Origin of the sequence: Streptomyces sp. NPDC046925, assembly GCF_040644915.1 — a bacterium.
In the GTDB taxonomy this organism is placed as follows: domain Bacteria; phylum Actinomycetota; class Actinomycetes; order Streptomycetales; family Streptomycetaceae; genus Streptomyces.
Map to the genome: position 1 here is coordinate 1 of NZ_JBEYWZ010000010.1, position 55571 is coordinate 55571.

Below are 55571 nucleotides of genomic sequence, written 5' to 3' on the forward strand. Positions count from 1 at the left end.
CTACGACTGGAGCGAGATCGAGGAACGCTACCGGGACGCGAACATCTTCCCGGTCATCCCCGAGGCAGGCCTCCGCGCGACCCTCGGCATTCTGGACCCGCCCACCACCGGGTCTCCGACCTCGCTGCCGCCGGGCCCTGGCCGGGTACGGCGCGCACCCCGGGGCCCGTCGCGCTTTGCGGAACCCCCCAATTCCACCCCCCTTGCACGGCACGGGGGATGCATCCCCGAAAGGGACTACCACTCATGACTGCTTCGGATCAGGGACCCGCGGCATGCGCCAACCCGTCCTGTCCCAACATCGTCGAACAGGGGGGCGCCCGGGCCGGTCGGCCCCGTCGCTACTGCTCCGACTCCTGCGGCCGCGCCTACCGCAAGCGGCACCCCGCCGAGCCCGCGGCGGCCACCAACCACGAGTACGCCGTCCAGGTCGCCGACGACTGCTCGCGGCGCATGGAAACGGTGTACAAGCTGGTGCGCGACGGTCAACCGCTGGGCGCCCTGCGCCAGTTACGGCAGCTCGAGAGCGACCTGGCCGACCTGACGGCCGCCACCGTGACACAGGCCCGCGACAATAAGAGGAAGGCTTCTGACATAGCCGGCGCCCTCAGCGTCACTCCTGACACGGTCAGCCGAAAATGGTCGGTCAAGACGAACAACCGCCGCCGCCAGACACGCCTGGCCCGGCTCCAGCCCCCGCCGCCCACCCATCAGCCCTCGGGGGCACGGCAACTCCCGCGCCAGCGCCCGTCGCACCGGCCCCCGTCCGCCGCGAGTTCCGAGCAGGACCCGGGCGGCTCCCCCGGCGCCGCCGCGGACCCCGCCTCAGCCCTCGGACGGGCACTGTCCCACCTGCACCGGACCCACGACCGATCCCAGCGCTCCCTGGGCCAGGAGGCCGGCGTGTCCGCGTCCTACGTCTCGCGCATCTTCAGCGGCGAGCGGCTGCCCACCTGGAAGGTCGCCAACCGCCTCACGCTCGCTCTGGGGGCGGCACCGGAGGACCTCAGGCCGCTGTGGGACGCCGCGCGCGGAGAGAAGCCGCCCGCCAAGTCCTCCCTGCCCGCCGCACTGCGCGGCCTGCTGCTCGCCAACGCAAGCCCCAGCTACAGCCAGCTCAGCGCCCGCACCCAATACGCCCTCTCGGCCGCCGAGATAGCCGTCGCGTTCGGCGGCGCCTCGGTCCCGGAGTGGGACACCGTCGACCGGCTCGTGACCGCCCTGCACGGCCGACCGGACACGGTGCGTCCGCTGTGGAACGCGGCCAAGACCGCTCTCCCGGACGCCGCACGCCCGAGCGTGCCTCTGCCCGCTCTGCCCGCCGAATCCTTCGGGTGACTCCCATGCTCGCCACCCACACCATCCAGCCGGCCACGCCCCGGCGCAGGAGGCCCCAACCGCCGCCCGACCCCGAGCCGACGCACCTCGACGCCGCCGGTGCCGTCCCGCTGACCCTGCCCTTGGCCTTCGAAGCGTTCAGGGACCTGCACTACGACTGCTACCTCGGCTACGCACGCCTCCACCTGCCCGGCGACGACGCCGCGGAGGCCGTGGCCCGCACCCTGGGCCATCTGGTCATCCACTGGCCCTACGTGATCAGCCGCCGCAGTCCCGCCGCGTACGCCTGGGACCGGCTGGTCGACCACACCCGCAGCCGCCACCACCCCCTGGACCTCAACACCGACTCCACGACGCAGTACGACGCGGTCGTCCTGCACCACGGCCTCGGCTGCTCCGTGCCCACCGTGGCCGCCACCACCGGCTTGCACCCGGCGAAAGCCGCCTACCTCTTACGCGTCTGGCAACCCTCCACCTGACGAAAGCACCGACCGCGCGCCGCCCACGCCGGTCCCTGCCTCTCTGACGTCTGCGTCTTCGGCCGGTCTAGGCTTCACGTTGACCTGACTGGTTCATTCAGGAGGACATGTCCGACGGCGCCACCGGCGCCGCCGAGTTCGGAGTTCAGCAGTGCTTTTCGACGTCACCCGCGGCGAACTCGCCGGCATCTTCGGCGAGGACCGGCTCGCGGTCCTGGCCGCGACCGCCTTTCCGCCCTCCGCCGCGGAGAGCGAGGGTGCCCGCGTCCTGCAGACCGTCGGTGTGCCCACCGAGATGTTCCATCTGCGTGAGCCCGACGAGGAGTCTGGTCGGCTGGCGCTCGTCCGGGACGTCGTCGACGTAGAGGACTTCGAGGACGCCTCGCAGGACGCGGGCGAGTGGCCCGTCTTCGGTTGGCTGCTCAACGCCCATCTCGCCCTCGACCCCGGTTCCGGCAAGGTGTACGCCTTCGACCCCGACGAGGAGACCGTGCGGGAACTGCACACGGACGTCTCATCGCTCGTCCAGGTCGCCCTCCGGTTCCAGCGCCTGCTGGAGGAGTTCACCTTCAGCGGCGACGACGGTGACGAGGAGGCCGACTTCGAGCGCCTTGAGGGCGAGGTCGAGCGCATCCGTGCGGAGACGAGCGGCGTTGACCCGCTTCCCTTCGAGGACGACGAGACCGTCTGGTCGGTGATCGGCGAGGAGATCGCCGCGGGCCAGCACTTCAGGGGCGACAGCCCGGCAGGCCGCTCGCTCTACGGGTGATCGCCGATCCCGGCCGGCGGCCCGTGCGCCGCGCACTCCGCGCGGTGCACGGGCCGCAGGACTCACGCGGATTCGAGGAGCGGACGGATCTCGATCGTCTCCGGAGTGGGCAGGGACTTGGCCAGTTCGACGGCCTCCGCGCGGTCGGCCACCTCAAGCACGAACCAGCCGCCCAGGGTCTCTTCCCCGGCGTGGGCCGGCCCGTCGGTCACCGACGACGCCCCGTCGGCGCTCTTGCGTACGGTCGCGGGCAGGTCGTGCTCGGTGTCCAGCGCGTCACCGCCGACCAGTTTCCCGGCCGCCGCGAGTTTGCCGATCCAGTTCTCGTACTCCGCGCGGTAGGCGTCCCGGTCGGCCTGGATCCGGCGACGTGACTCGTCCGTCTCGAAGATCACGAGTGCGTATTTCATGGTGCATGTCCTCTCCGGCCGCCGTGCGGGCGGCCGTTGTCGGCGTTGACGGGTGTGCGGGACTCGTTGGTCAGGCGGCGTTGTCCACGGGGGCGACGCGAGCCAGCGCTCCGATCTCCAGAGCGGTCCACAAGGCGCCGTCGGGGCCCTGCGTGATGCCGTGCGGCTCGGAGCCGGGCGTGGGCAGGTCGTGCACGGTGATGGTGCCGTCGGCAGTGATCGAGCCGACACGGTTGGCGCCCCACTCGGTGAACCACGCGGTGCCGTCGTCGGCGACAGTGATGGCGTGGGGCCGGGCGGCGCGGTCGGGCAGCGGATACTCGGCGACCTGCCCGTCGGGGGTGATCCGTCCGATCTGGCCCGCGGCGATCTCGACGAACCACAGTGCCCCGTCGCGTCCCGCCGCGATGCCTACCGGCGCGGCGCCCTCGGTCGCCAGCGGGTGCAGGGTCACCGCGCCGTCCATGCTGATCCGCCCGATGGCGTTGGCCTGGTTGAGGGTGAACCACATCGCGCCGTCGGCACCGGCGGTGATCGCGGAGGGGAACCCGCCGGTGACCGGGAGCGGGAACTCGGTGACCCGCCCGTCGACGGTGATGCGTCCGATGCGGTCGGCGGTGGTCTCGGTGAACCACAGGGCACCGTCCGGTCCGGCCGCGATGCCGAAAGGCCCGCAGCCCGGGGTGGGGATCGCGAAGTCGTCGATGTCGCCGCCGGTGGTGATCCGCCCGATCCGGTGTGCCTGGTACTGGGTGAACCACAGGGCGTCGTCGGGGCCGTGGGCAATGATGGTGGGCCCGCACGCGGGGTCGAGTGGGTGGCTCACAGCTTCGCCGCCGGGGATCAGCCGGCCGATCCGGCCGCTGTGGACGAGGGTGAACCACAGGGCGCCGTCCGGCCCGGTGGTGATGGCGTACGGTCCGGCCTCGCTGTCAGCCACAGCGTGTTCGTCGATCAATACCGGGGTCACAGAAGTCTCTCCAGATCGTGCTCGGCTGCGATGCGTGCGGGAACGGCCGCAGCTGTTCCCGGCCGGGTGCGGGTGGGTGGCCGGTGGGACAGGGGTGAGTCTCGTTCAGGGTGATCGGCCGGAGCAACGCAGATTTCCGCAAGGCAGCGATAAGCAGGAGTGATCAACGGGGACGGACGCCCGGATCTGCGGGGGCGGACGCTTGGAACTGCGGTACAGCAGGCTGGTATCGCTGCTGCCCGATTTCACTTGTGCGAGGCGTACCGGACCGGCCCGGGGCTCCGGCCGTTTCCGGCGGGTCACTATCGTCGCAGCATGACAGGTGAGTTCGACATGGTCCGGGCGCTGACCGCAGGCGTCGCGGGCCGGGCAGGTGCCCGGGACTTCGTCCGCGGGTTCGCCGCGCACTGGACGACCCCGCTGGCGGAAGGCGACGGCTGGAGCGAGGGCGAACTGGCCGCCGCCGAGGCGAGGTTGGGTCTTCGGCTGCCGCAAGCACTGCGCGAGGCATACGCGTTGTGCGGTCGGCGCCGGGACCTCACCGGCAATCACGATGTCCTGCTCGCCCCGGACGAGTTGTACGTGGATGGCGCGCGGGAGGCGCTGGTCTTCCGGCAGGAGAATCAGGGCGCCGCGTCCTGGGGCATCCTGCTCGCCGACCTCGGGGCGGATGATCCCGCCGTGTTCATCCGGGCGGACCTGGCGGACAAGAGCGCGGAGAAGTGGGAGTGCTGGCTGGAGCGGACCTCGCTGGCGTTCGTCGAGATCGTCCTCGCGGAAGCCCTGCACTCCCCCGAAGAACTCTCCGACTTCCTGGACGATCTCGACGCGGACGGCATCGACGTACTGGAGCAGCACTGCACGCGCCTGCCGCTTCCGGACTATCCGCTCGGCGAGGGGGAACCCGGCATCCGCTGGTACGCGGCAACCGATGTCCTGTTGCGGGCCGACGGAGGCGAGGTGCTGTACGCCCGGGCGCGCACCGGAGAGGCTCTGGACCGGGTGCGCGACCTGATCCCCGGCGACTGGCTCAACGACTACTGACTTATCTGCCGGTCACCATTCTGACCACGGCAGTCCCTGCCGCCACCGCTTCCCTCACCGCGGTACATCCGCACCGCCCGGCGCGGCCAGCCGGCGTGGCAGGCCCGATGCCAGGTGGTCGACGAAGCGGCTGACCCGCTGCGGGACATGTTCGTCGCCCCCGTACAGCGCATAGATGTCGGCCGCCGGCGTCGGCACCTGCGGCAGCACCCGCACCAGCTCACCGCGGTCTAGATACGGCGCGACGTGCCACTCCGAACGCATGATCACGCCACGTCCCCGCAGCGCCCAGTCGGTCACCACGTCGCCGTCGTTGCTCGACAGATGGCCGTGCACGCGCACATGACGCGGCCCGGAGGCATCCCCGAAACGCCAGAGCGCGAAGTCGCCCTCGTTCTCGCGCAGCACGATGCAGTTGTGCCCGGCCAGATCCTCGACGCCCGCCGGTTCACCGCGCTCGGCCAGGTAGGAGGGCGCCGCGCACGGCACACGGCGGTTCGCCGCCAGGCGGCGCATACGCAGCGAGGAGTCGGGCGGCGCGCCCACATGCACGGCGACGTCGAAGGCGCGGCGGTGGGGGCGCAGCGGGAGCTCGGAGGTGTGCAGCTGGGCGTGCAGCCGCGGGTGATCGGCGGCGAACTCGCCCAGCAGCGGCGCCACATGTGCGCGCCCCAGGCCGATCGTCGACTCCACGACCAGCGTGCCGCGCAGCTCGGCCGACCGGTCGGCGAGGGAGTCCTCCAGCTCACGGATCTGGTCGAGGATCGTCTGCGTGCGCGCCGCGTAGCGCCTGCCCTCGGAGGTCAGAGCCAGGCGCCTGGGTCCGCGCCGCACGAGCCGGGCGCCCAGGCGTCGCTCCAGCGCCGTGAGGCGCTTGCTGACGACGGACAGGGAGCATCCCAGCTCCCGTGACGCGGCCGTGAGGGTTTCGTTCGAGGCGACGACCTGGAAGAACCACAGGTCGTCCATGGACGACCGGCCCGCCTCGGCGCGGTCGCCCCGGCCGCGGATGCTTTCCACAGCGGAAGCCTACCTTGCCGACCACGGCCTTGTGGGGTCGATCTGTGCTGGCCAAGGTGGGGTCTGCACATTGCGCCCGGCCGGATCTGGCTTTGCCGGTGCTCCGCCCGTCGGCGCCGTAGACACAGAACCAAGGAGTCCATCCGTGCCGCACCGCTATCGCATCGCCGCCGTCCCGGGCGACGGGATCGGCCGCGAGATCGTTCCCGAAGGCCTCAGGTGCCTGCGGGCGGCTGCCGAAGTCCACGGATTCGAACTCGACGTCGTCGAGTTCGACTTCGCCAGCGCCGACCACTGGCTGCGGCACGGCACGATGCTCCCGCCGGACTGGAAGCACGTGCTCGCCGGCTTCGACGCGATCTTCTTCGGCGCGGTCGGCTGGCCCGACGTCGTGCCCGACCACGTCTCCCTGTGGGGCAGCCTGTTGCAGATGCGCCGCGAGTTCGACCAGTACATCAATCTGCGCCCCGTCCGGCTGCTGCGCGGAGTACGCAGCCCGCTGCGCGACCACCGGCCAGGGGACATCGACTTCTACGTCGTGCGGGAGAACACCGAGGGCGAGTACTCCAGCATCGGCGGTCGGATCTTCGAGGGCACCGACCGGGAAACGGTGGTCCAGGAGACGGTGATGACAAGGACTGGCGTGGACCGGGTCCTGCGCTACGCCTTCGAACTGGCCGACTCACGCCCCCGCAAGAGCCTGACCTGGGCGACGAAGAGCAACGGCATCTCCATCACCATGCCCTACTGGGACGAGCGGGCGGCCTCGATGGCCTCGCAATACCCGCGGGTGAGGGCCGACAAGGACCACATCGACATCCTGTCCGCCAAGTTCGTGCTGCAGCCCCAGCACTATGACGTCGTCGTGGCCAGCAACCTCTTCGGGGACATCCTCTCCGACCTCGGGCCGGCCTGCACCGGCACCATCGGCATCGCGCCCAGCGCCAACATCAACCCCGAGCGGACCTTTCCCAGCCTCTTCGAACCGGTCCACGGATCGGCACCGGACATCGCCGGCCTCGGCGTCGCCAACCCGGTCGGCCAGATCTGGAGCGGCGCGATGATGCTGGCTCACCTGGGTGAACACGAGGCGGCGGCAGGGGTGGTGGCCGCGATCGAGGACGTCCTGGACGAGCAGCCCCACGTCCTCACCCCCGACCTCGGCGGCCCCGGAACCACCAGCGGCCTGGGGACGGCGATCGCTGCCCGCATCAGTGCCGCGCCCGCGGCGGGCGACGTACGCGAAACGTCGAGCACGCAGCCCTGACCGCACCGGCGAGCGGCATCCCGCCCGCCGACAGCGCTCCCACCACCACCCACCAGCCGCCGCCCTCAGCGGTGGCGCGAAGGGACACGTCCATGACGACGGGGCCGACAGAGCAGCGAGCGGGGTTACGGCGGATCACGCTGCTGGCCGCTCTCGCGGTGTTCGCACAGGAGTCGACCTGGAACTTCTACGAGTCCCAGGTCCCGCCCCTGCTCAGGGAGCACATCTCCAGCGCGGCGGTGGTGGGCATGCTGATGGGCATGGACAACCTGCTGGGCGTCTTCATCCAGCCCTGGATCGGCAGCAGATCGGATCACACCCGGACCTCGCGGGGACGGCGGATGCCCTACCTCGTGGTCGGCATGCCCGTCGCTGCGGTGCTGTTCGCCGTCATCCCGCACACCGCGGCCTCGCTTCCGCTACTGATCGCGCTGATGTTCTCCTACGCCCTGGTGGCCAACTCCTTCAAGCCGGTCGCCGAGGCCCTGGTCCCCGACTTCATCCCACCGCAGCGCCGCAGCCGCGCCAACGCGGTGGTCAAGATCGCCACAAGTCTGACGACGATCGCCGCCGCGCTCATCAGCATCCTGCTGATCGACGACCACCCCAAGACCGCGTTCGCCATCCCCGCCGCCATCATGCTGATCTCCATCGCGGTCCTCGCGGCCACGGTGCGCGACAACGAGTCCCCCGCCTACAAGGCCGCGGTCGCCGAGAGCAAGGCAGCGCCTGACACCGTGAACCAGCGGCGGCGGGTGCGCGCCACGCTCGCGGAGATCGCCACGGATCCCGACCGCAGCCGGTTGCTGCTCCTTGCCGCGATCGTGCTCTTCGGCAGCGCCTGGGCCGCATCGCGCTCCCTGATCACGCCTTTCGGGATGGAAACCCTGGACATGACGCGCGGCGACGCCGGCGGACTGACCCTGCCCAGCGGCATCGCCTTCATCCTGGCCGCCTACCCCGCAGCGATGTTCGCCGAGTCCTACGGCCGGCTGCGCGTCATCGCCGCGGGCATGGCCGTCTTCGCCACCGCCATGCTCCTCGGCACCCTCCTGCACACACCCGCCGGGGTCACCGTGGCCCTGTGCATCGCGGCGGCGGGCGCGAGTTGCTTCCTGGTCAACGCCGCGGTGGTCCTGTGGAACCTCGCCCCCTCCGCGCAGGTCTTCGGGACGTACGCCGGGATGTACAGCATCTGCTGGGCCGGCGGCGGATTCGCGGGTCCGGCGCTGGTCGGCGCGATGGTCGACGCCACGGGGTGGACGCTGATGCTCGTCGACATCTGTCTGCTCGCGGTGGTCGCCATCGCCGTCGTCGCCAGGATCGGCACACTCCGGCGACGCGTCGCCGCGGCCGCGCTGTGAGCAGACACGCCCAGTCCCCCGAACCGCCCGGCGCACCCGGCCCGTACGCAACGAACGCCGGAGCAGAAACGAGGAGCACGTGTCCCGCATCCTGATCACGACCGACTACCTGCGTCCCGGGGACGAGGTCGACCGCTGCCTGCGGGCGCGCGGGCACACCACCACGCACACCCCGCTCGCCGGCGTCCACGACCCCGAGCAGATCGTCGCCGCCTACGCCGACGCCGACGCGGCGCTCGTCGGCCACGAACCGCTGACCGCCGAAGTCCTCGTGCGCCTGGGCCGGTTGCGCGTCGTCGTGCGTACCGGCGTCGGCTACGACGCCATCGACGCGGCCGCCGCGGCCCGCCTGGGGATCACCGTGAGCAACCTGCCCGGGATCAACGCCAACGCGGTCGCCGAGTACACCCTCGGTCTGCTGCTGGCCTCGGCGCGGCGACTGGTCCAGAGCGCCACATCGGTCGCGGCGGGCGGCTGGCCGCGCGAGCACGGCCGTGAACTGCGCGACGCCACGCTCGGCCTGCTCGGCTACGGCGCGGCCGCCCGGGCCGTCGTACCGCTGGCCCGGGCGTTCGGCATGCGCGTGCTGTGTACGAGCCGTGTCCCGCGGACGGAGCGGACCGACCCCGACGTCCGCTTCGTCGACCTGCCCGAACTCCTCTCCGGCGCGGACTACTTGTCGGTGCACACCGCGCTGACCGAGCACAGCCGCGGACTGCTCGACGCCGCGGCCTTCCGCCAGATGAAACCGGACGCCTTCCTGATCAACACCGCCCGCGGAGGCGTCGTGGACGAGGCGGCCCTGGCCGATGCCGTGCGCGGCGGGCGGATCGCCGGAGCCGCTCTCGACGTCGTCGGCCGCGAGCCGCTGCCGGCCGACAGTCCCCTGCGGGGCGTCGACGGCATCGTCGTCTACTCCCACCTCGCCGGTCAGACCGCCGAGGCCCGTGCCGCCGCCGGTCTGGAGGGAGCGGCCGAACTCCTGGCCTCGCTCGCCGGACGCCCGCAACGCGCCGTCAATGCCGGGCTGTTGTACGCCGACGCGCCTCCCGACGAAAACCCCTGACTCTGACCCCACTTCACCAAACACAGCAGCGAACAAGGAGGACCATGAGCCACGAACCGGTCGACTCGGTCGGCATCCTGGTGCCCAGCGGCATGCTCGGCGCCGGCTTCGCCGAGGCGACGGTCGAGCGCGGCCTCGCACTGGGCGCCGACGTGATCGCCGTCGACGGCGGCAGCACCGACTCCGGCCCCTACTACCTCGGCGCGTCCACACCCAAGACCACCACCGCCCAAGTCGCCCACGACCTGCGCATCCTGCTCAAGGCGGCGGCACGCGCCGACATCCCCCTGATCGTCGGCTCGTGCGGCACCAGCGGCACCGACAGCGGCGTCGACTGGGTCGCGGGCATCGTCGCCGGCATCCAGGCAGAGGAAGGCCTCGCCCTCGACGTCGCCCGCATCTACAGCGAGCAGGACGCCGGCACCCTCACCCGGCACCTGGACGCAGGCCGCGTCCACCCCCTGCCTCCCCTGGGCGCTCTGCGGGCCGAAACACTGGAGAGCTGCACGCACATCGTCGGCATGATGGGCCACGAACCCATCGTCGCCGCACTCGAAGCCGGCGCCCGGGTCGTGCTCGCCGGCCGTGCCACCGACACCGCCGTCGCCGCGGCGTACCCGCTCATGAAGGGGATGCCCGCCGGACCGACCTGGCACGCATCCAAGATCGTCGAGTGCGGCGGTCAGTGCACCACCAACCCCCGTGCCGGAGGCGTCTTCGCCACCATCGACGCGGGAGGCTTCACCATCGAGCCGCTGGACCCGACGGCGGCCTGCACTCCGGACTCCGTCGCCGCCCACATGCTCTACGAGACCGCCGACCCGTTCCGGATGCGCGAACCCGCCGGCACCCTCGACGTCCGCGAGGCCCGCTACTCGGCCGTGGACGACCGCATCGTCCGCGTCGAAGGCTCCCGCTTCCACACCGCGGACCAGCACACCATCAAGCTCGAAGGCGCCCGGATCACCGGCTACGAGACGATGTCGTTCTCCGCGATCCGCGATCCCCACATCCTCGCGCACATCGAAGAGTGGGCCGGTCTCCTGCGCACCGTCATCGAGCAGCGGGTCAAGCAGACCCTCCAACTCCCGCTCGGGTCATACGAATTCGACATCCGCCTCTACGGTTACAACGCCGTCCTCGAAGAACTCGACCCCGCCGTCGGCCCGCCACGGGAAGTGGGGGTCATGCTCCTGGTCAACGCTCCCGACCAGGACACCGCGACCGCCGTGGCCAAGGTCGCCAACCCCCTGATGCTGCACCTGCCGACGCCCGACATGGACTACTTGCCCAGTCTCGCCTTCGCCACCTCACCGGCGGAGACGGAGCGCGGCCCCTCGTATGAGTTCGTCCTCAACCACGTCGTCGACTCCCCCACGCCCACCGCCATGTTCCGCACCGTCGTCGAGGAGACCAAGCGCCATGGCTGAGACGCCTCACATCACGCTCGCGGACCTCGCCCACGAGATCCGGTCCAAGAACGCCGGCCCGTTCTGGGTCACCCTGGAGCTGTTCATGCGGGACGCGGACGGCTATCGCATCGTCGCCGACGAAACCTTCCTCGACGCGAACACCATCGCCCGGCTCTACGGGGTGCGCGCGGACCAGATCGACATCTTCCGCATCCCGCAGCTGAACGTTGTCAAGATCTCCTTCCCGCGCCCCGTCAGTCAGGGTTCGCTGCGCGATCGGGACATCCACGCCGGTCAGCATCATGTGCCGTTGGCCGTCCTGCCGGTTCCGCGCTGACGCTCGCCCCGGCGAGTGTCATTCGCCCGGCAAGCCGACCCGCTGCTCGGACGCGGCACGTTCCGGCACCAACAGCATGCACCACTTGCATTCATCGCCCACATGCACGGGGGCGTCCAACCAGTAGGCACCAGTGAGGAGTTGCCCCTGAGGGGAGGTGGCCGGCGGGCCGCTGATGTCGTCCATGTCCCGCCCAACGAGGACCTGCTGCGCAGGTTTTGGGGGCGGCAACCGCGCCGCCGCGCCAGCCGTCCTTGTGCCTGAAGTTCCCGCTTCGTTGTCTTGAGGCGGGAAAGCGGGGGTACACGGCATGGTTTCGGCCGACCCCGGAGAGTCCAAAGAGCCCGGAGAGCCCGCGGGTCCGACTGGCGAGAATCCGGGGATTGTCGGCATTTTCGCCACTGTTTAGGTCGGCATCCCCCTTCATAGGGTCGTGGCAACAGCCGCCGAAGAAGGAGCGACGCACATGCCCGACCAGAGCAACACGCCCGGCCAGAACAGCGAGAAGAAGCACGTCACGCGGCGCACCGCACTGGAGCGCGGCGCCGGTTTCGCCGCGATCGGCGCGGCCTCCGCGCTGGCCTCCGCGGTGTCCGTTTCCCCCGCTGCCGCGGCCTCAGGACCGGCACCGCACGCCGGCGCTTGGGATCCGAAGGCCGATGCCCTGCCGAAGGAGGTGGCCGGAGTCCGCATCCCCACCAGTGAGGTGGCCGTGGAGACCGCCGCATTCGTGCGCCGCGTGTCCTCCGAGACGCTCTTCAATCACGTCATGCGGACCTATGTCTTCAGCGCGCTGCTGTTCGACCGGCGGGGCGTCCGCTACGACCGTGAACTCGCCTTCTTGGCGGCGGCGTTGCATGACCTGGGGCTGGTCGAGACGTACCAGACCCAGGCCGAACGCTTCGAAGTCGACGGTGCCGATGCCGCCCGGCGGTTCCTGCGGAGCAGGCGTATGCCGGCCGAGCGGGTCGAGGTCGTCTGGGATGCGATCGCCCTGCACACCAGCGTCGGCATCGCGACACGCAAGAGGCCGGAGATCGCCATGATCTGCGTGGGCTCCGGCCTCGATTTCGCGGGGAACGACCTTCAGCAGATCCCGTCCGACATTCTTGAGGAGATACTCACCGCCTTTCCCAGGAAGGGCTTCAAGCAGGACGCGATCGACAACATCCTGTCGCTGTGCCGCACCAAGCCCACGTCGGTGCTCATGCATCCCTTCGCCGAGGTCGGCCGCCGCCACATTCCCGACTTCCCGGTGCCCACCGTGGAGGACCTGCTGCTCGCCGCACCCTTCGAGGACTGAGTCGCCTACCGCTGGCGGACGGGCCGCACGATGATCTCGTTGATGTCGACGTCGGACGGCTGCGCGAGGGCGTACGAGACGGCTCCGGCGATGGCATCGGGCTTGATCACATGGGCCCGGTAGGTGCGCATGGCTTCGGCGGCGCCGGGCTCGGTGATGGTGTCGGCGAGCTCGGATTCGACCACGCCGGGCGAGATCGTCGTGACCCGGATCGAGGGGTCGGACTCCTGGCGAAGACCCTCGGTGATCGCCCATGCGGCGTGCTTCGTGCCGCTGTAGACGGCGCTGGTGGGCACGACCTCGTGGGCGCCGACGCTCGCGACCGTCACGAAGTGCCCCGACCCCTGCGCGGTGAAGACGGGCAGGGCCGCGGCGATCCCGTGCAGCAGGCCGCGGACGTTCACGTCGATCATCCGGTCCCACTCCTCGACGAGCAGGGAATCCAGGCGCGACAGCGGCATGACACCGGCGTTGGCGACGAGGACGTCCACGCGGCCGTGGGCCTCGCGGGCGCCCTGCACGAAGGCGGTGACGTCCGCACGGTCGGTCACATCCAGCTGTACCGGCTCCAGTGCTCCGCCGGAGCGGGCGGCCGCCTCTTTCGTGCTGTCCGCCAGTTCCCGCAGGCGGTCGGTGCGGCGCGCACCGGCCACCACCTGGTGTCCCTCCTGTACGAGTCGTGCGGCGACTGCCGCGCCGATGCCGCTGCTGGCTCCGGTGACAAGGACGACCTTGCGGTCGCTCGGCGCGGTGTTGTCCGTGTGGTGTGTGTTCATGGCCTCAAGGCTGGTGCGGACCCGGCGCCCGCGGGAGAGGCGGCGTTCTCCCGGGTGCAGCGCACCCGGGAAGCGCGCCGGGCGCGGATCTAGCATGGCGGCATGCCACGCTCAGAGCTCGGGGCCTACCTCACGGCCCGGCGCGCCGACATCACCCCGGCCCGGGTGAACCTCCCCGTCACGGGATACCGCCGGGTGCCGGGGCTGCGGCGTGAAGAGGTGGCGCTGCTCGCCGGGGTCAGCGCCGACTACTACGTACGCCTGGAGCAGGGCCGGGAGCGCACGCCCTCCGCGCAGGTCCTCGACGCGCTGGCCGCCGCTCTGCGCCTGGACGAGGACGGGCGCCTGCACCTGTTCCGGCTCGCCGGGCTCGGCCCGCGCGCCAGGGCCACCGCCGTCGCCGACCGGGTCGAGCCGAGCCTGCTGGCGCTCATGGATGCCTGGCCGCACAATCCGGCCGTCGTCTACAACCGCGCGTACGACGTCCTGGCGTCCAACACGATCGCCGACGCGCTCTTCCACTCCTGGGCGCACTCGCGCAACCTCCTGCACGTCGTGTTCACCGACCCTGACGCCCGCGCCTTCTACCGCGACTGGCACGACGTCGCGCGCAACTCCGTGGCCGGTTTCCGCCTCGGGCACGGGGCGGCGCCCGACGACCCGCGAGTACGGCAGGTGCTGGGTGAACTGCTCGAGCAGAGCCCGCAGTTCGCCGAGCTGTGGGCCCGCCACGACGCGCGCGGCAAGGCGCTGGAGAGCAAGCGCTTCGAGCACCGCGAGGTCGGCCCGCTGACGCTGACCATGCAGACCTTCGACGTCCGGGCGGCGCCGGGCCAGGAACTGGTCGTGTACCACGCGGAACCGGCCTCGCCCAGCAGCGAGGCACTCGCGCTCCTGGGCTCGCTGGCCGCGACCTCACGCCAGGGATCCTGAGCTACAGAATCCGCGTCTCGGCCTCGGGAAGCTTGGCCCACCAGTGGTGGTACCGGCTGTAGACGGCCGCCTCGCGGTCCGCGAGGAAGACCGTCAGGGCCCGGGCCTCGGCAGCCAGTCCCTCCCAGGCGGCGGGGGTCAGCGGGTGGAAGGCCGTGGCCTCGATACGGCCGTTCACCGGCCGCCACACGCCGGCGACATGGCCGTCCACCAGGAGAGTGGGCAGTACGTCGCCGTTGCGCCGGATCACCAGGGGACGGTAGGCCGGGGGTATCACCCGGCCGCGGTCGGCGTACGCCAGCAGAACGCTGTCCCACATGGCCATCAGCCGGGCAGGCGCGGGAGTGTCGGCGGGCGGCCGCGGCGCGCCCGGCACGTCGAACAGCACGCTGCCGTCCGGGCCTTGCAGCTGTTCCACGGCGTCGGCGTCGCCCAGGGCGAGGAGCGCCGCACGGGCGGGCGTCTTCTGCACCAGGGCGAACTGCGCCACATCCGCGACGGACGCGGGTCCGAACCCCGCCAGATAGCGCAGGATCAAGGTGCGCAGCGCCTGCGGGTCCGCCGCTCTGCCCGTCGGGACGGGTCCGTTCGGTGCTGCGACGAAGGACGGCCGGTGGCCGAACGACCAGGGTGCGTCCGTCGGGGCGTGGTGCAGCGGTGCGTAGCCCTTCAATCCCCACCACGCCCCGTCCTTCTTGTCGGCGCCAAGCCGCTCCTCGACCCACGCCTGCATGTCTGCCGAGGTCCGCGGTGTGCGGGCGAAGGCCAGCACCTCCGGCACCAGCGCGTCGGCATCGGCGGGACTCAGCCCCGCCGCGGCGAAGCGGGAGCCCAGCCGGGCGGCGTAGAGCGTGGGCTGCATCGCCGCGCGAAAGGCGGGGTAGTCCTCGGCGTGCACGGCGTGCAGCGTGATCCGCATCAGGGTCGCCTTGACCACCGAGCGCCCGCCGAACGCGGCATCGAGTTCAGCCGGGGCGAATCCGGCGAGCCGGTTCCACAGGGCCAGATAGGGCGAGGCAGGCTGCTGGGCCTGCAGTGCGACGACGCGCCGCACGCCCTCCTGGACGGACAACGGCTCGCGTCGCAGCAGCAGTTGGCGGCTGAGGGTCGCCCGGTTGAGTTCGCGCTCGGTGATCGTCACAGTGCAGGATTCTGCCCTCCCCCGCTCAGGGCCGCTCCTCGCGCTTCGAAGCGCCCGTCGCTGCGCCGCCGAGTTCGTCGAAGAGCAGGGCGCAGTCGCCGGTCTGTCCCGTGCGGTAGGCGACGCGGGCCACCAGGTGTGCGGCGACGGGGTTGGTCAGGAGTTGGAAGAAGACGACCAGGGCGAGGGTGCCCAGGTCGACCCAGGAGCGCAGCCGCAGCGCGACGCCCGCGGTGAGCAGGATGATGCCGAGGGTCTGCGGGTTGGTGGCGGCGCTGCTGCGGGCCAGGACGTCGGGCAGGCGCAGCAGGCCGATGACGCCGGTCAGGCAGACCAGGGCGCCGATGAGCAGCAGGGCCGCGCCGGTGAGGTCGGCCACGTGGTGCCAGGTGCTCACGGGCCCTCCTTGGGCGAGTTGGGGCGGTCGCGTACGGCGATGAAGCGGGCGATGCCCACCGAGCTGGTGAAGCCGAGGAAGGCGATCACCAGCATGATCGACAGGTAGTAGCGGGTCCGGGTGGAGGCCGCCTGGACCCCGATCCCGGCCACGATCAGGGCCGCGGCGACATCGACGCCCACCGCGCGGTCGAGCATGGACGGGCCGCGCCAGATACGGATCAGCAGCAGGGCGCCCGCCAGGAGGATCACCGCGAGGGCGGTATCGAGCAGGATGTCGTCCGCAACGGTCACGGCCCGGAGTCCTTTCGCGCGGGAGCAGCGGGAGCAGCAGGATCAGCAGGGGGTTCGGGAGCCGCGGGGGGTCCGGGTGAGCCGGGAGGAGCGGGCGGTGGTTCGGGCTCGGCGGCGACGCGCTTGATCTCCGTGCGGGTGCCGAAGGCCCGTACGACCAGGGCCTCCAGGCGCCACACGTCGCGGCGGGTGCGGCGCACCGCATCGTGGTCGTCCGCGTCGGACATGTGCAGGTACAGGGTGGCGGTGGCGGCGTTCACCTCGACCAGGGCACCGCCCGGCACGCAGGACACGGCGACCGCGGTCGCCGCGATCATCAGGTCGGTGCGGCACCGCAGTTGGACGGCGATCACGGCGGCGGGGCGCTTGCGGCCGCCCAGGGCCTGGCGGGTCACCGTGGCGCTGGAGACCACCATGTCGTAGATCAGGTACCCGGCCAGGCGCAGGATGCCCAGCGGGCGCAGGCGCAGGGCAAGTTCGACGGCGGGCAGGGGGAAGACCAGACACAGGGCGACGGCGACCAGGATGCCGCTGACGAGGTTGCCCCAGGTCGGCCCCGACCACAGCAGCATCCAGATCACCGTGAGCCAGGCGATCAGGGAAGGGTCCAGGCGGCGCGGGCGGCTGGGGGACACAGGAGAGCTCACGGGCCGAGCACCGCCGTGACGTAGGGGGTGCGGGCCAGGAGTTCGGCGGCCGAGCGGTCGGCGAGACCGGCCAGCGGGGTGGCGAGCACGGTGTAGGAGAGGCCGAGCAGCACCGCGGCGACGGTCGCGCCGATCATCACGTACGGCACCCGGGCCGTCGTGCGCACGCAGGCGGACGCGGGGGCGACGGCCACGGCGCCGGTGCTCTTGACCACCGGTGGCGCGTGATCGGTGTCATCGGGGCCGTCGGTGTCGTCGGTGGCCTCCAGCACGGTTCCTTCCAGGGGGAGATGGGCGGGCGTGGCCCGCCAGAAGGCCAGGTTCCAGACCTTGACCATCACGTACAGCGTCAGGAGGCTGGCGACGGCGCACGCGGCGAGCAGCACGTACGCCTCGCTTCCGCCGTCCGCCGCGCCGGCCTGCATCAGGCCCAGCTTGCCGAGGAAGCCGGACAGCGGCGGGATGCCGGCGAGATTCATGGCGGGCACGAACCACAGCGCGGCCAGCAGGGGCGCGGTGCGTGCCGCGCCGCCCAGGCGTGTCAGTTCGGTGCTGCCGTAGCGCCTTTCGAGCAGCCCGGCGGCCAGGAACAGCGTCGTCTGTACGGTGATGTGGTGCGCCGTGTAGACGATGGCGCCGCCGATGCCGCCGCGGCTGCCGAGCGCGAGGCCGTAGAGCATGAAGCCGATGTGGCTGACGAGCGTGAAGGACAGCAGCCGTTTGAGGTCGGTCTGGGCGACGGCGCCGAGGATGCCGATCAGCAGGGACGCGAAGGCGACCGCCATCAGCAGGGTGGAGAGCCGGTTGCCGGGGAAGAGCAGGGTCTCGGCGCGGATTATGGAGTAGACGCCGACCTTGGTAAGCAGTCCGGCGAAGACGGCGGTGACCGGGGCGGGTGCGGTCGGGTAGGAGTCGGGCAGCCAGGCGGCCACCGGGAAGACGGCGGCCTTGACGCCGAACACGGTAAGCAGCAGTGCCTCGATCAGGGTGCGGACGCCCACGGGCACGTCGGCCAGGCGGACGGCGAGCTGGGCGAAGTTGGCGGTGCCGCAGGCGGCGTAGGCGACCGCGATCCCGGCGAGGAAGACCAGCGAGGAGACGAGCGAGACGACGACGTAGGTCGAACCGGCCCGCAGGCGCGGCTCGGTGCCGCCCAGGGTGAGCAGCACGAAGCTGGCCATCAGCATGATCTCGAAGCCGACGTAGAGGGTCACCAGGTCGCCGGCGAGGAAGGTGAGCGAGACCCCGGAGACCAGGACCAGGTAAGCGGGGTGGAAGACGGCGATCGGGGCGCGTTCCTCGCGGTCGACCATGTCCTGGCCGAGCGCGTAGACCAGCACGATGAGGGTGACGGCGCCGGACACGGTCAGCATCAGCGCGGCGAGCCGGTCGGCGACCAGGGTCACGCCGAGGGGCGGGGCGAAGTCGCCGAGGTGGACGACGAGCGGGCCGCCGCGGTCGGCCCCGACGAGCAGGATGAGGTCGACGGCCAGGACGGCGGCCAGGACACCGACGCCGATCAGCCGGTGCAGCATGCGCAGCCGGGGCCCGATGAACATGCTCAGGCCGCACGCGGTCAGCGGCAGTACGACGGGCAGCGGGACGAGGGCGTTCAACGGGGGTCGTTCTCCTGCCGTACGGGGCTTGGCGGTTGCGGCGGGTCCGCGCCGAGGATGTCGTCCCACAGGTCACCGGGGGCATCGCGGGCGCGGGCCTGGAAGGCGCGATCCTCGCGCAGTCGGCGGCGCTGCTCGCGGCGCTCGTCGCGCCAGGCGCGCGGTCCCTCGCCGCGGTGGCGCTCGCGCAGTTCGGCGCGCTCCTCGGCGATCTCGGCGCGCAGGACGACGCGGCGGTCCTCCACGTCGTCCTGGACGAAGTCGGTGCCGGTCAGCTGGCTGCTGCGGTAGACCATCGCGAGGACGAACGCGGTGGTGGCCAGGGTGATGACGACGGCGGTCAGGACGATGGCCTGGGGCAGCGGATCGGTGACCCGGGCGTGCGCGACGCCCGGATAGAGCAGGGGCGGGACCCCGGCGCGTCCGGTGGTGGCCAGGACCAGGAGGTTGACGCCGTTGCCGCAGACGATCACGCCGATGAGCACGCGGGTCAGGCTGCGGGTGTGCAGGAGGACCGCGCCGACGGCGGTCAGGACGACGGCGCAGATCAGCAGGGTCAGGCTGACGGTCACCGGTCCCCCTCCTTGGCGAAGGCGAGCCCGGCTCTGTGTTCCGTCTGCTGGTCGATCTTCGATCCGAGGGCGCGGACGATGTCCAGGACGCAGCCGAGGACCAGCAGGTAGACCCCCAGGTCGAAGAGGACGGCGGTGCCCACGTGCCAGTCGCCGATGAGCGGCAGGTGTCCGTGCCACGTCCAGGCGTGCAGCACCGTCCCGTCGGCGAGGCCGAGGAGCGCGATGCCGGTGGACAGGGCCAGACCGAGGCCGGTGAAGAAGCCGGGATGCAGCGGCGCCGCGGCCTCCAGTTCGTGGCGTCCGCCCGCGAGGTAGCGGATCATCAGGGCCACCCCGGCGACGAGGCCGCCGACGAATCCGCCGCCCGGCAGGTTCTCCGCGCACAGCAGCAGGTAGACCGAGAGCATCAGGATCGGGTGGAAGACGAGGCGGGCGATCACCTCGAAGACGACCGAGCGGTGCTCGGGCGCCAGGGTGTCACCGGCCGTCAGCCAGCTGCGCTCGGGCGCGGTCTGCCGGTACTTGGGCGGCACCTGGATGGCCGGTGTCGCCAGCGACCAGGCCGTGACTCCGCCGGGCAGCGCGGGCGGCGTGCCCGGTGCCGGGCCCTGGCGGCGGTGGACGTACAGCAGGCTGGTGACGCCCAGGACGGCCACCGCGAGGACGGCCGATTCGCCCATGGTGTCCCAGGCGCGGAAGTCCACCAGGATCGTCGCCACGACATCCTTCAGTCCGTGGTGGGCGGTCTCCTCGGTCATGGCGGCCCCGGCCGGATCCGCGGTGCGCGCGGCCGCCGCCAGCCACACCGCGCAGGCGACCACGAGGCTGCTGGCGAGGGCGATCAGCAGGCTGGCCACGCGGCGCCAGGAGCGCAGCGTCTCGCCGAAGTGCACGGGAAGGCGCCGCAGGACCAGGACCAGGACCACGGTCGAGACGGTCTCCACGCCGAACTGGGTGAGCGCCAGGTCGGGTGCGCCCTGCACGACGTACAGCAGCGCCGTGCCGTACCCGGTCAGGCCCGCGAGGACGGCCGCCTTCATGCGGCGCCGCACCACCAGGCACATCAGGGCGCACGCGCAGGTCAGCGCGGCGACCGCGGCCTGCCAGGGGGTGTCCCAGGCGCGGGGCGCGGGGGCGCCGTGCCAGGGGCGGTCGGTCACCAGGACGGCGAGGAGACCGGCGAGCATGACGCCCAGGACGGTGGCCACGTACGCGGGCAGGGAGCCCTTCTGCACCGCGCCCGTCACCTGCAGCGCCATGCGCTCGACACCCAGCACGGTCCGCCCGAAGGCCTCGTCCGCCTTCGGCCAGGCCAGTCTCCGCCCCCATCCCGCCACCGTGTCCCGGCCCGCGAACAGGGCCGCGCCGCCCGCCCAGGCCAGTGCGGACAGACCGAGCGCGGGTCCGAAGCCGTGCCACAGGGCCAGGTGGTACGGGTGCGCCGGGAGGGTGTACTGCGCCGCGTACGCCTCGAAGAGCGGCGCCACCCACCCGATGCCCGGGCCAAGAAGCAGGGAGGCCAGGGCCAGCAGGGCGGGCGGGGCGAGGAAGAGCGGGCCGACACGGTGCACGGCGCTGTCGGCGACTCCCGGTTTGCGCGCGAAGGCGCCCCACAGGAAGCGCAGGGTGTAGGCGGTGGTGAGCGCGGAGCCGACCACGATCAGCGCGAGCACCCACCGCTCGGCGACGCTGCCGTGCCACAGCGCCTCGAACGCTGCCTCCTTAGCCACGAAGCCGAGCAGCGGCACCAGCGCGACCATGGAGGCGCCCGCGAGGACGGCGACCGCGGCCACCCAGGGAAGCGACCGCCCCACACCGGACAGGCGCCGCAAGTCGCGTGTCCCGGCCGCGTGGTCGACGATCCCGGTCACCAGGAACAGCGGGGCCTTGAACAGCGCATGCCCCAGGATCATCGTGACGGCCGCGAGCCCGGTGTTGTACGTGCCGTCGCCCGCGAGGACGATCAGGAAGCCGAGCTGGCTGACCGTCCCGTAGGCGAGGACGAGCTTGAGGTCGTTCAGGCGCAGCGCGCGCCAGCCGCCGAGCAGCATCGTCGCCGTGCCCAGGATCGGGAGCACCGGCCGCCACGGCGTCACGTCCGCGAACGCGGGGGCCAGGCGCGCCACCAGGTACACGCCGGCCTTGACCATCGCCGCCGCGTGCAGATAGGCGCTGACCGGGGTGGGAGCGGCCATCGCGTTCGGCAGCCACATGCTCAGCGGCCACACCGCCGACTTGGCCAGGGCGCCGACCAGGATCAGCACCAGGGCGGCGGAGAGCGTGGCGTCGGGGGCGGGCGGCGACTCCAGGATGCGCGAGATCCGGTAGGTGCCGGCCGCGTGCCCCAGCATCAGGAACCCGACGAACATGGCGAGGCCGCCCACCATGGTCACCGTCAGGGCCTGCAGCGCGGAGCGGCGGCTGGCCCGCTTCTCGCTGTCGTATCCGATCAGAAGGAAGGACAAAACGGTCGTCAGTTCCCAGAACAGATACAGGATCATCAGGTCGTCGGCGAGGACGAGGCCCAGCATCGCCCCGGCGAAGGCGAGGAGGTTGCCGCCGAACGCGCCCAACTGCCGTGTCCCCGGCGCGAAGTAGCTGCCGCAGTACAGCAGGACCAGGGCCCCGATCCCGGCGGCGAGCAGCACCATCACCAGGGCCAGCGCGTCGAGGCGGAACGCCGCGTCGACGTCGTAGGCCTCGATCCACGTCCAGGCCTCGCTCCTTGCTCCGCCGCCGGTGACCGTGGACCACTGGCACAGCGCCCAGACGAGCGCGGCCGCGGGCGGCAGCGCGAGGACGACGAAGGCGCGCGGGCCGGCACGGCGGACGAGCGGGGCCGCGCAGAGCGCGACGACGAAGTGAGCCAGGACCAAAAAGGTCATGACTCATGCATATCTGCAAGTAAGAGACAAATAGGGTGGGCGCGCCGGGAAGCGGTGCGGCACGGCGCGACTGCCGGGCAAGTCCGCCCCTTCGCGGCCCGCGACGCTTCAGTGGGCGTGCAGCGCCTTCCAGTCGTCCTCGAGCATGGAGTACTGCACGATGTCGTGCCACACCCCGTCGACATGCCCGTAGTGCCGCAGCCGCCCCTCGCGCACCATGCCGGCCTTCTCGATGGCCCGCTGCGCGGCGATGTTGGAGGGCATGAAGCCCGACCAGACACGGTGCAGTCCCAGGCGGTCGAAGCCCAGGACGCCCAGCAGGAAACCGATCTCGACGCTGTGGCCCACGCTGACCCGGTCTGCGCGCAGGGCAAGGCCCACCTCCGCGCTGCGGTAGCCGACGCGGACCATCCCGCCCTCGCCCGACTGGTCCTCCATGATCAGCTTCGCCGAGCCGATCAACTCGCCCGTGGCGATCTCGCTGACGCCCAGGCGGTAGTGCGTGCGAGGCGTGCGCCGGGCACCGGCCCTCGCCTGCTCGACCAGCGCCTCGGCGTCGGGGCGCCGGAAGGGCGGCATGCCGAACTCGCGGGTGGTGCGCGGGTCGCCGAAGATTCCCAGGACGCCCTCGACGTCGCCGGGCAGGAACTCCCGCAGTCGCAGGGTGGCGCCTTCGACGAGCACGGCACGCTGTTCCGGCGGGCGCGACGGCCGTTCGTCGAGGCGCACCCGGCGCGGCTCGCGCGGAGCCCACAGGTGGGCTTGCTCCCGCTCGGCTTGCAAGCGATCCGTCATCTGTTGACTCCTTGGTGATGTTCCGTCAGACCGAACGACAGACGCGTGACCCACAGCGGCCTGCGCGCGCGGACCGCGGGAAGAAAGTTGGCCAGGGGCAGCAGCCACCCGCAGAGGAAGCCCCGGCCCCGTGGTTCGCGCACGGCTCGTACGGCGGCGATGTTCGGGTGCACCGCGCGCAGCTTGCGCTGTTCCTTCGGGGTCATTCCCCAGAGCATCGGCGGCGGGCGATACCCCGCGGGATAGCTCCACCGGCCCCGTGCCGTACGGGCGGCCATCCAGGCCGGCGGGGTGTCGAAGACCAGCTCCGCGCCGGGAAAGCGCGCGGCGCACGCCTCGAACAGCCGATGGACCGTGTCCCGCGGGAGATACATCAGCATCCCCTGGGCCAGGATCAGCACCCCGCGCGAGGCGTCGACCTCGTCCATCCACCGCGGATCGGTGGCCGAGCAGGACAGCGTGCGATGACGCGGCGCGTCCGGCAGCAACCGCTGCCGGAGCGCCGCGACCTCGGGCAGATCGACCCCGAGCCAGCTGACTCTTCCGTTGTCCACCCGCCAGAACTGCGTCTCCAGGCCCTCCCCCAGCGAGACGACCGTGCCGTCCGGATGGTCCCTGAGGAAACGTCGCACCTCGCGGTCGTAGCAGCGGGCCCGTACCGCCATTCCCTGGGCCAGGCCCCAGTTGCCGGTGCCGAAGCGGCTCTCGAAGGGGTAGTCGACGGCGTCGATCACCTCGATCGCCTTCGGGTCGAGGAGTGCCGAGCCGGGGTCCTTCGCGGCCAGAGCGCGGTGGTGCAACGTCCACAGCGTCGTCTCGGCGACGCCGTCCAGCTCGGCCTTCCGCTTCTGTCCGTCCATCCGGCGATGGTCACAACACCGTCGGCGACCCAGCAAGGAGCGTCACTCGTCCGAGTGTTTAGATCACTCGTTCAGTTGGGATTTGCCGCAGAGCCCGTTCCCGCTGCGATGTCCGCTTCCTCCGGCATCAGTTGGGCCGTTCGCCGCGGTCCGCGCGCCAGGATGTAGAGGAACAGGGCGGTCATCACGGCGACGCCTGCCCACATGGCCTGCTGCCAGCCGTCGACGAACGACTCCTGGGCGGCACGTATCAGCGCCCCGGCGCGGGCTCCGGTTCCGTCCGCGGCACCGATGGCGTTGGCGACGCCTTCGCGGGCGGTGTCGGCGGCGTCGCGGGGGATGCCCTGAAGCCGGGAGTCGATGGCGCTGCGGTAGCCGGCCGACAGGAGCGCACCGAGCAGGGCGACGCCCAGCGCTGTGCCGAACTCCCGGGTGACGTCGTTGAGCGCGGAGGCGACTCCCTGGCGCTCGCGCGGCAGGGAGCTGGTGATGGCCTCGGTCGCGGGAGTCATCGACAGACCCATACCGGCCCCCATGGCGAGCATGCCGGGCAGGACGGAGAGGTAGCCGCCGTCGACGGAGACGAGAGCGGCCATGAGCGCCAGACCGGCGGCGGCCAGCGCGATCCCTGCCGCCATGGTCGGCCGTGCGCCGATGCGCGCGGCCAGCCGGGGCGCAAGGCCGGACGTCATCATCATCAGCACGGCCATGGGCATCAGCGCCAGCGTGGACAGCAGCCCCGACCAGCCGAGCACGGCCTGGAAGAAGGGGAAGAGGACCACGAAGATGCCGGCCTGCACACCGAAGACCGCGAGCAGCGTGACCGAACCGCCGGCCAGCGAGCGCTGACCGAAGAGACGCACGTCCAGGAGCGCGGCATCCCGGCGGCGCAACTCCCACGCCACGAAGCCGACGGCGGCCAGGGCGCCGACCGCGAGGCTGAGCAGGGTCACAGGGGCGGTCCAGCCCCGCTCCGGCCCCTCCTGTAGGACGAAGATCAGACCGACGACCGCGACGACGGAGGTCAGCGCGCCCACGGTGTCGAACCGGTGTCCGGGCTTCTCACGGGTGTTGGGCACGAAGCGCAGCGCCATGACGAGGGCCACGACGACCAGGGCGACGGGCAGGACGAACAGCCAGCGCCAGCTCGCCGCGTCGACCAGCGCGGCGGAGAGGAACATGCCCAGGATGCCGCCACCGCCGGCCACGCCCGTCCACACCCCGATCGCCCGGCCGCGTTCTTCCGCGGGAAAGGTGGAGGTGATGACGGCCAGCGTGATGGGCATGATCATCGCTGCTCCGACGCCGCTGAACAAGCGTGCGGCCAGCATCACTTCGGCCGACGGGGCGAGTCCGGCCACCACGTTGGCGACACCGAAGACGGCCAGGCCCGCGAGCAGCATGGGCTTGCGGCCCCAGCGGTCGCCGAGAGCGCCGAGCGGCAGGAGCAGTGCGGCCAGGCTGAGGGTGTAGATGTTGATGATCCACAGGATCGTGCTCTGCGAGGCGCCGAAGGCCAGGGCCAGGTCGGGCTGGGCGACGTTGAGCCCGGACACCGAGGCGATCACGGCCATCAGGGCGATGCAGACGGCGATCAGGATCTTGCGGCGCCGGCGCGCGTCCGGCAGGTCTGCGTTCGGCAGGTCTGCGTCCGGCAGGTCTGCGTCCGGCAGGTCTGCGTTCGGGGTGCTCGGCAGCCGTGGAGGGTGGTTGGTGCTCATGGGGTCCTTTCGCGGGGCATGCGGACGTCGGCGCCGTGTCCGCGTGGATCGGTGGGCGCCGGGGCGGGCGTGAGGGCCCGCGCTGATGGGGGGATGGGCCTTGGGTGAGGGCTCGGGCTCGAGTGAGGGCTCGGGTCAGGCGCGTGTGACGCTGAGCCGTGCGGTGTCGAGGGCCGCTTCGGCGTCGGCGGCGGAGAGGGCCGCTTCGGTGTCGGCGGCGGCCAGGTCGGCGTTCATGTGGGCACCGGCCAGGGCGCCAGCCGCGGCGGACGCGCCGACCTGGGCGCTCAGGTCGGTCGCGTTGCCGGCGACCCACACCCCCGGTACTTCGGTGGTACCGGCCGTGCCGGTGGCGAAGTGGCGGCCCATTCGGCCGGGCAAGTCCCTCATCGGCAGCATCAGTTGGTCCAGGCCCTCGGTGCGGGCCTGCATGGTGGTGGCGACGGCGAGTACGCGCCGGGGCATCAGATCTCCGTCGCTCAGGCGTACGCCCGCGATGCCGCCGTCCTCAGCGGCCACGACCTCGGCCACCGGGGTGTCGACGACGCGGATGCCGCGAGCAGCGAAGCGCGCACGGGTGTCCTCGTCAAGTGCGGTGCCGCGGGTGAAGTAGACGAGGTCGTCGGTCAACTGGCGGAAGAGGAGCGCGTGGTGGGCGGAGGCCGGGCCCACGGCGAGGACCCCGATGGGCTCGTCGCGCACCTCCCAGCCGTGGCAGTACGGGCAGTGCACCACGCCGTGCCCCCAGTGCCCGGCGAGCCCGCGCACGTCGGGCAGGAGATCGCGCAGTCCGGTGGCGACGAGCAGGCGGCGCGCCGTCAGGGAGCGGCCGTCGGTGAGGGTGACCGTGAAGCGCGGGTCTCCCTCGGGGGTGGGTGCGGCCGGGGCCGCGGCGATCACTTCCCCGGTCACGACGAGGCCGCCGTAGCGGCGCACCTCTTCGCGCCCCCTCTCCAGCAGTGCGCCCGGCGGGATGCCCTCCAGGCCGAGCAGGCCGTGCACGCCTTCGGCGGGTGCGTTGCGCGGGGCGCCGCTGTCGATGACGACGACCGTACGGCGGGAGCGGGCGAGCATCAGCGCGCCGTTCAGGCCCGCGGCGCCACCGCCGATCACCACGGCATCGACGGTCTCGCCCGGCAGCTGGTCAGTCGCGTACGCGGCGGTGTTCACAGACATGGCGTCGCACCCTTTCTCAGACGATCCCCTCTGCGGTCCCAGGGGGCTGTGGTCACGACGATAGGCACGCCTTGCGGATCGGGCATACAATGTTGCCTATGACGCAAGAAGACAGCGAGATGGACAGCCTGGTACGCAAACGGATCCGGGCCCTGCGGGTGGCACAGGGCTGGTCCCTGGAGGAACTGGCCGCCCGTGCCAAGGTCAGCCAGTCCACGCTCAGCCGCATCGAGAACGGCCGGCGCCGGCTGGCCCTGGACCAGCTCGTCACGCTCGCCCGCGCGCTGGACACCTCCCTGGACCAGCTCGTCGAGACGGCCGACGACGACGTCATCACCAGCCCGTCGATCGACGCCGCCCACGGGCTCATGCGCTGGCCGCTCAAGGCGGAGCCCGGCATGACCGTCGTACGCCAGCGGATGACGAACCCGCCGCCCGACAGCCCCTCCCGTATGCGCGCCCATCCCGGCCGTGAATGGCTCGTGGTCCTCTCCGGCACCGCCGTCCTGCTCCTGGGCAACCGGCGCCTGCGCATCGAGACCAACCAGGCCGCGGAGTTCCCCACGATGCTGCCGCACGCGATCGGCGCCGAGGGCGGGCCCTGCGAGATCCTGGGCATCTTCGACCGCGACGCCCGCCGCGGCCACCAGCGCGAGGACAAGAACGACGACAGCGGCCGACCCGGCGCGTAAGGGCGTCGCTCCCCCGGCGGATGGTCGCCGGGTTGCGCGTCCGGCAGCAAAGACGCCCATCTTCTTGCACACCCCGGGATCGATGGTGCCGCCCCGGCCAGATCGACTTAGCGTCGCTTTCATGACCCACGCTCACTCGCACGCAGCCCACGACGGCGCAGGACACCTCCCCCGGCACGGATCGGCCACCGACGTCGCACCGGACAGCGAGGTCGCGCCGGACTCCGACGTCCAGGCCGAGATCCTCGATCTGGACGCGGAGGTACTCGCCGAGCACATCGCGTCGATCACCGCATGGCTGCCCCTGGACAACGAACCGCGCCAGATCGTGGACCTGGGATGCGGAACAGGGGCCGGCACGTTCGCGCTCCTCGCGCGCTACCCCGAAGCGCGGGTGACTGCCGTCGACGCGTCGCCGAGCCACCTCCACCGCCTGCGCGCAAAAGCAGAAACACTCGGACTGGCCGACCGAGTACGAACGATCCAGGCCGACCTCGACGCGGACTGGCCCGACCTCGGCCGTCCCGACCTGGTGTGGGCGTCGGCGTCGATGCACCACCTGACCGACCCCGACCACGCCCTGGGCAAGGTGCGCGAACTGCTCGCCCCCGGCGGCCTGTTCGCCGTCGTCGAGCTGGCCGACTTCCCGCGCTTCCTCCCCGCCGATGCCCCCGAGGAACGACCGGGCCTCGAGGAGCGCTGCCACGCCGCCCTCGCGCACCACCACGCCGAACACGTATCGCACCGAGGAGCCGACTGGGGCCACAAACTGGCGGCCGCGGGCTTCACCGTCGAGGGCGAGCGCACGATCCCCGTGCACATCGACGGCTCACACAACGAGACCGTCGGCCGATACGCACTCACCACCCTGCAGCGCCTACGCGAAAGCGCCACCCACACCCTCCCCACCGAGGACCTCACCACCCTCGACCAACTCCTCGACACAGAGGGCCCCCACAGCATCCTGCACCGCGCCGACTTGGCAATGCGCACGGAACGCCACGTATGGGCAGCGCGCCGGGCCTGAGCCGGGTCTGCCGCCCCGGGGCGTGCGCAAGCAGGCGGCGGCACAGCGGGTCACGCCCGATTGTCAGTGCCGCCGGGCACGATGGCGCACATGACAACTACAGCTCCTGTGTTTGCCGATGCCGCCGCGTACGTACAGGCGGTCGAGGAGGCCTCGAAGGCCGCTGCCGCCTACTACACCGGCGGCACGTCGGCGCTCGACGACGACTCCTACGACCGCCTGGTGCGGGCGATCGCCGCGTTCGAGGCCGACCATCCCGACCAGGTGCTGCCCGACTCGCCGACCGGGAAGGTCGCCGGCGGCGCCGTGCAGGGCGATGTGCCCCATACGGCGGCCATGCTCAGCCTGGACAATGTCTTCACGCCCGAGGAATTCACGACCTGGACCGCCTCCGTGGCCCGCCGGATCGGCCGGGAGGTGACGCGCTGGAACGTTCAGCCCAAGTTGGACGGCCTCGCCATCGCCGCCCGATACACCGACGGCCGACTGACCCGGCTGGTCACCCGCGGAGACGGACTGGCCGGGGAGGACGTCTCTCACGCCACCGGCACCATCGAGGGTCTGCCCGACCGGCTCGCCGAGCCGGTCACGCTGGAAGTGCGCGGCGAAGTACTCATGACCGGCGCCCAGTTCGAGCACGCCAATACGGTGCGCACCGCACATGGCGGCGCCCCTTTCGCCAACCCGCGCAACGCTGCCGCCGGCACACTGCGGGCCAAGGATCGCGCCTACACGGTGCCCATGACGTTTTTCGCCTACGGTCTGCTGCCACTGCCCGCCACTCCAGCCGACACCGCTGAGCAGCTGACGACGATGGCGCACGGCGATCTCCTCCAGCACGCCGCAGATCTCGGCGTGCGCACCCCGGCCGACACGCAGGTGCCCGGCGTCACGCTGGAGAGCGTCGAGGACGTTCTGGCCCGCGTGCAGGAGATCGCCGCGCTGCGGGCCGAACTGCCCTTCGGGATCGACGGGATCGTCGTCAAGGCCGATCTGGCTGCCGACCAGCAGGCGGCCGGATCCGGTAGCCGGGCCCCGCGCTGGGCGATCGCGTTCAAGCTGCCCGCGGTGGAGAAGATCACCAAGCTGGTCGGGGTGGAGTGGAACGTGGGCCGCACCGGCATCATCGCACCGCGCGCAGTCCTGGAACCGGTCGACATCGACGGCTCCACCGTCACCTACGCCACGCTGCACAACCCGTCCGACATCACCCGGCGCGACCTGCGCCTCGGCGATCAGGTGATGGTGTACAAGGCGGGCGACATCATCCCCCGCGTCGAAGCGCCGGTCGCCCACCTGCGTACCGGTGAAGAACAGCCGATCGTGTTCCCCGAGGTGTGCCCGCAGTGCGGCTCAGCCATCGATGCCAGCGAGCAGCGCTGGCGCTGCGAGCGCGGCCGCGACTGTCACGTGGTCGCCTCGCTGTCCTACGCGGCAGGCCGCGACCAGCTCGACATCGAAGGCCTGGGCGCCAGCCGTGTCATCCAGCTCGTCGACGCCGGGCTGGTAGCCGACGTCGCCGACCTGTTCGCCCTCAACCGCGAACAGCTCCTGGGCCTGGAGCGGATGGGCGAGACCAGCACCGACAACCTCCTGGCCGCGATCGAGACCGCCAAGTCCCAACCCCTGTCCAGGGTCCTGTGCGCACTGGGCGTGCGCGGAACGGGCCGCTCCATGTCGCGCCGCATCGCCCGGCACTTCGCCACCATGGACGGCATCCGCTCTGCCGACGCGGAGGCGATGCAGCAAGTCGAGGGCATCGGCAGCGAGAAGGCCCCGGTCATCGTCGCCGAGCTGTCCGAACTCGCCCCGGTCATCGACAAACTCGCCGCGAGCGGGGTGAACATGGTCGAGCCCGGTGCCACACCTGCCTCCCCCGACGACCCGGCGGACACCGGGAACGAGACCGGGGCCGACGATCAGGCGAGCCCGCTGCACGGCATGACCGTGGTCGTCACCGGCGCCATGACCGGCCCGCTGGAACAGCTCAGCCGCAACGAGATGAACGAACTGATCGAACGCGCCGGCGGCAAGGCCTCCTCCAGCGTCTCCAAGCGCACCAGCCTTGTCGTCGCGGGAGAGGGCGCCGGGTCAAAGCGCGCCAAGGCCGAGTCTCTCGGCGTACGTCTGGCCACGCCGGACGAGTTCGCCGAGTTGGTGGCCGCACTCCTCAGCTGACCACGCCGGCCGCCGGCGCCGATCCGGCCGATTCCGGTCACGGACGTTCGGTTCGGCACTGTGCCGGTCGCCAGCGTGGTGCCTGGTCGTCCGGGGTGTCCGGGGAGGCGAAGTGGAACGGTACGCCGAGGTGGTCGGCCAGGGCGCGGCCGGCCTCCGCGGCGGCGGTGCCCGGCGGTGGGCCGCCGGGGCGGTGGTGGACGGTCGCCAAGTGGCCGTCCTCGGGCGGGTCGTCCAGGACCGCGACCAGCAGCACGAACCAGTCGTGAACCGTGTCGCCGTCCCACAGGGCCTCCACCGCGGCCACCTCTCCCGGCAGAGCAGCGGCACGGGCCGCGAGGGAGGGCAGGTCCAGCGGGTCGGGCGGCCTGCGTCGTACACGGTCGCCCAGGAACTCATAGCGTGCGTGAACGACCTGTTCCGCCTCGCGCAGCCCCGGCCCCAGCGGCCTCAGGGCCTCCCACACGGCCTTGACCGCCATGAGCCGACGATCCCGCAGGACATTCGCGTCGACCTCCCGGCGCGTCTGTTCCTCCAGGAAGGCCCACCATCCGTTCACCGGCTCCCCCGGCGTGTGAGTCATGGGCCGACCCTACGGCAGCACGGCGGTTTCGGTATCGGCGTCATGCCGGCGGGACGCATGTCTCAGTCCCACCAGAGCACCACCAGAAGACCGCGTCGGGCGCCGCCCGGTAGAAGGTGCGCAGGGCGGCGAGGATCGCGGGGAAGTCGATCTGGTCGAGGAGGTCCGCGATGCGGGCGACTTGCGTCTCGTTCAGGGCGGTGGGAGTCGTGCCGAAGGGTGCGAGGTCGTGGGGCGGGACGTCGAGGAAGGCGAGGTCGATCGCGGTGTCGCCGTCGGTGGCCTGCCGGAGGGCCTGTGTGTGCGCCTCGTCGAGGTCCGCCAGCTCGCAGACCCGCCGCAGGAGTGTCGGCGCCCAGTCGAGGTCGAGCCCGTCCGCCGCCGGTGGATCCCAGCCGTGGTCCCCGTCCGGGGAGGTGTCGGCTGATCGTCGGCAGGCGGCGAGGTAGTCCGCCGATACGCGGGCGAGCTGCTGGGTGACGGCCATGACAACAGTGTCCCGACCGCGTCCAACGGTTTTTGCCTCACCGGCTCCCGCCGTCCAGCGGAGTACGCGGCGCCGCGACCGCGCGGACGACGGCCGCCACGTCCGCTCGCTCGGTGGGCCGGGCGTCGACGGAGTTGTGGATGGAGAAGCCCTCCACCAGCGCGTCGAGCGCCCGCGCCGTCAGGGGGTCGAAGTGCCGGGCCAGGGAGTGGCGGCTGGCCTGCATCCAGGAGCGCAGCACCTCGGTCAGTTCCGGATGCCGGGCGGCGAACGCGTACAGCTCGTAACTGAGCAGCAGGTTTCGGTCGGTGCCCCAGACCTTGCCGCAGATGATCTCGACGACGGCTTCCTGTGCCTCCTCGGGCGTGCGCGCCGCCTCAAGGAGCGCCCCGTAGCGCACGGACACGGACTCGGCGAGGCGGGTGAACGCCTCGGTGAGCAGGTGCTGCATGTCGTCGAAGTAGTAGGTGAGCGAGCCGAGCGGCACCCCCGCCGCCGAGGCGATCTTGCGGAAGGTCACTTTGATGGCGCCGTGCTCGGCGATGACGTCGAGCGCCGCGTCGAGGATGCGCTCACGCCGCCGGGGGTCGTTGGGGCCTCGGGTGCTGCCTGTCATCGCTGTCGTCTCTGCCTTCTATTTCCCGTAGCCGAGTGTGTACATTTGTACATACCCTGGTGGCGTCGGCCTGTCGCCGACCCGAGCATTCTTCCGGATCCCGTGGAGCTTCCCCTTGATAGACCGCGCCATCGACCGCGCCGTGCCCAGACGCCGTCAGGCTCTCTATCTGTTCTTCTTCCTGCCGGGCATCTGCATGTCGTCGTGGGTCACGCGCACCCCTGACGTCCGCGATCAACTCGACGTGTCCACCGGACAGATGGGGATGGTCCTGTTCGGCCTGTCCGTCGGCTCCATGGGCGGCATCCTGTGTTCGGGCCGCCTCGTCTCGCGGTTCGGCACCCGGCCCGTGATCGGGATCGGCACCAGTCTGATCATCGCCAGCATGGTCGTCATCGGAGGCGGCAGCTCCGTACCGTCCGCGCCCATGGTCGCCGCCGGTCTGTGCCTGTTCGGAGTGGGTATGGGGGCCTGCGAAGTGGCCGTCAACGTGGACGGCGCCGATGTGGAGCGTCTCACCGACACGTCCGTCATGCCCACCCTGCACGGCTGTTTCAGCCTCGCCACCGTCGTCGGCGGATTGGTCGGCATGGCCGCCACCGCCGCCGAGTTCCCCGTCTTCTGGCACCTGGTCATCGTCACCGTGGTCGCCACCGGAATCCTCGTCTTCGCCCTGCGCTCCATCCCGGCCGGCACCGGGACCAGCGACACGTCCCACGCCTCGGGCGACGCCAAGGACGCAGGGCCCCGCGTCTGGAAGGACCGCAAGCTTCTGCTGATCGGCGGCATCGTCCTGGCCATGGCCCTGGCCGAAGGCGCCGCCAACGACTGGCTCCCGCTGCTCATGGTGGACGGCCACGGCCTCGACGCCGCGCTCGGCTCGCTCGTCTTCGTCGGGTTCGCCGCCGCGATGACCGTGGGGCGCTTCAGCGGCACGTTCTTCCTCAGCCGCTTCGGGCGGGCGACCGTCCTGCGCGCCAGCGCCATCTCCGGAGCCGTCGGCCTCGTACTGGTCATCTTCTCCGACAGCGCCGTCGTGGCCGCAGCGGCCGTCCTGTTCTGGGGACTCGGCGCGTCCCTGGGGTTCCCCGTCGCACTCTCCGCGGCGGGCGACTCGGGCCCCGACCAGACCGCGCGAGTGAGCCTGGTGGCCACCATCGGCTATGTCGCCTTCCTGGTGGGCCCGCCGTCCCTCGGCTTCCTCGGCGACCACTACGGACTGCGGTCCGCGATGGTGGTGGTCCTGGTGTTCGTCGCCGCCGCCATCGCCCTCGCTCCGGCCGCCGGCAGCCGCTCCCCCGCCGTCGCGCACGGCGGCTCCCCGCAGGACACCCCGCCCGGCGATCCGGACGCTCTCCGGTCTCCCGCACCCGACGCGTCTCCCGCACCCGACGAGCGGCGCCCTACGAGCGGCGCAGAGGAGCGGCGCTGACACGCAGGGCTGACCAGCGGGACTGACCAGCGCCTCCGAAGCGGCCAGAACCCACCGCTCCTCCCCTTCGGCGCCGGTGACTACGGTTGGGGAAACGCAACGCCTTGGCCCACAGACCCCGGCGGAGGCAGGACATGGGTGGGGACGCGCAGAGCGAGTCACGGCAGCTGCCACGACTGCGCCTGGATGAGCTGCTCGAAGAACTTCAGGTCCGGATCGATGCGGTCCGCGGCACCCGGGACCGGCTGCACGGGCTGCTGGAAGCGGTGCTCTCGGTCGGGCGGGAGCTGGATCTTCCGCAGGTGCTGCGGCGCATCGTGGAGACCGCCGTGGCCCTGGTGGACGCGGAGTACGGCGCGCTCGGCGTCATCGGCGCGGGAAGCAAGCTGGACAAGTTCCTGCCGGTGGGGATCAACGAACAGCTGCGGGCGCAGATCGGCGATCTCCCCTCGGGGCACGGACTGCTCGGCGAGCTGATCCGGCACCCCGAGCCCTTGCGGCTGCGGGAGTTGTCCAAGCACGCCGCATCGTCCGGGTTCCCGGCCCACCATCCGCCGATGCACACGTTCCTCGGGGTGCCCATCCGGGTGCGCGAAGAGGTGTTCGGGAATCTCTACCTCACCGAGAAGCGCGGCGGGGCCGAGTTCGACGCCGAGGACGAGGCCGTGCTGTCGACGCTGGCCGTGGCGGCGGGTGTGGCCATCGAGAACGCCCGGCTCTACGAGGAGGCGCGGCTGCGCGAGCGGTGGCTGGCGGCCGGAGCGGAGTTCACCAACGCCCTGCTGTCCGGAACGGCCGAGGCCCGCGTACTGGAGTTGATGGTCGAACGAGCCCTGGAGATCACCTCGGCCGACATCGGTGTGGTGGATCTGGTGGTGGCGGAGAAGGATGATCTCCTGGGCGCGCTGGCGCTCGGGGAGGGCGCGGCCGCGCATCAAGGCCGCCGCATCCCCCGGCAAGGGACCCTGGCCGGCGCCGCGTTGGAAAAGGGCGGTCTGCTGGTCGCCGAGGATGTGACCGGTGATCCGCGGGTCACGTTCAGCCCGGAGCGGTGGAAGGGCATAGGGCCGGCGGTCGCCGTCCCCATCGGGACGGCCGAGGGGTTGCGCGGGGTGCTGGTCCTGGCACGCCGGGCCGGGCGCCCCGTCTTCGGCGATGCCGAGATCGCTCCGCTGCCCGGCTTCGCCGGTCAGGCCGCACTGGCCCTGGAACTGGCCGAGCGGCGCCGCGATGCCGAGCAGATGAGTCTGCTCGAAGACCGGGACCGCATCGCCCGTGACCTCCATGACCTGGCGATCCAGCGCCTTTTCGCGACCGGCATGACCCTGCAGAGCGCGCAGCGCTTCGTTCAGCACCCCGAGGCCTCCGAGCGCCTGATGCGGGCGGTGGACGATCTCGACACCACCATCAAGATCATCCGTTCGACCATCTTCGGGCTGCGCGCCCACGACGCGGGCGGGGCGGCCGCTCCCGGGTTGCGCGTACGGATCGCGCGGACGGTGGAGGAGGCCGTCACGGCGCTCGGCTTCACGCCAGCGCTGCGCATGGAAGGCCTGATCGACACCGATGTCCCGGCCGACATCGCCGACGATGCGGTGGCCGTGCTCAGCGAGGCGCTGGCCAACATCATCCGCCATGCCCGGGCATCGGCCGCGGAGATCTCCCTCGTCGTACGCAAGGAGCATCTGACCTTCACCGTGACGGACAACGGCGTCGGCATCGGCGAGAGCGGGGGCCGCAGCGGGCTGCGCAATCTGGCCGAGCGGGCCGGGAAGCTGGGCGGCACACTCACCCTCGCAGAAGGGCCGGATGGTGGCGGCACGCGCCTGGAGTGGCGAGTGCCGCTGCCCGGCCTGTAAGCCGGGGCGTATCAGCGCGGCCGGTGCGGGTCGAAGTGGGCGGCGATCACGGCGGCCTGGATGCGGCGTTCGACGCCGAGCTTCGCCAGGAGCCGGGAGATGTGGTTCTTGACGGTCTTCTCGGAGAGATAGAGCTGCTTGCCGATCTGGCGGTTGGTGAGGCCTTCGCCGATCAGGGCGAGGATGTCGCGCTCACGCTCGGAGAGTGCGGCCAGCTTGGCGTCCTTGGGGGCCGCCGGCTCGTCCGGCCCGCGCAGCGTGCTCATCAGGCGGGTCGTGGTGGCCGGGTCGAGCAGGGACTGGCCCGCTGCGACGGTACGTACCGCGTCGATCAGGTCGGTGCCCTTGATCTGTTTCAGGACGTAGCCCGCCGCCCCCGCCATGATCGCGTCCAGGAGCGCGTCGTCGTCGTCGAAGGAGGTCAGCATGAGGCAGGCCACCTCCGGCATCTGCGAGCGCAGTTCACGGCAGACCGTGATGCCGTCGCTGTCGGGCAGGCGGATGTCGAGGATGGCCACGTCCGGGCGCAGGGCGGGGCCGCGGATCAGGGCCTGCTCGCTCGTGCCCGCTTCTCCGACGACCGCGATGTCGGGTTCGGAGTCGAGCAGGTCGTGCACGCCCCGGCGTACGACCTCGTGGTCGTCGAGGAGGAAGACCCGGATCGGGTGTTCCGGTGTGTAGGAACGTACGGTCATGGCTGCCCCCAGGGTGTCGACGGTCCCGTTCAGATCGTGTCGGGTGGGCGGCGCGGCGCACCAGGGCCGGATGGGCCCCGTTGACGCCCTGTTGTGGTCATCTCCCGGCGGATACGTGGATGTTGCTCACCGAGCGCCGGGTCCGCGGCCGCCCGTTCACCGGAGGAGGGCAGTCACCCCCGCACGCCGCTTCCGCTGCCGTAGGGGGCGTACAGGTCCAGGAGTCGGGTCCTTGCGGATTGCAGGCGGTGGGCGAGCACGCGTCCCACCCACTGGCCGACGACCACGCCCATGGCCGGGTCGTCCTCGCACATCAGCCGGACGGCCAGGGCGTCGAACTCGTCGGCCCGCACCGGGCTCTGCGCGACGGCGCCGAGCTGCCAGACGTACGGCGGGAACATCCAGGACCAGCCGACCAGTTCACCGTGGCCGAGGGTCTCGATGTCGGCGGCGCGGCGGCCGGGGACACGCATGTCAAGGACGACCGATCCGGTACGGATGATCCAGAACCGGCCGGCGTGCCCTCCTTCCTCGAAGAGTCGCGTCCCGGCCGGGAAGAACGTCTGGCGGGCGATGCGCATCAGCCGGTTGCGGTGCTCGGCCGGAAGGGCGCCCATCATGGTCGTGGTGTCGCTCATCGCTCCGTCTCCTTCTGGTCCGCCTCGCCCTTGCGGGCCGCCGCTTCCCGGACAGCGGCTACGAGAATTGCTCCCCTCCGGCTTTCCCCATAGCCGCTGTCCGGGAAGTGACGGCCCCTCAGCACCGGGGGCGGACTCATGTCGAGGGCGTCGCGGCCCTTCCGGTCGAGGACTGCGGTGACTCCGGTCGTCATGTCCGTCCTTCCACGTGTCGGTGCGTTCCCTGCTCACCAGCCTCGGCGGGAAACGGCCGGCGGGGCAGGGGCCGAGCGGCCCTCTTCGGGCCCGGTCGGGCCGGGCCGGAGCGGGGGCGCGCAAGAGGGTTCATGCCCTCAGGGCCCCTCCGGCGGCACGGCGTTCTCGCCGTGCAGGGTGGCGCCGATGTGCTGCGCCCATGCGGAGATCCGTTCGAAGTCGCGGAAGTCGCCGCCCTTCCCGGACCGTACGATCATGCGGGCGGCCCAGCCCTTGGCTCCCTCGGTGAGGCAGCCGCCGAAGGTGACGTGCTCCCTGGCGTCGAGTCGCACCAGGGCACGGCGTACGGCGGGCACCGGCGGGATGTCCCGCTCACCCGCCGACGCGTCCAGAGGCCCGCTGCTGAACAGCCACACAGGTGTCTCGGCCAGCGCCCGGGCGTTGCGTCGGACGAACCGGCGGGCGTCCTTGTGCCAGCGCCCCGCGTAGAGCGGACTGCCGAGCACGACGGCGTCGTAGGCCAGGACATCTCCGACCTCGGACACCCGCCGCAGCTCGGCCTCCACGCCCTCCTTGCACAGGACCTCCGTGATCGTGCGGGCGATCTCGGCCGTGGACCAGTTCTTCGTCGCGTAGACGACGAGCACTTTGGTGGTCATGGCGGTACGTCCCTCCTCGGAGTTCAGAGTTTGCGCAGCCAGTCGTCGGCCACGCCCCGCAGGGCCTGATCGTTCGGCTGGAGGTGGGAGTCGTCCAGGCGGTAGGCGAGCTTGTCGACGACCGCGACGACTCCGTCGATCTCGCGCGTCATGTGCAGCGCGACGGGGATTTCGCTGCGGCGGTCCAGCTGTCCCTCAAGGGTCACCACACCGTCGTACACATCGACCTTGATGGCCAGGGGACCCAGCCACAGGGCGCGGACCAGGACCTGCCCGATCACTTCGCGACGGATGTCGTCGTCCGCGCGCAAGAACACCTGAAGCAGGTCGCGCCGGGTGACGATGCCGACCAGGCGGTCCTCGTCGTCGACGACGGGCAGCCGCTCCACCTTGTGCTGGGCCATCCGCCGGGCGCCCTCGGCGATGGTGTTGTCGGCGTGGACACAGACGGGCGGCGTGGACATCAGCTGTCCCGCGGTCCGTGCGGTCGCTTTGGCCCGGCCCTTCCGCGCGGCGCGGCTCATCCGGGGCAGCCGCAAGCGGCGTGCCGGCCGGTAGGGGTCGTGAGTCTGCGCCTCGCGTGCCAGCAGGTCCGTCTCGGATACCACTCCGACCACTTTGTCGTCGGTGTCGATCACGGGCAATCCGCTGATGCGGTGCTCGGACAGGCGCTCGGCCACCTCCTTGAACGGGGTGCCGTACCGGGCGCTGACCACCTCGCCGGTCATCACCGATCCGATCTTGCTGTGCTTCATGCTTGTCTCCTCCTCAGCGCAGTCGGCGCAAGTAGGGGTCGGGCGCGGTCCGCGGCAGCAGCCGGACGCGCGCGTCGAGTGCCGTGGTGCCGCCCGGCCGGGCCAGGACGGGGTTGAGGTCGGCCTCGGCGAGCTGCGGCAGGTCGCACGCCATCCGGGACAGCCTGTGCAGCAGTTGCTCCAGGCCTTCGAGGTCGACCGGGCCGGTGCCGCCGTGCCCGAAGAGCAGCGGGGCGCAGCGCGGCGCGGTGATCAGGTCGTGGACGTCGAGGTCGGTGAGCGGGGCAAGGCGGGCCGCGTGATCCGCGAGCAGTTCCGTGACCGTGCCGCCGAGTCCGAACAGGACCAGCGGACCGAACACCTCGTCCTGGACGACACCGGCGATAAGTTCGGTGCCGCGCTCGGCGAGCGGCTGGACCACCACACCCGTCAGCAGACCGTCGAACCGGGTCGAGAGGTCCCGGAAAGCCGCGCGCACTTGGGCGTCGCCCTGCAGATCGAGGTGGATGGCGCGCTGCTCGCTCTTGTGCAGCAGACCGGGCCAGTGGGCCTTCATCACGACCCGGCCGTCCGGGCCGCGCAACCGCTCGGCGGCCAGGGCCGCTTCGTCCTCGGTCTCGGCCCAGGCCCAGGGCAGTTGGGGGATCTGGTAGCAGGCGAGCAGCTCCGCGCAGGTGCGCGGGTCGAGCCAGCCCCCTTCGCGGTGCCCGGCCAGCCAGGTGTCCGCCACCGCGCGGGCCCGCCCCGTGTCCGCTTCCGCGAGGTCGGGCACGGTGCCGGGCGGGCGGGCCAGCCACTGGGCGCGGCGGACGGCGTGGGCCAGGGCCCGCGCGGCGGCCTGCGGATCGGCGAAGGCGGGCACGAAGCCGCCTTCCGTGCAGGGCAGCAGCCGTACGGGCAGCGCCTGGCCGAGGAGGACCGCGGCGACCGTTCGGGAGCGACGGCCGGGGGCGTCGGTGAGGGCCCGGGCGAGATCGTCGCCGGTCGCCGCGGTGACCGCGGTGGGGACAAGGACCACAAGCACGGCGTCGATGGCGCCGGACAGCATGAGCCGGTCCACCGCGTTCTTGAGCTGCGCCTCGGTGACGGCAGCGGTGGCGTCGACCGGGTTGGCGGCCGATGCCCCGGTGGGCAGGGCGGCCAGCAGGTCGTCCATCAGGTCGGTCGGCAGCTGCGGCAGGGTGAGCCCCGCCTCGGCGCACGCGTCCGCCGCGAGGACTCCCGCGCCGCCCGCGTTGGTGACGATGACGACGCGCTGGCCGGCCGGTACGGCCTGGGAGTGCAACAGGGCGGCGGTCTCCAGGAGTTCGCCGATCGTACGGGTGGCGGTGATGCCCGCCTGGGTGAACAGTGCCTGGCGGGTCATGGTCCGTGGCGCGGCCGCGGCGGTGCGCGAGGCAGCGGCCCGCCGGCCTGCCTCGGTGCGGCCCGCGTCGACGGTGATGACCGGCATGCGCCGGGTCACCCGCCGTGCGGTGCGCGAGAAGGCCCGCGGGTTGCCGAAGGACTCCAGGTGCAGCAGGGCGAGGTCGGTGACGCCGTCGCCCTCCCACCACTGGAGCAGGTCGTTGCCGCTGACGTCGTACTTGTCGCCGAGCGACACGAAGCTGGAGACACCCAGGCCCAGCTGGGACAGGCCGCCCAGCAGGGCGATGCCCACTCCCCCGGACTGCACGGCGACACCGGCCGTGCCGCGATGGGGATGCCGGGCCGCGAAGGTCGAGTCAAGGGACAGCGCCTTGTCGGTGTTGGAGATGCCCAGGCAGTTGGGGCCCACCAGACGCATTCCGTAGGTCCGGCAGGTGGCCAGCAGGGCGGCTGCCTGTGCACTGTCCAGGCCGGCCGTGACGACCACCAGGGCGCGTACGCCCGCCTTGCCGCACTCTTCGGCCGTGGCGGACAGGGCCTGCGCGGGTACCGCGAGGACCGCCAGGTCGGGGGCCTGCGGCAGGGCGGCGACCGAGGGGTAGGCGGGCACGCTCATCAGCGAGGACACGCTCGGGTTGACGGCGAAGAGCTGCCGGGTGAATCCCCCGGTGCGCAGATTGCGCAGCACGGCGCGCCCGACGGAACCGGCCCTGCGGCCCGCTCCGACCACGGCGATGGAGTCGGGCCGCAGCAGCGGCCGGAGGCTGGCCACGTCGGCCGCGCTGCCGCGTGCCTCGACCGCCGTCAGATAGGTCTCGTCCTCGTCCAGGCGGATGGTGCAGCGCAGTTCGGGGCCCTCGAAGCGGCGGGCGGTGTGCAGTCCGAGGTCGGCGAAGACCTTGAGGACCTCGTGGTTCTCGGCGAGCGCGTCGGCCGCGAACGCGGTGATGCCTTCCGCACGGGCGGCGGAGACCAGGTGTTCCAGGAGCAGGGTGCCGACTCCCCGGTGGTGCAGTCCCTCGGCCACGGCGAGCGAGATCTCGGCGGTCGCGGGCTCCTCGGTCCGCTCGTACTCGGCAAGACCGATGATCTGCCCGCGGGTCTCGGCGAGCAGCGCGCGGTATCCGGGGCGGGGAGCGGCGCAGGCCCGGTCCGCGGCCTGTGCGGCGGACCGGCTGCTTGCGGCGAAGAACCGCAGGCGCAGGTTCTGCGGCGACATCTCCTCGTACAGGCGACGGAGTTGGGCGTGATCACCGGGGCGGACGGCCCGGATGCAGGTGGTCGTCCCGTCGGCGAGCAGGGCGTGGACCGGGGCGCGGCTTGGCTCGTCGTCTGTCATCTCGGGCCTCCAGCGGCAGGTTGGCCCTTCGAGGATCGGCGCGTTCGGGAGCGGCGCCCCAGGGGCTGGCCGGGTGCGGCCGGGGGCCGATCGGCCCCTTGTCGCTCCTGTGCGGAGGGACGGTGCGCGCTCTGTCCCGGTACGGGCCGAGGCCCCGGCAGGGGCCGAATGTCCCCCGCCGGGGCCGGTTCGCCCCTCCCCCGCCCCGCCTCCGCGGTGGAACGGTGCGAAGTGCGGCCCCTGCAAGGAGCCCGCTGGAAGGTGGTGGAATCGTGGACAAACCCCTGATCGTCGGCGTCGACGGCTCGGAGCCGAGCCTGCGCGCACTGGACTGGGCGGCGGACGAGGCCGCGCTGCACGGCGTGCCGCTGCGTGTCGTCCATGCGTCGAGGTGGGAGTGGTACGAGGGGCGTGAACCGTCCTTCGGCATCAACGGGTCCTCCGTGCAGGACCTTTCGGAGCGGATCGCGGCGTCGGCGGTCGAACGTGCGCTGCGCCGGACGGACTCGGTGAAGGCGACGGCCGAGGTGCTCTCCGAAGATCCGGGGCTCGCACTGGTGCGGCTCAGCCGGGAAGCCGACGCCGTCGTGGTCGGCAGCCATGGGCGCGGCGAGTTGACCGAACTGCTGCTGGGCTCGGTCGGCCTGTCCGTCGCCGCGCACGCGGTGTCGCCGGTGATCGTCGTGCGCGGTCGCGAGGAGAATCTGGAGGGCTGCTTCCGGACCGTCGTCGTCGGTGTCGGCGACTTCGAAGACGGCTCCGGAGACGGCTCCGAAGGCGGCTCCGAAGAGGTCTCCCCCGCCGTGGAGTTCGCCTTCCGCGAGGCGCAGTCACTCGCCTCGTCGGTGACGGTCGTGCATGCCTGGCGCTGCCCGGCCCGCGAACTGCCCGACTTCCCCGTGATGGTCCACGACGAGCACCAGGAGCGGGCCGCGGCTCAGGTCGACAAGGCCGTACGGAAGGCGACCGCCGCCCATCCCGGCGTCAAGGTCCGCCGCGAGATCGTCGAAGGCCACGCGCGCACCGTGCTGCTGCACGCATCGCGCACGGCGGATCTCCTGGTGGTCGGCGCCCGCCGCAGGAAGGGCCACGTCGGCATGCAACTCGGTCCGGTCAACCATGCGGTGCTGCACCATGCGGCCTGCCCGGTGGCCGTCGTCCCGCACACCTGACCAGGCCCCGAGAACCGGGGCACACCCCCGACCCCGAAGCTGCTGGAGGCACCGTGGCACCCGCCCGACTGGCACCCCTGGACGCCCACTGGCGCGCCGCGAACTACCTGACCGTGGGCCAGATCTACTTGATGAGCAACCCGCTGCTGGCACAGCCGCTGCGGCCCGAGCACATCAAACCGCGCCTCCTGGGCCACTGGGGCACCTCGCCCGGCCTCAACCTCGTGCACACGCATCTGAACCGTGTCATCAAGGAGCGTGACCTGGACGCGCTGTGCGTGTGGGGCCCTGGCCACGGCGGCCCGGCCGTGCTCGCCAACTCCTGGCTGGAGGGCTCGTACAGCGAGACCTATCCGGACGTCACACGGGACGCGGAGGGCATGGCGAAGCTGTTCCGGCAGTTCTCCTTCCCCGGCGGCGTCCCCAGCCATGTGGCGCCCGAGACGCCCGGCTCCATCCACGAGGGCGGCGAGCTCGGCTACTGTCTCGCGCACGCCTATGGAGCCGCCTTCGACAACCCCGGTCTGCTCGTCGCCTGCGTGATCGGCGACGGCGAGGCGGAGACGGGACCGCTGGCGGCCTCCTGGCACTCCAACAAGTTCCTCGACCCCGTCCATGACGGCGCGGTCCTGCCGATCCTCCACCTCAACGGCTACAAGATCGCCAACCCGACCGTGCTCTCCCGCATCCCCGAGTCCGAACTCGACGCCCTGCTCAAGGGCTACGGCCACGAACCGCTGCACGTCGTCGGCGACGACCCCCGCAAGGTCCACCACGCGATGGCCAAGGCCCTGGACCAGGCCCTGGACCGCATCACCGCCATCCAGCACACCGCCCGCACCGGCTCCGCCCGTACCGGCGCCGCGCGCGGCCGTGCCCGCTGGCCGGTGATCGTGCTCCGTACGCCCAAGGGCTGGACCGGACCGGTCACCGTGGACGGCTTGCCCGTCGAAGGGACCTGGCGCTCCCACCAGGTGCCGCTCGCCGAGGTACGCGAAAACCCCGAGCATCTTGGGCAGTTGGAGGCGTGGCTGCGCTCCTACCGGCCCCACGAGCTCTTCGACACACACGGTCGCCCCACCGCCGAAGTCCTCGACTGCGTTCCCGGGGCCCAACGGCGCCTGGGCTCCAGCCCACGCACCAACGGCGGCCTGCTCACCCGCGATCTGCCCGTGGAACCGCTCGAACACTTCGCCGTCCCCGTCGACAAGCCCGGCACGACCCTGCACGAGCCCACGCGGGTACTCGGCCGCCTGCTCGCCCGGATCATGGCGGACACCGCGCAGCGCCGGGACTTCCGGGTCGTGGGTCCCGACGAGACCGCCTCCAACCGCCTGGGCGCGCTCTACGACGCCACCGGCAAGGCCTGGCAAGGGCAGATCCTCGACGCCGACGAACACCTCACCGCGAGCGGGCGGGTCACGGAGGTGCTCTCCGAGCACCTCTGCCAGGGCTGGCTGGAGGGCTACACCCTCACCGGCCGCCACGGCCTGTTCTCCAGTTACGAAGCGTTCGTCCACATCGTCGACTCGATGGTCAACCAGCACATCAAGTGGCTCAGGACCTCGCGCCTGCTGCCGTGGCGCGCGCCGGTGCCGTCCCTCAACTACCTGCTCACCTCGCACGTCTGGCGCCAGGACAACAACGGCTTCTCCCACCAGGACCCCGGCTTCGTGGATCACGTGCTCAACAAAAGCCCCGAGGTCGTGCGCGTCTACCTGCCGCCGGACGCCAACACCCTGCTCTGCGTGGCCGAACACGTCCTGCACAGCCGTGATTACGTCAACGTCGTCGTCGCCGGGAAGCAGCCCTGCTTCGACTGGCTGTCGCTGGAGGAGTCCCGCCTCCACTGCGCGCGCGGCGCGGGCATCTGGGAGTGGGCCGGATCCGAGGACGGCGGGCGCGCGCCCGAGGTGGTCCTGGCCTGCGCTGGCGACGTGCCCACTCAGGAAGTCCTCGCCGCGGCAGAGCTCTTGCGCCGGCACGTGCCCGACCTCGCCGTGCGCGTCGTGAACGTGGTGGACATGACCCGGCTACTCCCGCACGAGGAGCACCCGCACGGCATGACCGCCCCCGAGTACGACGCGCTGTTCACCGCCGACAAACCGGTGATCTTCGCCTACCACGGCTATCCCTGGCTGGTGCACCGCCTCGCCTATCGCCGTACCGGCCACCGCAATCTGCATGTACGCGGCTACAAGGAGGCGGGCACCACGACCACGCCGTTCGACATGGTGGTGCGCAACGACCTGGACCGCTACCGCCTCGTGATGGACGTGATAGACCGCGTGCCCGGTCTCGCGGTCCGCGCCGCTACCGTCCGCCAGCGCATGGCCGACACCCGCTCCCGGCACCACGACTGGATCCGGGCCCACGGCACGGATCTGCCCGAGGTCGCCGACTGGACCTGGACCGGCTGAGTCCGCGGACCGCACCGGGGAGGTACGCCCGATGGTGTACGTCAGCGGTGCCGGTTGACCGTGAACGGGCCTGGCCGGGCTCCGCCGCCCGCCCTACGGTGTGCAGTGCTCCGGATCCCGGCCGCACGGCATCCCGGCTGGTCCCGTACGGAGGTGACGCCACGCGCATCGACGAGATCTGCAGCTGCCGCCCGCCCTTCTTCGTCGTGGGCGTCGATGTCGGCTGGGACGGCCGCCGCCACTGTGCGGCCGCCGTCCACCATGCCTTCGAGGAAGCCGCCCGCCACGGTGCCGTGCTGCTGGTGTTGTACGTGTGGCGCCCGCCGCCCCTCGGCGTCCTGGACGAACGGGCGGCCCTGCGGGAGTGCCGCCGTCTGCTGTCGGACATGGTGGCGGGCTGGCAGGTCACTCACCCTGGCGTAGAGGTGCACCACGCGGTGCTCCGCGGCCGCCCGGCGCGGGTGCTCGTCCGGGAGTCCGCGCACGCGCTTGCCCTCGTCCTGGGCGCCCGCGGTCACGGCCGCGTGGCCGGCCCGCTGCGCGGCTCGGTCGTCTCCCACGCCCTGCACCACGCCCGGTGTCCCGTGGTCGCCGTTCCGCCGTCGGCGGCCTGCGGCCACACTCACGGCGGGCCGGTCCTCGATCACCTGTCCCGCTGGGCCCCTGCGGCGCTCGGGCGGCACATCTGGCTGCTCGCCCGTCTCGTCCGAGCGCAGCCGGGCCGGGCTGTGCGCGGCATCCGGGCTGGTGGCGGAGGCCGTCCCCGGCAGGCCGGGATGGCCTCCGCCCGTCCGGCGGGCGTCGCGTTCAGCCCCGTTCCGGAACTTCCATCTCTCCGAGCAGGGACCAGCCCTCCTGCGGAATCGTCGCGTTGACGATCTCCGGGGTCTGCACGAGGTGGGGCGGCAGGGTGCCCCGGGCCTTGGTGAAGTGCTCGGAAGTGACGTGCGCCGAGCCTGCCTCGTCATCACGGAAGGCTTCGACGAGCACGTACACCGTGGGGTCCTCGACGCTGCGGGACCAGTCGAACCAGAGGCACCCCGGCTCGGCGCGGGTCGCCAGGGTGAATTCGCGGGTGATGTCCGGCCAGGCGTCGGCGTACTCGGGCAGGACGCGGAACTTGGCGGTAATGAAGATCATGACTCTCCCTGGGGTGTGACCGGGCAACGACGGGTGAGGGTGGCGGGAGCCGTCGGTCTGGCTCCGGCCCTCGTCGCGGCCGCGGTCCCCATGACATCACTGCGGGGATCACAGCGGCGCAGGCGGGGCCGGTCAGCGGCCGGTCAGGCGAGGTGGAAGACCTCGGTGAGCGGCCGCATCGCCTCGTCGGGGCCGCGCCCGTCCAGGTCCTCGAAGAAGCCGGCCATGTCCGCCTGCCAGCGTGCGTTGACATCGGTGCGCGCCATGGCCTCCTGCGCGGCGGCGAAGTCCGGGGTCTCCAGGTAACCGACGAGCAGGCCGTCCTCTCGCAGGAACAGCGAGTAGTTGTGCCAACCGGCGGCGGAGAGCGCTGCGCGCATCTCCGTCCAGACGTGCTCGTGGCGCTCCCGGTACTCCGCAAGCCGGTCCTGCCGGACCTTCAGCAGGAAACAAACCCTTTGCACGAGCGGTGGCTCCTCTCGGCCGACGCGAAGCAAGCCAGTACGACAGAGCGTCGCACTGAAAGGATTCACAACAGTGCGCCGCAAGCTACGGCCGCGTGGCGACGGCTGTCAATTGCCGGCCCATTGCTCGCTTGGTCACGCAGATAGGTCCAGGCGCCGCCGTGCCGCGCGGCGTGCATGAGTCGTTTCAACACTCCCTTTACGCCTCAACGCTGTACCACTGCGCTGTCCGCCTCATGGCGGACAGCGAGGCTCTCGTAGACTTCAAGCGTGATCTTGCGTGGGTCAATGATGAGTGTCCGAGCGATGGCACAGCAGGGGGATTCGGGTGGCGCTGGTTTTCGGGATCTTGTTCCTGCTCGTCGGCCACAGCCTGCGCACAAATCGCTTCGGTGTGGCCGATCAAATCTCAGGCGCGGACGTGGCCGCTGACAGGGTGAACCACCACCATTCTCTGCCGTACCGCGCAGTGATGGCCTTCGGAGCCCTGTTCATGACGATCGGAGCGGCGCTGACCGTCGTGTACACGGCACTGCTGCTTCTGGGGAAGGTGTAGCGGTCGTGGGGTTTCTGCTCGCTGTCGTCCTCTTCTTGCCGTTGGGCGTCTTCGTGCTGTGGAACCCGGCCGGACGGGCGGACGCGTTCAAAGCCGCGCTGGTCGGCACCGGCCTGTCCGCCCGCGCGGTGAACGCCATCGCCCTGAGCTGGGCGCTGCTGGGAGGCCTGTCCCTGGCGGCCTTGGTGTTGCTCTTGGCCGTCTGAGGTCGCTCGTCAGGGCGGCGGAAAGTCATGCCTGTGGCCGGCCCCCTCCCGGACCGCCTGCTGCTCGCACCGGAGAGACCAGCGCGAGCAGCAAGGGCAAGCGAGGTCATGTCACGCGACGGCTGTTCCCTCGATCTCGACCAGTTGGCCCGCGATCGCCAGGCGCGTCACGCCGAGCAGTGTGGAGGCCGGCGCCACCCCGGCTGCCCCCAACCGCGCCGCCAGCATGCCGTAGTGCTGGAAGAGCAGATCGACGTCGGTCGTGTAGACGTTGAGCCGGACCAGGTTCGCAAGGGACATGCCGGCCTCGCCGAGCACGGCCTCCAGGTTGTCGATGCTCAGCGCCAACTGCCCCGCCATGTCGCCGTCGTGCTGCGGTTTGCCTTCGCCGTCCATCGCGGTCTGCCCCGAGACGTACAGGGTCCTCGTGTGCCCGGAGACGATCTCCCCCTGGTTGAATCCCAACTCCGTCGACCACGTCACCGGGTTGACCGCCGTGCGCTCCATCGTCACTTCAACTCCACTGGATTCATTGGTACATGGACGCCCGTCGGCTCGGTAGCCGCCCTCCCTGACGCCGCTTCGACGAGCCTCCCAACAAATCACGACACCCTCAGTCATGTATTCCTCTAGGGTTTTCGCATGCGTGCCGACCGGCTGGTCTCACTGGTTCTGCTGCTGCGCCAGCGCGGCCGCCTCACCGCGGACACGCTGGCCGGCGAGCTGGGGGTGTCCACCCGCACCGTGCTGCGGGACATCGAAGCGCTGTCCGCGTCCGGCGTCCCGGTCTACGCCGAACGCGGCAGGCACGGCGGGTTCGCGCTGCTGCCGGGCTTCCGCACCGAGCTCACGGGACTGAATCACGACGAGGCCCTCGCCTTGCTGACCGCCGGATCGGGACGCGGCGAGCAGATGTTCGGCCTCGGCTCGGCGCTCGCCGCCGCCATGCGGAAGGTGGTCGACGCGCTGCCCGAAGGCCACCGGGCCGTCACGAGTGACGCGGCACGGCGGTTTCTCGTCGATCCGGAGAGCGATCTGCTCTCACGTCGGCTTTCCACCGAGGACGTGCCCGAAAGCGCGATGGTCGAGGTCAGACGGGCGGTGCTCGCCGGACACAAACTGCGCATCCACTACGCGGCCACGGACCAGACACCGCAGTGGCGCACGGTGGACCCCATCGGCCTGGTCACCGTACGAGACCGGGGCTACTTGCTGGCCACGCGATCCGGCGAGGACCGCACCTACCGCCTTTCGCGGATATCGGCCGCCGAGGAACTGCCCGAGACGGCAGAGCGACCGAATGGGGTCGACCTGGACCGGATCTGGCGGGAGCGCTCCGCGCGGTTCCTCTCCGGCAGCGACCACATCACCGTGCAGGTACGGGTGGTTGCGGCGCGGCGGGAGGAACTGCTGGACACCGCGCTGGCCGTCCGCGCGGAAGAGCCCGCCGCGGACAGCTGGCTGCGGCTGGAGTTGACCTTCCAGGATTCCCGGCACGCCGAGTGGGCGCTGTGGCAGCTCGGCACCGATGCGGAAGCCCTGTCCCCGCCGTCGCTGCGCACCTCCCTGCGCGAGCGCGCCACCGCGGTCGCCGACCGCTACGGAGATCCCGCCTGAGAGCGGGCGGCGTCTTGGCAAAAGCACAGCAAAACCCGCTCGTCAAGCGCGTGTACGGACGCCATCGGGGACGCCTTTCGGACTTTCCCGCCCCGCGCCGCTCGCATCGCCACCACGGCGGCGCCGCCCCGCATATGCTTCTACATGCCTGTAGAAAGCGGACGTCTGCCCGGCTGTTTCCGGGTGTCCGCACGGCCCTCGTAACCCTCGTACGCAGATAAGGAAGTGAACGCCAGCATGGTGTTCAAACGACTGCTCGGCTCACTCGGCGTGGGCGGCCCCACGGTCGACACCGTCCTCGTCCCCGGGCCCACGGCCCCCGGCGGCACCCTGTCCGGTCAGGTCCATCTCAAGGGCGGCAGCGGCGACTTCGACATCGAGCACATCACGATGGAACTCGTGGCTCGTGTCGAGGCCGAACACGAGGACGGAGAGGACCACGGAGTCGTGGTCTTCGACCAGTTCGTGGTCGGGGGCGGCTTCCGCCTCGTGCAAGGCGCCGAGCACAGCGTGCCGTTCACGGTGACGCTGCCGTGGGAAACCCCGGTCACCGAACTGTACGGACAGGGCCTCGGCATCGTCCTGGGCGTGCGCACCGAACTCTCGGTCGCCGGAGCCAAGGACAAGGGCGACCTCGACCAGCTCACCGTCGGCCCGCTGCCCGTGCAGGAGGCGATCCTGGAGGCCTTCGGACAGCTCGGCTTCGGCTTCAAGTCCGCCGACCTGGAGTACGGCCGCATCGGCGGCACCGGCCAGCAACTCCCCTTCTACCAGGAGCTGGAGCTGACCCCGGCCCCTCAGTACGCCCACGCGGTCAACGAGATCGAGGTGACCTTCCTCGCCACCCCCGGCGGCATGGAGGTGGTCCTGGAGGCCGACAAGCGAGGCGGCCCCTTCTCCGGCGGCCACGACGCCGTCACCCGCTTCACCGTCAGCCACGACGGCGTCCACCACCAGGACTGGAACACCCTGGTCGACGGCTGGGTACGCCAACTGGTCGAGCACACCTCCTCCTACGCCGACCACGCGCCGTACGACTCAGGGCACGGTCATAACCACGGCCACGACTACAGCCACGGCGAGCACCACAGCGGGAGTCACGAGCGCTCGGGTCCCGGCATGGGAACGGTCGTGGCGGCGGGCGCGGCGGGGCTCGCCGTGGGCGTGGTCGGCGGCATGGTCGCCGCCGAAGTCGTCGACGAGGTGGGCGACTTCTTCGAGGGTGACGACGAGGACGAAGGCGGCGAGGACTGACGTGTTCGGCATCAGCGAGATAGGCGTCATCCTGATCGTGATCGTCCTCGTGCTGTGCGTGAAGAAGCTCCCCGACCTGGCCCGCAGCGCGGGCAAGTCGGCCCGCATCCTCAAGGCCGAGGCGAAGTCCCTCAAGGACCAGGACAGCCAGGACCCGCAAGGCACTCAAGGCACTCACGGCACTCACGGCACCCAGGGCACCCAGGGCTCGACGCCACCCCGGGTCATCCCTGGCGAGACCGTGGCCCCGCGCGACACCGACAAGGGGCCGCGCCCGCAGTAACAAACGGCGTTCTCCGGGGCGGGGCCCGCCGAGGCCCCGCCCCCGCCTCGCCGTGTCAGGCGGTGTCCGGAAGGAGGGCGACGCCGTCGTCGTCGGCGTGCAGGATGGCGCCGGGGCGGAAGGTAACGCCCCCGAAGGTGACGGGGACATCGACGGCGCCCTTCGCTTCCTTGCTGCTCTTGCGCGGGATGGTGCCCAGCGCCTTGATGCCGATGCGGAGTCCGGCCAGGACGGCGCTGTCGCGTACAGCGCCGTGCAGGACGAGGCCGGCCCAGCCGTTGTCCCGGGCCGAGGCGGCGATGAGGTCGCCGGCCAGAGCCGTGCGCAGGGAGCCGCCGCCGTCGACGACCAGGACGTGGCCGTCGCCGGGGGTGCGCAGCAGGTCGCGCAGCAGGCCGTTGTCCTCGTGGCAGGAAACGGTGCGGACCGGCCCCGCGAAGGAGCGGTGTGCGCCGTACTGGTTGAACTGGATGTCGCAGACGTGCAGTCGGGTGCCGTACTGGTCGACGAGGTCTGCGGTGGGCACGGGAGTGGTGGGCTGGGTCATGGGGCCTCCTTGGTGGGGGCTGCCGCGCTCGGCCTCGTCCGGCCGTCAGTGGGATGGGGTGCGAGCGCGGCAGCCTGTTCGGGGGTGAGGGGGCGGGTCCGGTGGCCGTGGAGCAGGAGGTGGATCTTGGCGGTCTCCTCCAGTTCCTCGATGGCGTCGGCGGCCTGCTCCAGGGTGGGTGCGGCGATGACCGGGCCGTGGTTGGCGAGCAGGACCGCGTGGTGGGTGCGGGCCGTCTCTTCCGCGAGGGGTTCCAGGCGGGCGTCGCCGGGTGCGTGGTAGGGCAGCAGCGGAAGGGTTCCGACCCGCATCGCGTAGTACGCGGTCAGGGGTGGCAGCGCGTTGGCCGGGTCGGTGTCGGGCAGGCACGAGACGGCCGCGGCGTAGGTGGAGTGCAGATGGACGACGGCGTGGGCGCCGGGGCGGGCCCGGTAGAAAGCGGCGTGCAAGAACGCTTCCTTGGTCGGGCGAGGGCCGTCCAGGTGTCCGCCGTGCACGTCGGTGCGCGAGAGCGCCTGAGGGGTGAGGGTGCCGAGGCTGGAGCCGGTGGGGGTGAGCAGGAGGGTTCCGTCGGCGAGGCGGACGGAGAGGTTGCCGGTGGAGCCGTGGGTCAGGCCGCGGGTGAACAGGGAGTGCGCGGTGTGTACGAGCGCTGTCCGTGCTGCCGCTTCGTCGTCGGAGGGGCTCACTCGGTCTCCTGGAGCGCGCGCGTGAAGAGGTCGGGGGCGCCGAAGTTGCCGGACTTGAGCATGAGTGCCAGGTCGCCGGATGCGGTGACGGCGTGGGTCCAGGGGACGCCGGGGTCGGCTTCGTCGGCGACCAGGACGGTACGGATGCCCAGGGCAGTGGTCACGGCGCCGGAGGTCTCTCCCCCGGCGACGATCAGGCGGCGCACGCCGCGTTCGACAAGGCGGACGGCGAGTGTGCCCAGGAGCTGCTCCACCTGGTCCGCCGCCGCGGTGGCGCCCAACTGATTTTGGACGGCGGCGAGTTCTTCGGGTGAGGCGGAGGCGTAGATGAGGGCCGGTGTGCCGGGTTCCCGGGCGTCGTACCAGGCGAGGGCTTCGGCGGCGATGTCGCGTCCGGCTGCCGCGGCGAGAACGTCCAGGTGGTGGGTGGGCAGGCCCGCGGCGTAGAACCGGGCGATCTGTTCGAGGGTACGGGCCGAGCAGCTGCCGGCCAGGACGGCGGCGGGGCCGGTGCGGGGCACCGGCACGTGGGTGGTGCCGGTACGGGTGGGGTAGGCGCGGCCGAGTCCTTCGGCCAGGCCTGCGGCGCCGGTGACGACGGGGAGTTCGAGTGATGCGGCGCCGAGTACGGCGAGGTCGTCGTCGGTGAGGGCGTCTGCGATCACGTGGCGTACGCCGTCGTGTTCGTGGGCAAGGAGTGCGTCGCGGACCGCGCCGGTGCCGCGCGTCACCGTGTCGTGGTCGATGAGGCCGACCTTGTGCGGTGTCTGGGCTGCCGTCAGGCGGGGCAGCGAGGCGTCGGTCATCGGGTTGAGCGGGTGGTCGCGCAGCGGTGAGTCCGAGAGGAGTTGGTCGTGGACGAAGAGGTACCCCTGGTAGACGGTGCGGCCGTTGGGCGGGGAAGCCGGGCACAGCAGGGTCGTACGGGCACCTGCGGCGTCCAGGAGGGCGTCGGTGACCGGCCCGATGTTGCCCCGGGCGGTGGAGTCGAAGGTCGAGCAGTACTTGAAGTAGATCTGTGCGGCGCCCTTGGACCACAGCCACTTCTGCGCGGCGAGCGAGTCGGCCACGGCTTCGTCGGCGGGCGTGGAGCGGGACTTGAGGGCGACGACCGCGGCGTCGCAGTCCCCGGGCAGTTCGGTGGCAGCGTCGGGGACACCGAAGACGAGGGCGGTGCGCAACCCGGCCCTGCGCAGGGCGGCGGCGACGTCGGTGCCGCCGGTGAAGTCGTCGGCGATGCAGCCCAGGCGCAGGGGCATGGCGTTGGTCTCCTTGTGAGGCGGGGTGAGGGTGGTGGACGGCCGCGGCCCGCGCGGGCGGGGAGACGCCGCGTGCGGGCCGCGGCCGCCGTCGGAGGAGGGCAGGCGGGTCAGCTCTGCCCGGCGCCGTCGCGGACGGCCTGGACGACGGCCCTGGTGAACTCGCTGGTGGAGGCCGAGCCGCCGAGGTCGCGGGTGGAGATGCCGCGTTCGATGGTGGTGGCCACACCGGCCTCGATGATCTTCGCGGCGCGGGCGATCGCGGAGTCGTCGTGGCGGGAGGAAAGCCACTCGAAGAGCATCGCGCCGGAGAGGATCATGGCGACGGGGTTGGCGATGTCCTGCCCCGCGATGTCGGGGGCGGAGCCGTGCGAGGCCTGGGCCATGGCCGTGTCGGCGGAGGCGTTGATGGACGGGGCGGTGCCCAACGAGCCCGAGATCTCGCCGGCGAGGTCGGAGAGGATGTCGCCGAACATGTTCTCGGTGACGATGACGTCGAAGTCCTGGGCGCGGCGCACCAGGTGGACGGTCATGGCGTCGATGTGGAAGTCGTCGACCGTCACGTCCGGGTAGTCCTCGGCGACCTCCTGGCACACGCTGCGGAACAGTCCGGTGGTGAGCTTGAGGACGTTGGCCTTGTGGACGATGGTGAGCTTCTTGCGGCGTGCGCGAGCCAGGTCGAAGGCGACGCGGGCCACGCGCTCGGTGGCCTCGCGGGTGATGATGCCGAGCATGATGGCGGTGTCGGGGGTGGGCATGAACTCGCCGGTGCCGGCGTAGGTGTTGCGGTCGGCGTAGAAGCCTTCGGTGTTCTCGCGGACGATCACCAGGTCGGCGTTGTCGCAGACGGCTTCGGCGCCGGGGAAGGACTTGGCGGGGCGGATGTTCGCGAACAGCCGGAAGTGCTTGCGCAGGGTGCCCGAGGGGTTGAGTGCGGACTTGTGCGGCTCGGGGTAGCTGACGGAGTCGTGCGGGCCGAGATACCAACCGTCGAGTTCGGCGAGCGTCTTCTTGGTCTCGTCGGGGACCGGAGTGTCGTGCGTGGTGATGGCGTCGCTGCCCAGCGGCAGGGTCAGCCAGTCGATGCCGACGCCCACGGCCTCGGCGGCCGCGGTGGCGATCTCGACGGAGGCGGGGACGATCTCGGGGCCGATGCCGTCGCCGTCCAGGACGCCGAGGCGGTAGGTCTTGCTCATGGGGGCGGTTCCTTTGCGTGAAGGGGTGGATCGGTGGGGGCGGGCGCTCAGGTCAGGACGGAGGCCGCGTCGTGCAGGGCGGTCCAGGAGCGGGCGGCGGCCAGGGGGCTGGTGTCGTCCTGGGTGTGCTCCAGGGTGAGCCAGCCGGTGAAGCCGCCGTCTCGCAGCGCCCGCAGCAGAGCGGGCAGGCGGTGATCGCCCACGGACAGGGGTCCGCGTCCCGCGGGTGCGGCCAGTTGCAGGCAGCTGGTGTCCGTGACGTGGTCGCGGACGGCGCTCAGGGCGTCGAGGCCCTCGCGTTCGAGGTGGTGGGTGTCGAGCACCAGGTCGGGAGCGATCCCCAACTGCCGTGCAGCGCGGAGGGCTTCGTCCGGGGTGTGCCACAGCGAGGTGTTGTCCCGGCACTGCGGTTCCAGGAGCAGACGGCTGCCGTGGGCGGCGGCCTCCTGTGCCAGGCGTACGACGGATGTCTCGGCCCAGGTGCGCTGGACGTCCGCGAGGCCGGGCAGGAAGGTACCGCGGGTCTGTCCCAGGGTGAGCGGCACGCCGAGCGCGCCGGCCAGGCGGGCGGCGCCGAGCAGCCGGTCGAGGGCCTGGCGGCGTACGTCGGGCGACGGGTCGGTCAGGGTCAGGGAGTCCTGCGCGGCGATGGGCCCGGTGCCGAGGGCCAGTACGCGCAGGCCCGTGCCCGCGAGGGCGTCCCGCAAGCCTGCGGCGTGCTGGGCGCCGACGTCGCGCACCTGGACTTCCACGCCGTCGTAACCGAGTTCGGCCAGCTCGGCGGCGGCATCGGCAAGGGGCGCCTGGAAGCCCAGAGGCATCGGCGTACGGCAGTCGTCCGAGGAGACGGTGTAGGCCAGCGGCCAGGGCAGTCGGCCGCTCATGCGGGCACCGCCGCCGTGCTGCGATCGCCGAGCAGTCGGGCGCGCAGGTCGCGGGCGGCGGCGGCCGCCCCGTCCAGGACGGGCAGGTGCAGCAGGTCGGCGAGGGCGCGTCCGGCGAAGGCGAGGGAGTACTGGGCCAGCAGGACGCTCTGGATGTCCCTCGCACCGGTGGCCGCGAGCGCGTCGGCGAGGTGGCGTGCGGTCTCCTGCGGGCCGTCGGCCGCGGCGGCCTGCTCGCTCAGTGCGGTGGTGATGTGCACCGGCCGGGTGCCGCGCGTCTCGGCCATGAGCGCGTCGAGTTGGGCCGCGGCGGCCGGCACGGCGGGCGGGGTGGAGGCGGCCACCGCGATCCGGTCGTGCGGTCCGCTCAGGGCCGTACGGAACATCGACTCGTCGGACTTGAGGATGGGCACGGTCCACAACGTACGGGCGGTGTCGACGACTTCGCCGTAGGAGGAACAGGTCAGCAGGACTCCCCTGGCGCCTGACTCGACGGCGTTGGCGATGAGGCGGAGCATTCTGCGGCGCAGGGCACCGTCCAGGCCGTTCGCCGTGCGGGCATCGTCCAGGAGCCGGTCGTCGAGCAGGTTCCAGATCCGGGCTTCCGGGAATTCCCGGGCGAAGGCGTCCTGCGCGATCCGCGCCCCGGACGGCACGGCGTGGATCAGGGCGATGAGTGGCTGGGTCTCGATCACCGAGTTTTCCCCTCTGGAGACAGGCGCGGTCCTGGTCGGCTCCGCGCCGGGGGCTCGTCTCGCATCGTGCCG

Annotated in this window: 57 protein-coding genes and 1 pseudogene; 25 read left to right on the top strand and 33 right to left on the bottom strand. The window is 71.5% G+C overall.

What is annotated here, in order from left to right:
- From ABZ906_RS31985 to ABZ906_RS32000, 4 genes and pseudogenes are all read left to right on the top strand, one after another.
- Nucleotides 1-250: pseudogene (locus ABZ906_RS31985) on the top strand (hypothetical protein); the annotation flags it as partial.
- The gene (locus ABZ906_RS31990) at nt 247-1338 is read left to right on the top strand and encodes a helix-turn-helix domain-containing protein (protein ID WP_361388807.1); all 1092 of its coding nucleotides are present in this window, start codon (nt 247-249) and stop codon (nt 1336-1338) included. The pseudogene ABZ906_RS31985 and the gene ABZ906_RS31990, both read left to right, overlap by 4 nt.
- Nucleotides 1339-1343: 5 nt before the next feature.
- Nucleotides 1344-1817 (top strand): hypothetical protein, encoded by a 474-nt coding sequence (locus tag ABZ906_RS31995; RefSeq protein WP_361183581.1) that lies wholly within the window; start codon nt 1344-1346, stop codon nt 1815-1817.
- Nucleotides 1818-1968: 151 nt separating this feature from the next.
- On the top strand, nt 1969-2586 hold the full coding sequence (locus ABZ906_RS32000) for an SUKH-4 family immunity protein (RefSeq protein WP_361388810.1): 618 nt from the start codon (nt 1969-1971) through the stop codon (nt 2584-2586).
- A 62-nt stretch (nt 2587-2648) separates the two neighbouring features.
- Here ABZ906_RS32000 and ABZ906_RS32005 read toward each other — a convergent pair whose 3' ends face one another.
- Both ABZ906_RS32005 and ABZ906_RS32010 read right to left on the bottom strand, forming a co-directional pair.
- On the bottom strand, nt 2649-2996 hold the full coding sequence (locus ABZ906_RS32005) for a YciI family protein (protein ID WP_361388813.1): 348 nt from the start codon (nt 2994-2996) through the stop codon (nt 2649-2651).
- Nucleotides 2997-3066: 70 nt separating this feature from the next.
- Nucleotides 3067-3936 carry a virginiamycin B lyase gene (locus ABZ906_RS32010; RefSeq protein WP_361388816.1) on the bottom strand — a complete coding sequence of 290 codons (870 nt, stop codon included), beginning with the start codon at nt 3934-3936 and terminating at the stop codon, nt 3067-3069.
- A gap of 345 nt (nt 3937-4281) precedes the next feature.
- Here ABZ906_RS32010 and ABZ906_RS32015 point away from each other — a divergent pair, with 345 nt between their 5' ends.
- The gene (locus tag ABZ906_RS32015; protein ID WP_361183585.1) at nt 4282-5010 is read left to right on the top strand and encodes an SMI1/KNR4 family protein; all 729 of its coding nucleotides are present in this window, start codon (nt 4282-4284) and stop codon (nt 5008-5010) included.
- Nucleotides 5011-5064: 54 nt separating this feature from the next.
- Here ABZ906_RS32015 and ABZ906_RS32020 read toward each other — a convergent pair whose 3' ends face one another.
- Nucleotides 5065-6030 (bottom strand): LysR family transcriptional regulator, encoded by a 966-nt coding sequence (locus ABZ906_RS32020; protein WP_361388819.1) that lies wholly within the window; start codon nt 6028-6030, stop codon nt 5065-5067.
- Nucleotides 6031-6175: 145 nt separating this feature from the next.
- On the opposite strand from ABZ906_RS32020, the gene ABZ906_RS32025 reads away from it, so the two are divergent.
- The 6 genes from ABZ906_RS32025 (at nt 6176) to ABZ906_RS32050 (ending at nt 12779) form a co-directional block, all read left to right on the top strand.
- Nucleotides 6176-7297 (top strand): tartrate dehydrogenase, encoded by a 1122-nt coding sequence (locus ABZ906_RS32025; RefSeq protein ID WP_361388822.1) that lies wholly within the window; start codon nt 6176-6178, stop codon nt 7295-7297.
- A 92-nt stretch (nt 7298-7389) separates the two neighbouring features.
- A complete protein-coding gene (locus tag ABZ906_RS32030) occupies nt 7390-8661 on the top strand; it encodes an MFS transporter (protein ID WP_361388825.1) in 1272 nt (423 codons plus the stop codon).
- A gap of 79 nt (nt 8662-8740) precedes the next feature.
- Complete coding sequence (locus tag ABZ906_RS32035; RefSeq protein ID WP_361388828.1) at nt 8741-9727, top strand: NAD(P)-dependent oxidoreductase; 987 nt, start codon at nt 8741-8743, stop codon at nt 9725-9727.
- Between the two features lie 44 nt (nt 9728-9771).
- Nucleotides 9772-11157 (top strand): acyclic terpene utilization AtuA family protein, encoded by a 1386-nt coding sequence (locus tag ABZ906_RS32040; protein ID WP_361388831.1) that lies wholly within the window; start codon nt 9772-9774, stop codon nt 11155-11157.
- Nucleotides 11150-11476, top strand: coding sequence for a DUF4387 domain-containing protein (locus ABZ906_RS32045; RefSeq protein WP_361183594.1), 327 nt, complete (start codon nt 11150-11152; stop codon nt 11474-11476). The genes ABZ906_RS32040 and ABZ906_RS32045 overlap by 8 nt, the downstream gene beginning before the upstream one ends.
- Before the next feature lie 466 nt (nt 11477-11942).
- Nucleotides 11943-12779, top strand: coding sequence for an HD domain-containing protein (locus ABZ906_RS32050; RefSeq protein WP_361388834.1), 837 nt, complete (start codon nt 11943-11945; stop codon nt 12777-12779).
- Between the two features lie 5 nt (nt 12780-12784).
- Here the strand turns inward: ABZ906_RS32050 and ABZ906_RS32055 are convergent, their stop codons facing one another.
- Nucleotides 12785-13555: an SDR family oxidoreductase gene (locus tag ABZ906_RS32055; protein WP_361183597.1), complete on the bottom strand. Its 771-nt coding sequence runs from the start codon at nt 13553-13555 to the stop codon at nt 12785-12787.
- Between the two features lie 102 nt (nt 13556-13657).
- Here ABZ906_RS32055 and ABZ906_RS32060 point away from each other — a divergent pair, with 102 nt between their 5' ends.
- Nucleotides 13658-14488, top strand: coding sequence for a helix-turn-helix transcriptional regulator (locus ABZ906_RS32060; RefSeq protein WP_361388837.1), 831 nt, complete (start codon nt 13658-13660; stop codon nt 14486-14488).
- A 1-nt stretch (nt 14489) separates the two neighbouring features.
- Here the strand turns inward: ABZ906_RS32060 and ABZ906_RS32065 are convergent, their stop codons facing one another.
- The 11 genes from ABZ906_RS32065 to ABZ906_RS32115 all read right to left on the bottom strand — a co-directional run bounded on the left by ABZ906_RS32065 (nt 14490) and on the right by ABZ906_RS32115 (nt 26594).
- Complete coding sequence (locus ABZ906_RS32065) at nt 14490-15629, bottom strand: winged helix DNA-binding domain-containing protein (RefSeq protein ID WP_361388840.1); 1140 nt, start codon at nt 15627-15629, stop codon at nt 14490-14492.
- A gap of 25 nt (nt 15630-15654) precedes the next feature.
- Nucleotides 15655-16026: a monovalent cation/H(+) antiporter subunit G gene (gene mnhG / locus ABZ906_RS32070; protein ID WP_361388843.1), complete on the bottom strand. Its 372-nt coding sequence runs from the start codon at nt 16024-16026 to the stop codon at nt 15655-15657.
- Entirely contained in the window at nt 16023-16319 is a 297-nt protein-coding gene (locus tag ABZ906_RS32075; RefSeq protein WP_361183602.1) for a monovalent cation/H+ antiporter complex subunit F, read from the bottom strand. Before ABZ906_RS32075 ends, mnhG begins: the two co-directional genes overlap by 4 nt.
- A complete protein-coding gene (locus ABZ906_RS32080; protein ID WP_361388846.1) occupies nt 16316-16966 on the bottom strand; it encodes a Na+/H+ antiporter subunit E in 651 nt (216 codons plus the stop codon). The genes ABZ906_RS32075 and ABZ906_RS32080 overlap by 4 nt, the downstream gene beginning before the upstream one ends.
- Nucleotides 16963-18582, bottom strand: coding sequence for a Na+/H+ antiporter subunit D (locus ABZ906_RS32085; protein WP_361183606.1), 1620 nt, complete (start codon nt 18580-18582; stop codon nt 16963-16965). Before ABZ906_RS32085 ends, ABZ906_RS32080 begins: the two co-directional genes overlap by 4 nt.
- Entirely contained in the window at nt 18579-19154 is a 576-nt protein-coding gene (locus ABZ906_RS32090) for a Na(+)/H(+) antiporter subunit C (RefSeq protein ID WP_361388849.1), read from the bottom strand. Before ABZ906_RS32090 ends, ABZ906_RS32085 begins: the two co-directional genes overlap by 4 nt.
- On the bottom strand, nt 19151-22042 hold the full coding sequence (locus ABZ906_RS32095; RefSeq protein WP_361388852.1) for a Na+/H+ antiporter subunit A: 2892 nt from the start codon (nt 22040-22042) through the stop codon (nt 19151-19153). Before ABZ906_RS32095 ends, ABZ906_RS32090 begins: the two co-directional genes overlap by 4 nt.
- A gap of 108 nt (nt 22043-22150) precedes the next feature.
- The gene (locus tag ABZ906_RS32100; RefSeq protein WP_361183611.1) at nt 22151-22837 is read right to left on the bottom strand and encodes a GNAT family protein; all 687 of its coding nucleotides are present in this window, start codon (nt 22835-22837) and stop codon (nt 22151-22153) included.
- Nucleotides 22834-23697, bottom strand: coding sequence for a class I SAM-dependent methyltransferase (locus tag ABZ906_RS32105; RefSeq protein ID WP_361388855.1), 864 nt, complete (start codon nt 23695-23697; stop codon nt 22834-22836). The genes ABZ906_RS32100 and ABZ906_RS32105 overlap by 4 nt, the downstream gene beginning before the upstream one ends.
- A gap of 71 nt (nt 23698-23768) precedes the next feature.
- Nucleotides 23769-25418, bottom strand: a complete 1650-nt coding sequence (locus ABZ906_RS32110) for an MFS transporter (RefSeq protein ID WP_361388858.1) — start codon at nt 25416-25418, stop codon at nt 23769-23771.
- A gap of 135 nt (nt 25419-25553) precedes the next feature.
- Nucleotides 25554-26594 (bottom strand): NAD(P)/FAD-dependent oxidoreductase, encoded by a 1041-nt coding sequence (locus ABZ906_RS32115; RefSeq protein ID WP_361388861.1) that lies wholly within the window; start codon nt 26592-26594, stop codon nt 25554-25556.
- A gap of 89 nt (nt 26595-26683) precedes the next feature.
- On the opposite strand from ABZ906_RS32115, the gene ABZ906_RS32120 reads away from it, so the two are divergent.
- From ABZ906_RS32120 to ligA, 3 genes are all read left to right on the top strand, one after another.
- A complete protein-coding gene (locus ABZ906_RS32120; RefSeq protein ID WP_361183615.1) occupies nt 26684-27286 on the top strand; it encodes an XRE family transcriptional regulator in 603 nt (200 codons plus the stop codon).
- A 121-nt stretch (nt 27287-27407) separates the two neighbouring features.
- Complete coding sequence (locus ABZ906_RS32125; RefSeq protein WP_361388864.1) at nt 27408-28313, top strand: class I SAM-dependent methyltransferase; 906 nt, start codon at nt 27408-27410, stop codon at nt 28311-28313.
- 81 nt (nt 28314-28394) lie between these two features.
- Nucleotides 28395-30491, top strand: coding sequence for an NAD-dependent DNA ligase LigA (gene ligA / locus ABZ906_RS32130; protein ID WP_361388867.1), 2097 nt, complete (start codon nt 28395-28397; stop codon nt 30489-30491).
- A 37-nt stretch (nt 30492-30528) separates the two neighbouring features.
- Here ligA and ABZ906_RS32135 read toward each other — a convergent pair whose 3' ends face one another.
- The 3 genes from ABZ906_RS32135 to ABZ906_RS32145 are packed head-to-tail and all read right to left on the bottom strand — an operon-like array spanning nt 30529 to nt 32177.
- Nucleotides 30529-31074 (bottom strand): hypothetical protein, encoded by a 546-nt coding sequence (locus ABZ906_RS32135; RefSeq protein WP_361183619.1) that lies wholly within the window; start codon nt 31072-31074, stop codon nt 30529-30531.
- 40 nt (nt 31075-31114) lie between these two features.
- Nucleotides 31115-31561: a DUF1877 domain-containing protein gene (locus tag ABZ906_RS32140; RefSeq protein WP_361388870.1), complete on the bottom strand. Its 447-nt coding sequence runs from the start codon at nt 31559-31561 to the stop codon at nt 31115-31117.
- A 37-nt stretch (nt 31562-31598) separates the two neighbouring features.
- Entirely contained in the window at nt 31599-32177 is a 579-nt protein-coding gene (locus tag ABZ906_RS32145; RefSeq protein ID WP_361388873.1) for a TetR family transcriptional regulator, read from the bottom strand.
- A gap of 130 nt (nt 32178-32307) precedes the next feature.
- Here ABZ906_RS32145 and ABZ906_RS32150 point away from each other — a divergent pair, with 130 nt between their 5' ends.
- Entirely contained in the window at nt 32308-33609 is a 1302-nt protein-coding gene (locus ABZ906_RS32150; RefSeq protein WP_361185016.1) for an MFS transporter, read from the top strand.
- Between the two features lie 134 nt (nt 33610-33743).
- Nucleotides 33744-35468 (top strand): GAF domain-containing protein, encoded by a 1725-nt coding sequence (locus tag ABZ906_RS32155; RefSeq protein WP_361388876.1) that lies wholly within the window; start codon nt 33744-33746, stop codon nt 35466-35468.
- An 11-nt stretch (nt 35469-35479) separates the two neighbouring features.
- Here the strand turns inward: ABZ906_RS32155 and ABZ906_RS32160 are convergent, their stop codons facing one another.
- From ABZ906_RS32160 to ABZ906_RS32185, 6 genes are all read right to left on the bottom strand, one after another.
- Nucleotides 35480-36163 carry a response regulator transcription factor gene (locus ABZ906_RS32160; protein ID WP_361183624.1) on the bottom strand — a complete coding sequence of 228 codons (684 nt, stop codon included), beginning with the start codon at nt 36161-36163 and terminating at the stop codon, nt 35480-35482.
- Nucleotides 36164-36336: 173 nt separating this feature from the next.
- Nucleotides 36337-36801 carry a cyclic nucleotide-binding domain-containing protein gene (locus ABZ906_RS32165; protein WP_361388879.1) on the bottom strand — a complete coding sequence of 155 codons (465 nt, stop codon included), beginning with the start codon at nt 36799-36801 and terminating at the stop codon, nt 36337-36339.
- Entirely contained in the window at nt 36798-36995 is a 198-nt protein-coding gene (locus ABZ906_RS32170) for a hypothetical protein (protein WP_361388882.1), read from the bottom strand. Before ABZ906_RS32170 ends, ABZ906_RS32165 begins: the two co-directional genes overlap by 4 nt.
- A gap of 138 nt (nt 36996-37133) precedes the next feature.
- The gene (locus tag ABZ906_RS32175; protein ID WP_361388885.1) at nt 37134-37655 is read right to left on the bottom strand and encodes a flavodoxin domain-containing protein; all 522 of its coding nucleotides are present in this window, start codon (nt 37653-37655) and stop codon (nt 37134-37136) included.
- Nucleotides 37656-37678: 23 nt separating this feature from the next.
- Nucleotides 37679-38410, bottom strand: coding sequence for a CBS domain-containing protein (locus ABZ906_RS32180; protein ID WP_361388888.1), 732 nt, complete (start codon nt 38408-38410; stop codon nt 37679-37681).
- Nucleotides 38411-38423: 13 nt separating this feature from the next.
- Complete coding sequence (locus ABZ906_RS32185; protein WP_361388891.1) at nt 38424-41117, bottom strand: GNAT family N-acetyltransferase; 2694 nt, start codon at nt 41115-41117, stop codon at nt 38424-38426.
- Between the two features lie 272 nt (nt 41118-41389).
- Between ABZ906_RS32185 and ABZ906_RS32190 the strand changes: the two genes are divergently transcribed.
- The 3 genes from ABZ906_RS32190 to ABZ906_RS32200 all read left to right on the top strand — a co-directional run bounded on the left by ABZ906_RS32190 (nt 41390) and on the right by ABZ906_RS32200 (nt 45584).
- Nucleotides 41390-42289 carry a universal stress protein gene (locus ABZ906_RS32190; protein WP_361388894.1) on the top strand — a complete coding sequence of 300 codons (900 nt, stop codon included), beginning with the start codon at nt 41390-41392 and terminating at the stop codon, nt 42287-42289.
- A gap of 53 nt (nt 42290-42342) precedes the next feature.
- On the top strand, nt 42343-44709 hold the full coding sequence (locus ABZ906_RS32195) for a phosphoketolase family protein (protein WP_361388897.1): 2367 nt from the start codon (nt 42343-42345) through the stop codon (nt 44707-44709).
- Nucleotides 44710-44915: 206 nt separating this feature from the next.
- Nucleotides 44916-45584, top strand: a complete 669-nt coding sequence (locus ABZ906_RS32200; protein WP_361389509.1) for a universal stress protein — start codon at nt 44916-44918, stop codon at nt 45582-45584.
- Here the strand turns inward: ABZ906_RS32200 and ABZ906_RS32205 are convergent.
- The gene (locus tag ABZ906_RS32205; RefSeq protein WP_361183633.1) at nt 45517-45849 is read right to left on the bottom strand and encodes a putative quinol monooxygenase; all 333 of its coding nucleotides are present in this window, start codon (nt 45847-45849) and stop codon (nt 45517-45519) included. The two genes, ABZ906_RS32200 and ABZ906_RS32205, sit on opposite strands and share 68 nt — an antisense overlap.
- A 143-nt stretch (nt 45850-45992) precedes the next feature.
- Nucleotides 45993-46313, bottom strand: a complete 321-nt coding sequence (locus ABZ906_RS32210; RefSeq protein WP_361183635.1) for an L-rhamnose mutarotase — start codon at nt 46311-46313, stop codon at nt 45993-45995.
- A 328-nt stretch (nt 46314-46641) separates the two neighbouring features.
- Here ABZ906_RS32210 and ABZ906_RS32215 point away from each other — a divergent pair, with 328 nt between their 5' ends.
- Both ABZ906_RS32215 and ABZ906_RS32220 read left to right on the top strand, forming a co-directional pair.
- Nucleotides 46642-46869: a hypothetical protein gene (locus ABZ906_RS32215; protein WP_361183636.1), complete on the top strand. Its 228-nt coding sequence runs from the start codon at nt 46642-46644 to the stop codon at nt 46867-46869.
- Nucleotides 46870-46874: 5 nt separating this feature from the next.
- Entirely contained in the window at nt 46875-47075 is a 201-nt protein-coding gene (locus ABZ906_RS32220) for a hypothetical protein (RefSeq protein ID WP_361183638.1), read from the top strand.
- A 111-nt stretch (nt 47076-47186) separates the two neighbouring features.
- Here the strand turns inward: ABZ906_RS32220 and ABZ906_RS32225 are convergent, their stop codons facing one another.
- Nucleotides 47187-47582: a RidA family protein gene (locus ABZ906_RS32225; RefSeq protein WP_361389511.1), complete on the bottom strand. Its 396-nt coding sequence runs from the start codon at nt 47580-47582 to the stop codon at nt 47187-47189.
- A gap of 135 nt (nt 47583-47717) precedes the next feature.
- Here ABZ906_RS32225 and ABZ906_RS32230 point away from each other — a divergent pair, with 135 nt between their 5' ends.
- The 3 genes from ABZ906_RS32230 (at nt 47718) to ABZ906_RS32240 (ending at nt 50229) form a co-directional block, all read left to right on the top strand.
- On the top strand, nt 47718-48692 hold the full coding sequence (locus ABZ906_RS32230) for a WYL domain-containing protein (RefSeq protein WP_361388900.1): 975 nt from the start codon (nt 47718-47720) through the stop codon (nt 48690-48692).
- Between the two features lie 237 nt (nt 48693-48929).
- Nucleotides 48930-49946: a sporulation protein gene (locus tag ABZ906_RS32235; protein WP_361388903.1), complete on the top strand. Its 1017-nt coding sequence runs from the start codon at nt 48930-48932 to the stop codon at nt 49944-49946.
- 1 nt (nt 49947) lies between these two features.
- Nucleotides 49948-50229 carry a twin-arginine translocase TatA/TatE family subunit gene (locus tag ABZ906_RS32240; RefSeq protein WP_361388906.1) on the top strand — a complete coding sequence of 94 codons (282 nt, stop codon included), beginning with the start codon at nt 49948-49950 and terminating at the stop codon, nt 50227-50229.
- 55 nt (nt 50230-50284) lie between these two features.
- On the opposite strand, the gene rraA is transcribed toward ABZ906_RS32240, so the two are convergent.
- The 6 genes from rraA to ABZ906_RS32270 form a co-directional block, all read right to left on the bottom strand.
- Nucleotides 50285-50776 (bottom strand): ribonuclease E activity regulator RraA, encoded by a 492-nt coding sequence (gene rraA / locus ABZ906_RS32245; RefSeq protein WP_361388909.1) that lies wholly within the window; start codon nt 50774-50776, stop codon nt 50285-50287.
- The gene (gene otnC / locus ABZ906_RS32250) at nt 50773-51465 is read right to left on the bottom strand and encodes a 3-oxo-tetronate 4-phosphate decarboxylase (protein ID WP_361388912.1); all 693 of its coding nucleotides are present in this window, start codon (nt 51463-51465) and stop codon (nt 50773-50775) included. Before otnC ends, rraA begins: the two co-directional genes overlap by 4 nt.
- Entirely contained in the window at nt 51462-52724 is a 1263-nt protein-coding gene (gene otnK, locus ABZ906_RS32255; protein WP_361388915.1) for a 3-oxo-tetronate kinase, read from the bottom strand. Before otnK ends, otnC begins: the two co-directional genes overlap by 4 nt.
- A gap of 110 nt (nt 52725-52834) precedes the next feature.
- Nucleotides 52835-53920 (bottom strand): isocitrate/isopropylmalate dehydrogenase family protein, encoded by a 1086-nt coding sequence (locus tag ABZ906_RS32260; RefSeq protein ID WP_361388918.1) that lies wholly within the window; start codon nt 53918-53920, stop codon nt 52835-52837.
- Between the two features lie 47 nt (nt 53921-53967).
- Nucleotides 53968-54804 carry a sugar phosphate isomerase/epimerase family protein gene (locus ABZ906_RS32265; protein ID WP_361388921.1) on the bottom strand — a complete coding sequence of 279 codons (837 nt, stop codon included), beginning with the start codon at nt 54802-54804 and terminating at the stop codon, nt 53968-53970.
- A complete protein-coding gene (locus tag ABZ906_RS32270) occupies nt 54801-55499 on the bottom strand; it encodes an aspartate/glutamate racemase family protein (protein ID WP_361388924.1) in 699 nt (232 codons plus the stop codon). Before ABZ906_RS32270 ends, ABZ906_RS32265 begins: the two co-directional genes overlap by 4 nt.
- Nucleotides 55500-55571 lie beyond the last annotated feature (72 nt).

Bases quoted from the DNA above. Each gene is read 5' to 3' on its own strand.
- ABZ906_RS32030 (WP_361388825.1), top strand. From the start codon at position 7,390: ATGACGACGGGGCCGACAGAGCAGCGAGCGGGGTTACGGCGGATCACG.
- ABZ906_RS32055 (WP_361183597.1), bottom strand. From the start codon at position 13,555: ATGAACACACACCACACGGACAACACCGCGCCGAGCGACCGCAAGGTC.
- ABZ906_RS32120 (WP_361183615.1), top strand. From the start codon at position 26,684: ATGTTGCCTATGACGCAAGAAGACAGCGAGATGGACAGCCTGGTACGC.
- ABZ906_RS32045 (WP_361183594.1), top strand. From the start codon at position 11,150: ATGGCTGAGACGCCTCACATCACGCTCGCGGACCTCGCCCACGAGATC.
- ABZ906_RS32015 (WP_361183585.1), top strand. From the start codon at position 4,282: ATGACAGGTGAGTTCGACATGGTCCGGGCGCTGACCGCAGGCGTCGCG.
- ABZ906_RS32100 (WP_361183611.1), bottom strand. From the start codon at position 22,837: ATGACGGATCGCTTGCAAGCCGAGCGGGAGCAAGCCCACCTGTGGGCT.
- ABZ906_RS32205 (WP_361183633.1), bottom strand. From the start codon at position 45,849: ATGATCTTCATTACCGCCAAGTTCCGCGTCCTGCCCGAGTACGCCGAC.
- ABZ906_RS32095 (WP_361388852.1), bottom strand. From the start codon at position 22,042: ATGACCTTTTTGGTCCTGGCTCACTTCGTCGTCGCGCTCTGCGCGGCC.
- ABZ906_RS32225 (WP_361389511.1), bottom strand. From the start codon at position 47,582: ATGGAGCGCACGGCGGTCAACCCGGTGACGTGGTCGACGGAGTTGGGA.
- ABZ906_RS32185 (WP_361388891.1), bottom strand. From the start codon at position 41,117: ATGACAGACGACGAGCCAAGCCGCGCCCCGGTCCACGCCCTGCTCGCC.
- ABZ906_RS32155 (WP_361388876.1), top strand. From the start codon at position 33,744: ATGGGTGGGGACGCGCAGAGCGAGTCACGGCAGCTGCCACGACTGCGC.
- ABZ906_RS32115 (WP_361388861.1), bottom strand. From the start codon at position 26,594: ATGTCTGTGAACACCGCCGCGTACGCGACTGACCAGCTGCCGGGCGAG.
- ABZ906_RS32260 (WP_361388918.1), bottom strand. From the start codon at position 53,920: ATGAGCAAGACCTACCGCCTCGGCGTCCTGGACGGCGACGGCATCGGC.
- ABZ906_RS32005 (WP_361388813.1), bottom strand. From the start codon at position 2,996: ATGAAATACGCACTCGTGATCTTCGAGACGGACGAGTCACGTCGCCGG.
- ABZ906_RS32180 (WP_361388888.1), bottom strand. From the start codon at position 38,410: ATGAAGCACAGCAAGATCGGATCGGTGATGACCGGCGAGGTGGTCAGC.
- ABZ906_RS32125 (WP_361388864.1), top strand. From the start codon at position 27,408: ATGACCCACGCTCACTCGCACGCAGCCCACGACGGCGCAGGACACCTC.
- ABZ906_RS32235 (WP_361388903.1), top strand. From the start codon at position 48,930: ATGGTGTTCAAACGACTGCTCGGCTCACTCGGCGTGGGCGGCCCCACG.
- ABZ906_RS32060 (WP_361388837.1), top strand. From the start codon at position 13,658: ATGCCACGCTCAGAGCTCGGGGCCTACCTCACGGCCCGGCGCGCCGAC.
- ABZ906_RS32040 (WP_361388831.1), top strand. From the start codon at position 9,772: ATGAGCCACGAACCGGTCGACTCGGTCGGCATCCTGGTGCCCAGCGGC.
- ABZ906_RS31990 (WP_361388807.1), top strand. From the start codon at position 247: ATGACTGCTTCGGATCAGGGACCCGCGGCATGCGCCAACCCGTCCTGT.
- ABZ906_RS32175 (WP_361388885.1), bottom strand. From the start codon at position 37,655: ATGACCACCAAAGTGCTCGTCGTCTACGCGACGAAGAACTGGTCCACG.
- otnK (WP_361388915.1), bottom strand. From the start codon at position 52,724: ATGCCCCTGCGCCTGGGCTGCATCGCCGACGACTTCACCGGCGGCACC.
- ABZ906_RS32135 (WP_361183619.1), bottom strand. From the start codon at position 31,074: ATGACTCACACGCCGGGGGAGCCGGTGAACGGATGGTGGGCCTTCCTG.
- ABZ906_RS31995 (WP_361183581.1), top strand. From the start codon at position 1,344: ATGCTCGCCACCCACACCATCCAGCCGGCCACGCCCCGGCGCAGGAGG.
- ligA (WP_361388867.1), top strand. From the start codon at position 28,395: ATGGCGCACATGACAACTACAGCTCCTGTGTTTGCCGATGCCGCCGCG.
- ABZ906_RS32265 (WP_361388921.1), bottom strand. From the start codon at position 54,804: ATGAGCGGCCGACTGCCCTGGCCGCTGGCCTACACCGTCTCCTCGGAC.
- ABZ906_RS32105 (WP_361388855.1), bottom strand. From the start codon at position 23,697: ATGGACGGACAGAAGCGGAAGGCCGAGCTGGACGGCGTCGCCGAGACG.
- ABZ906_RS32165 (WP_361388879.1), bottom strand. From the start codon at position 36,801: ATGAGCGACACCACGACCATGATGGGCGCCCTTCCGGCCGAGCACCGC.
- ABZ906_RS32145 (WP_361388873.1), bottom strand. From the start codon at position 32,177: ATGACAGGCAGCACCCGAGGCCCCAACGACCCCCGGCGGCGTGAGCGC.
- ABZ906_RS32230 (WP_361388900.1), top strand. From the start codon at position 47,718: ATGCGTGCCGACCGGCTGGTCTCACTGGTTCTGCTGCTGCGCCAGCGC.
- ABZ906_RS32110 (WP_361388858.1), bottom strand. From the start codon at position 25,418: ATGAGCACCAACCACCCTCCACGGCTGCCGAGCACCCCGAACGCAGAC.
- ABZ906_RS32160 (WP_361183624.1), bottom strand. From the start codon at position 36,163: ATGACCGTACGTTCCTACACACCGGAACACCCGATCCGGGTCTTCCTC.
- ABZ906_RS32140 (WP_361388870.1), bottom strand. From the start codon at position 31,561: ATGGCCGTCACCCAGCAGCTCGCCCGCGTATCGGCGGACTACCTCGCC.
- ABZ906_RS32050 (WP_361388834.1), top strand. From the start codon at position 11,943: ATGCCCGACCAGAGCAACACGCCCGGCCAGAACAGCGAGAAGAAGCAC.
- rraA (WP_361388909.1), bottom strand. From the start codon at position 50,776: ATGACCCAGCCCACCACTCCCGTGCCCACCGCAGACCTCGTCGACCAG.
- ABZ906_RS32170 (WP_361388882.1), bottom strand. From the start codon at position 36,995: ATGACGACCGGAGTCACCGCAGTCCTCGACCGGAAGGGCCGCGACGCC.